The sequence below is a fragment of the Micromonospora sp. NPDC049051 genome, assembly GCF_043197575.1.
In the GTDB taxonomy this organism is placed as follows: domain Bacteria; phylum Actinomycetota; class Actinomycetes; order Mycobacteriales; family Micromonosporaceae; genus Micromonospora.
Map to the genome: position 1 here is coordinate 932687 of NZ_JBICTL010000002.1, position 42270 is coordinate 974956.

The following is a 42270-nucleotide window of genomic DNA, read 5'->3' on the forward strand; positions in this document are numbered from 1 at the left end:
GTCACCGACGGCCTCTCCGGGCTCAACGCCGGCCCCGACGACCCGGGCACCGGGCACAACTTCCTCGTCCACAACATGTGCCGGCTGCCCGGCTCCGACGGCACGTGGATGATCGCCCAGGGCGGCATGGGCACCGTGTCGCGTACCTTCGCCGACGCCGCCCGGGCCGCCGGCGCGACGATCCGCACCGGCACGCCGGTGCACGCGATCACCCTGGCCGGCGGCGCGGCCAGCGGGGTCGTCCTCGCCGACGGACGGGAGGTCGGCGCGCGGGTGGTGCTCGGCGCGTGCGACCCGTACCGCCTGATGGACCTGCTGCCCGACGGCGCGCTCCCGGCGCCGCTGGCCGAGCGGATGGCGGCGGTCCGCCGCCCCGGCACCACGCTCAAGCTCAACCTGGCGCTGACCGGGCTGCCCCGCTTCTCCTGCCTGCCCAAGGGCGCGCCCAGCCCGTTCGGCTCGACCATCCACCTGCTGCCCGGCTCGGAATCCCTCACCGGCGGGGGCGGCGAGTCGCCGATGGCGGCGCTGCGCGCCATGTGGGCGGACGTCCAGGCGGGGCGGCTGCCGGACGAGCCGACCATCGAGTGGTACCTGCACACCACCGTCGACCCCTCGCTGTCCGACGGCCGGCACCACTCGTCGGCGCTCTTCGTGCAGTCGGTGCCGTACGAGCTGGCCGGCACCACCTGGGACGAGGCGCTGCCCGGCTACGTCGACCGGTTGATCGGCATCTGCGAGCGGTACGCCCCCGGCACGGGTGACCTGATCGCCGACGCGGTGCCGCTGCCGCCGCCCGGCATCGAGGCGCACTTCGGCATCACCGGCGGGCACATCCACCACGTCGACAACACGGTCTCGTTCACCGACCGGATGCCGTACGCCACCGGCGTCGACGGCGTGTACGCGGGCAGCGCCGGCTGCCACCCGGCCGGCAGCGTCATCGGCGCGGCCGGCCACAACGCCGCCCGCCGCATCCTCACCGACCTCTCCCGCTGACCCGCCCCGGCGGGGCGGGGTGGTCAGGCGGCGGGGGTGGGGGTTTCGGCGTCCGTGCGGTGGGCGCGGATCTTGTGCCCGACGCTCGTCAGGCAGCGGCCGCTGGGCAGGTCGAACTTCCAGCCGTGCAGCTGACAGGTCAGCTGGTCGCCGTCGACGATGCCGAAGCGGGTCAGGTCCGCCTTCAGGTGCGGGCAGCGCCGCTGCACCACCCAGTCGCCGAGGGTGACGTCCTCGGCGTCGCTGGTGCGCTCGTGCTCGTCGTACCAGCCCTCGGCGTACTGGAGGCGCTCGGTGGAGAGGCACTTGAAGAAGGCGTAGACGAACTCGTTGTACTGGCCGATCCGGGCCGCCGAGAAGCGGCAGGAGAGGAAGAGGGAGTTGACCCAGTCCACCTCGCCGATGTGCAGCAGGTGCTCGATCAGCGCCCGCTCCGTACGGAAGCGGTAGCGGACCTTCTCGTCGGCGTACGGCCGGACCTGCTTGCCGGGGAAGTCCACGACGATCGACTCGACCGACTCCCCGTCGTAGCCGACCAGGTCGAAGCGGACCGGCCCGCCGACCCCCTTGGCCAGGTAGATCGACTCCTCCAGCAGGGGCTCGACCCGGCGCTGCATCTCCTTGAGCACGTCCACCTCGGGGTGCCGCCAGGACGCCTTCTCGGCCTCGATGACGGGCCGCTTGCGCTCGCGCATCTCCTCCAGGTGGGCCACCTTGTTGGCGAAGAACTCCTCCACGGGCACCGGGTGCGTCGTGCTGGCTCCGGAGGTGGTGATCTCCGCGACGCTGCCCGGGAGCAGCACGATACCGTTGGTGCCGCCGACCTTGGCGTACTCGCTCAGGAAGACCGACTGGTCGGGGAAGATGTTGCCCTCGTCGCCGTGGATGTCGTTGAACTGCCAGAGTTCGTCGTCGAGGAAGCACGGCGGGCCGGCGATCGGGAAGACGTGGTCGGCCTTCAGGTCGTCGATGTAGCGCCAGGTCCGGTCGAACTGCCGGTCCCGCTTCTGCTTGCCGAACGCCGTCTTCGCCGCCTGCGGCAGCTCGTAGACCATCGGGTACCAGATCGCGCCGGAGAACTGGAGCATGTGCGCGTGCACGTGGCCCAGCTCGGCGAAGACGCTCAGGTCGGTGGGGCGGGCGTCGTTCTGGTTGAGCAGCCGGACCCCGTCGTACTCCACCCACAGCGAGGAGTCGCCGATCGGGCCGTCGGTCGGGCTGGTCAACGCCTGAATCATGATCTTCAGGCCGCCGTCCAGCTCCACGACCTGCTCGTTCGGCGCCTTCAGGAACTTGGTGAAGCCCAGCTCGCGCAGCTCGTCCTCCATCTCGGAGGTGGGGAACGCGGGCAGCAGCACGGTCGCGTCCTTCGACACGAAGCGCTTCAGGTGCGCCGCGTCGAAGTGGTCCCGGTGCAGGTGCGAGACGTAGAGGTAGTCGACGTCGCCGAGGGCCTCCCAGTCGAGCAGGGAGTTGTCAGGAAACGGGAACCAAGAGGCGAAATAGGCGGGATTGACCCATGGGTCGCACAGGATGCTGCCGGCGGCCGTGTCGATCCGCATGCTGGCGTGTCCCGTACCGGTCACTCGCACCGCAGTTCCCCCTCAAAACGACAAACAAGGTGTACGCCTGAAACGCTACCGGAGGAAGTCTGGCGACCCACCCGCGACGCCGGTAGTGCCGATGCGCCCGGGCCGAGCCGGGACCTTGGTCCCACCTGCCGGCCCTCGTACGCCCTGCCGGCCAGGTCCGCCCCGCCCGGTGGGATCGTGTGGTCCGCCCCATCGGTCGGACCCAGCGCCGGGCCCGGCACGGGGCGTGCCAGACTAACCGGAGATCCGATCGCGAGGGAAGGACCGACAGTGGCAGGAAGCGAGCCGGTAACGTCGCCAGACCAGCACAAGCCCGGGCACCGCAAGTCCGGGCGGATCGGTGCGGTGGTCTCCGCGCTGGCCCTGCTGGCGATGCTCTGCGGCAACCACGAGGGCAGGGTCGAGGACTTCTGGCTGATCGGCCTGGCCGTGCTGCTGCTGGCCATCGTCATCGGTGACGTCGTGCTGCGGCGCAACGGCCTGCGGTCCTGACCGCACCCGCGTCAGCCGACGTCGCACCGGTCCGCGCGCCGGAGGAGACACGCACGAGGGCCCGCCCCCGACCGGGGAGCGGGCCCTCGCCGTACGCGGATCAGCGGCCGAACAGGATGTCCTGCACGTCCTTGAGCGCGGCGTCGACCTCGGCCTCGAAGTAGCCGCCGGGCACCAGCCCGAAACGCAGCGTGTCCAGGTCCTTCGGGTTCACCGGCATCGGGTTTCGCCCCTGCATGCCGCCCAGCAGCGTGTCGAAGAACCGGTCGACCTGGTCCGGGTCGTACCCGCTGCCGAACCGGCGTACCTGGAAGCTGCGACGGATCTGGTCGACGCGGTAGAGGTCGCTGCCCGGCGGGCCGGCCATCGGCGGCGGGCCACCCGCCGGCGGGCCACCCGCGGGCGGGCCGGCGACCGGGGGGCCGCCGAAGCCCTGCTGCGGGGGCGGCCCGGCCGGGCCCCGGCCCCGCATGTCACGCAACTCCCGTTCCGGCATCCGGATCTCGGCGGTCATGTCGGCGCGCGCACGCCGACCGGCCTCGAACCCGTCGAAGCGCGGCTGGTCGCCGTAGCCACCAGGGCCGTCGCCGTAGCCACCGGGACCCTCGCCGTAGCCGCCGGGGCGGTCGCCGTAACCACCGGGGCGGTCACCGTAGCCACCGCCGGGAGCGCCGCCGGAGTTGCCCGGGCGATCGCCGTAACCACCACCGGGACCGTCGCCGAAGTTGCCCGGACGGTCACCGTAACCACCACCGGGACCGTCGCCGAAGTTGCCCGGGCCGTCGCCGTAACCACCGCCGGGACCGTCGCCGTAGCCGCCGGGGCCGGCAGGCAGGCCACGGGGCGGCGGGCCGCCGTGGCCGCCCGGGCCCATCGGGCCGGGACCGCCCGGGCCGCGCGGCGGCTCGTAGCCGCCCCGAGGGGCGTCGTATCCACCGGCGAAGGCGCCGGTGGGCTCGTCGTAGCGGCCGTAGCGGTCGGCGGGCGGCCCGGCCTGCGCGGGCAGCGCCCGGGGCGGCATCGGCGGCATGCGGTCGTCGCGCACCGGCGGACCCATCCGGTCCTGGGGACCCATCCGGTCCGGCGGGCCGAGGCGGTCGGGCGGGCCCATCCGGTCGGCGTCCCGCGGGTCGCCACCGCGGCCACCGGCGCCACCGCGCTCCTCCAGCTCGGCCAGCTGGCGCTCCACCCGGTCGAGGTGCAGGTCCACCTGCCACTCGTCGTAGCCGTTGAAACGGACCCGGAAGACGACGTCGTGGACCTCCTGGGAGGCGACGGGCGCACCCACGGGCCGGCCGTCGAGCGTCGCCTCGACCCGGTCCAGGAAGGCGTCGACCTCGTCGACCTTGTATCCCCGGCGGAGCGCCTTACGCCGGAAACGCTGACCCTGACTCGCCACTATGTCTCCTGGTCTCGTTCGCTACGCCCGGTCACGCCTTCTCCCCTGCCCGGTCGGTGTCCATGTCCTCGGCGGCGGCGAGCTGCCCACACGCTCCGTCGATCTCGCGGCCTCGGGTGTCCCGGACCGTCGTCGACACCCCGGCCTCGCGCAACCGCCGGACGAACTCCCGCTCCACCGGCTTCGGGCTGGCGTCCCAGCGGCTGCCCGGAGTCGGGTTGAGGGGAATGAGGTTCACGTGGGTCAGCTTCCCAGCCAGCAGCCGCCCGAGCAGATCGGCTCGCCACGGCTGGTCGTTCACGTCTCTGATCATCGCGTACTCGATCGACACACGACGTCCCGTGCGGGCCGCGTAGTCCCACGCCGCGTCCAGCACCTCGGACACCTTCCAGCGCTGGTTGACCGGCACGAGTTCGTCGCGCAGCTCATCATCGGGGGCGTGCAGCGACAACGCAAGGGTCACCGAGAGGTCTTCGCTGGCCAGTCGGCGGATGGCCGGGACCAGGCCCACCGTGGAGACCGTGATGTGGCGCTGCGACAGCCCGAGCCCCTCGGGCGCCGGGGAGACCAGCCGACGGATCGCCGCGACCACCCGGGAGTAGTTGGCCAGCGGCTCGCCCATGCCCATGAAGACCACGTGCGACAGGCGCGGCGGCGAGCCCGCCACCGCTCCGGAGGCGGCCACCCCGGCCAGGTAGACCGCCTGGTCGACGATCTCGGCGGTGGAGAGGTTGCGGGTCAGCCCCGCCTGGCCGGTGGCGCAGAACGGGCAGGCCATGCCGCAGCCGGCCTGGCTGGAGATGCAGACGGTGACGCGGTCCGGGTAGCCCATCAGCACGCTCTCCACCAGCGAGCCGTCGTGCAGCCGCCAGAGTGCCTTGCGGGTCGCGCCGTCGTCGCAGGCCAGCTCGCGGACCGGGGTGAGCAGCCGGGGCAGGAGCCGGTCGGCGAGCTTCTCCCGGGTGGCGGCCGGCAGGTCGGTCATCTGCGCCGGGTCGCGCACCAGGCGACCGAAGTAGTGGGTGGAGACCTGCTTGGCGCGGAACGCCGGCTCCCCCAGCTCGGCGACCAGGGCCCGGCGGCCGGCGAGGTCGAGATCGGCGAGGTGACGGGGCGGCATCGCGGGCCGACGCCCGGGGGCGTCGGGGTCTGCGGGAATCAGGGGCAGGCTCGTCATGGCCCGTCCAGTCTGTCACGCCGGACTGTCGACACACCTGTCCGGAGGCGGCGAATCGCCTCCCGCCGCCCGGGCGGGACCGCTGACGACGGGTGATTCACGCCTCACTCCAGCACCGGGACGAAGACCGCCAGGAGCAGGTACGCGGTCGGCAGCGCGAAGAGGATCGAGTCCAGCCGGTCCATCAGGCCGCCGTGGCCCGGAAGCAGGTTGCTCATGTCCTTGACGCCGAGATCCCGCTTGATCATGGATTCGGCGAGGTCGCCGAGGACGGCGGCGCCCGAGACCGCCAGCCCGAAGAGCGCGCCCCACCACGGGGCCACGTCGAGGAGCAGCCAGAGCAGCAGGGCGCTGCCCAGCGCCGCGGCGCCGACCGAGCCGGCGAAGCCCTCCCAGGACTTCTTGGGGCTCACCGAGGGGGCCATCGGGTGCTTGCCGAAGTTGGCGCCGGCCGCGTACCCGCCGGTGTCGGAGAGGACCACCGCGACCAGCGTCACCAGCACCCGCCACTGCCCGTCGTCGGGTGCCGCCAGCAGCGCGGCGAACCCGCCGAGGAACGGCACGTAGACGGCGATGAGGGCGGCGGCGGTCAGGTCCCGCTGGAAGCCGCGCGGCCCGTCGCCGAGCCGCCAGACCATGGTGCCCAGCACGGTCACCAACAGGCCGAGACTCAGGGCGTCGGGGCCGGAGAACCAGGCCAGCCCGATGGTGAGCACCCCGCCGGCGATCAGCGGCACCAGCGGCGGGTGCGCGCCGCTGCGGCGTACCGCCCTGGCCATCTCCCAGATGCCGACAGCGACCGCCACGGCCACCACCGCCACGAAGACGGGCCGGTAGAAGAAGAGCGGCACCACGACCAGGGCGGCGAGGGCCAGGCCGACGGCGATGGCCGCCGGCAGGTTGCGCCCGGCCCGGCTCGGGGCGGGCTGCTGGGTCGGGGGCCGGTCGAGGCTCGCCCGGCGCCGGCCGCGCTGCCGGCGACCCGAGGGCCGCGCGGGCTCCGGCTCCGGCTCGACGTCCCGGACCGGTTCGAGCTGCGCGGTCGGGTAGTCGGAGTCGTCGGGACCGTCGCGGTGGCCGTTGACCGCGGCCGGGTCGCCGCCCGCCGGCACGTCGGCGTGCGGACGGGTGCGGGCCGGTGCCTCGGCGTACGCGTCGGAGAGGACAGCGGGGCGCCGGTGCCACTGGCCCGGGTCGATCTCGGGCTCCGGCCAGGGCAGGCCGGGTGCCGGGGCGGGGGCGTCGGGGCGGTCCCAGCCGCGGGGCTCGGCGCTGCCGTGGGGGTCGAGGTGGGCCATCACGCACCGAGCGGGAGCGCTACGAGATCCACCAGCTGACGCACAACCACAACCATTCCCCTACCCGCGCGACTGTTCCGTCCGGTTGACCCGCCCGACGGCCGGCCGATCCCCACCGTTCACCGCAGGGTGCCGGGAATCGTGCCGAGCCTACTGCACCCACCGATGTCTCACGTCGGACCGGGCCCGTGCGGACCCCTCGGACGGCGGTGGCACCGGGCCCCACCGCCCCGGGCCGGGACGGTGCAGCGCCGGTGCCACGATGCCGTCGTCGCCGGCGGAGGCCGGCGTACGGGCTCACACCTCGAGGAGTTCGTTCTCCTTGTGCTTGATGAGGTCGTCGACGGCGGCAACGAAGCGCTGGGTCAGGTCGTCGAGTTCCTTCTCGGCGCGGCGGCCGTCGTCCTCGCCGACCTCGCCGTCCTTGACGAGCCGGTCCAGCTCCTCCTTGCCCTTGCGCCGGATGTTGCGGATGGCCACCTTGGCCTCCTCACCCTTGTGCCGGGCGACCTTGATCATGTCGCGGCGGCGCTCCTCGGTCATCTGCGGGAGCAGGATGCGGAGCTGGTTGCCCTCGTTGTTCGGGTTGGCGCCGAGGTCGGAGTCGCGGATCGCCTTCTCCATGGCGTTGATCTGCGAGTTGTCGTACGGCTTGATGATCACCATGCGCGGCTCGGGCACCCCGATGGACGCCATCTGGGGCAGTGGCGTGGGGCTGCCGTAGTAGTCGATGATGATCTTGGAGAACATGGCGGCGTTGGCGCGACCGGTGCGGATCGCGCCGAACTCCTCCTTGGCGTGCTCGATGGCACGCTCCATCTTCTCCTCGGCCTCGAGGAGGGTGTCGTCGATCACCGGTCTCCTCGCCTCCTTCTGTGCTCGTCGTGGGCTTGTCGTGTCGGAGGAACCGCTGAGCTCGGGGTCTGGCGACCACTCAGGCGGTGATCAGGGTGCCGATCTTGTCGCCACCCACGGCCCGGATGATGGTGTCGTCGCCCTGCGCGCCGAAGACCAGCATCGGCAGGCCGTTCTCCATGCACAGGCTGAACGCGGCGGCGTCGGCCACCCGCAGGTTACGCCGCAGCACCTCGGAGAAGGTGATCGAGTCGAACTTGCTGGCGGTCGGATCGACCCGCGGGTCGGCGCTGTAGACGCCGTCCACGCCGTTCTTGCTCATCAGCACCACGTCGGCGCGGATCTCCAGGGCCCGCTGGGCGGCCACGGTGTCGGTGGAGAAGTACGGCATGCCGGCGCCCGCGCCGAAGATCACCACACGGCCCTTCTCCAAGTGCCGGATGGCGCGCAGCGGGATGTACGGCTCGGCGACCTGGGCCATCGTGATCGCGGTCTGCACGCGCGTCTCGATGCCCTCCTTCTCCAGGAAGTCCTGCAACGCGAGGCAGTTCATCACGGTGCCGAGCATGCCCATGTAGTCGGCCCGGGCCCGGTCCATGCCGCGCTTCTGCAGCTCGGCGCCACGGAAGAAGTTGCCGCCGCCGACCACCACCGAGACCTGCACGCCGCGACGGACCACGGCGGCGATCTGCCGGGCGATGGCCTGCACGACGTCCGGGTCCACCCCGATCGCGCCCCCGCCGAACACCTCACCGGAGAGCTTCAGCACCACCCGGCGCGCCCGGCCGGGGGGTGGCGCCGTCGGATCGTCCGCCGCCAGACTCCGGTCACTCGCAACCTGCGTCATCCGCCCCGCCCTTCCCCATGCGCACGTCCCGTACGCCGCGTACCGCGAAACTGCCGTAGCCGACCCTATGCGACGAGGAGGCCGCGGTGCCTGTCACGTACACCGGCGGCCTCCTCGTCGACGTTTCCCTGCCCGCGGGCGCGCAGCGCCCGGGGCGGCTCAGGCCTGGCCGACCTCGAACCGGACGAAGCGGGTGACCTCGATGCCGGCATCGGCCAGCACCTGCTTCACCGTCTTCTTGTTGTCGGCGACCGAGGACTGCTCGATCAGGACGTAGTCCTTGAAGAACGCGTTCACCCGGCCCTCGACGATCTTCGGCAGGGCCGCCTCGGGCTTGTTCTCCTCACGGGCGGTCTGCTCGGCGATGCGCCGCTCGGAGTCGACGACCTCGGCCGGCACCTCGTCCCGGGTGAGGAACTTCGGCCGCATGGCGGCGATCTGCATCGCGACGGCCCGGGCGTCCGAGTCGGCCGCCTCGTCGGTCTTGCCGGTGTACTCCACCAGCACGCCGACCGCCGGGGGCAGGTCCTGGCTCTTGCGGTGCAGGTAGACGGCGGTGGTGCCGTCGACCTTGGCGAACCGGTTGAGGACGAGCTTCTCGCCGATCTTGGCGGACTGCTCCTGCACCAGGTCGGCCACGGTCTTGCCGTCCAGCTCGGTGGCGAGCAGCTCCTCGGCGGTGCTGACGCCGCTGCGCTCGCCGTGCTCGACGAGCTGCTGGGCCAGCTCGATGAAGGCGTCGGTCTTGGCCACGAAGTCGGTCTCGCAGTTGAGCTCGAGCAGCGCCTTGCCGGAGTGGGCGATCAGGCCGTTGGCGGCCGTACGACCGGCCCGCTTGCCGACGTCCTTGGCGCCCTTGACGCGCAGGATCTCGACGGCCTTGTCGAAGTCGCCCTCGGCCTCGGTCAGCGCCTTCTTGCAGTCCATCATGCCGGCGCCGGTGAGGTCGCGGAGCTTCTTGACGTCCGCGGCGGTGAAGTTGGACATGGCTCTCTCTTCGGTGTTGAGACTGCGGGTGGGTTGGTCCCGGTGCCGGTTACCCGGATCCGGGCGCGACGTGCCCGGCGTACCTGCCGCTTTCCCGCCGCCCGGCGAACGGGCGGCGGGAAAGCGGCGGTGCGGTCACTCCGCGGCGGCGGTCGCCGGCTGCTCGGCCGGCTGGGCCTGCGGGGCCGCCTCGACCTGCTCGTCGGCCTTCTTCGGCTCCTCGAGCAGCTCGCGCTCCCACTCGGCCAGGGGCTCGTCGGAGGCGACGCCCGGCTCCGGCTTCTCGTCGCTACCGCGACGGCGGCCGGAACGGGCGATCAGGCCGTCGGCGACGGCGGCGGCCACGACCCTGGTCAGCAGCTCGGCCGAGCGGATCGCGTCGTCGTTGCCGGGGATCGGGAAGTCGACCTCGTCCGGGTCGCAGTTGGTGTCGAGCACCGCGATGACCGGGATGCCCAGCTTGCGGGCCTCGTCGACGGCGATGTGCTCCTTCTTGGTGTCGACCACCCAGATCGCGGCCGGGAGCTTCTGCATGTCCCGCAGACCACCGAGAGTGCGGGTCAGCTTGATCTTCTCGCGCGAGAGCTGCAGGGTCTCCTTCTTGGTGTACCCGGCGGCGGTGCCGCTCAGGTCACCCAGGGCCTCCAGCTCCTTCATCCGCTGGAGCCGCTTGTAGACCGTCTGGAAGTTGGTCAGCATGCCACCGAGCCAGCGGTGGTTGACGTACGGCTGACCGACCCGGGTCGCCTGCTCGGCGATGGCCTCCTGGGCCTGCTTCTTGGTGCCGACGAAGAGGATGCTGCCACCCTCGGCGACGGTCCCGCGCACGAACTCGTAGGCCTTCTCGATGTAGTCGAGGGTCTGGCGCAGGTCGATGATGTAGATACCGTTGCGCTCGGTGAAGATGAAGCGCTTCATCTTCGGGTTCCAGCGCCGGGTCTGGTGCCCGAAGTGGACACCGCTCTCCAGCAGCTGACGCATGGTCACGACGGCCATGGTGGGGTACTCCTCGTGGTCCCTGGTTGTCCCGCCCGGCCAGGCGGCCGGGCGTCCTGGCGCCCGGTCGGCGGCCATGGCGGGCCCGACCAAGATCGGGACCAGGGAGGCCGTCGCCCCACGACGGCTCGTGGAGAGGGCGCGCGAGGTCGACCGCGCGAGGCGGTCGCCAGTCGACCAGTGTACGCCCCTTCCCCGCACCCGATGCCTCGGGTGCGGGGAAGGGGTCGAACCACGTCATTTCCGGCACCCGGCGCGCCACTTGGCCTGGCCCGGGCGCACCGTCAGGCGCAGTGGCCCCGACGGTCGGGGGGTCAGCGGACCGCGAGGGCGGCGGCGACGAAGAGCACCAGGCCGACGGTCAGGTACGCCGTCGGCGGGCGCAGCCAGCCCCGGCTCCCCTCCGCCAACGACAGCCCGCCGGTGCGCAGCCCGTACAGGCCGATCGCGAAGATCGGCAGGCCGCAGACCAGGAAGGTCCCCACCACGACGTCGGCGGTCGAGGCCGGGTCGCCGGTCACGCCGCCGAGCAGCACCCGGACCGCGGGGACCTCGAACACCAGGACCAGCAGGGTGAAGAGCGCGGCCAGCGCCGGCCGTCGGGTCCGGTAGACCCCGTCGCCCGCCGGCGTCCCCGGGTGGGGGGCGACCACCGGTGGGTACACCGGCATCTCCCCCGGCGCCAGGTCGGCGCGGGGCGCGATCGGCGTCATCGGCCCGGTCGGCATCTCCAACGGGTGCGGCGGCTCGACCGGCCGGGCGGGCTCGTCGACCGCCGTCTCGACCGGGTTCGCGGCCTCGGCCGCCCGCCCGGGCGCGACGATCGGGTAGCCGCCCAGCGGAGCCGGCCGGGTCGGGTCCACGGCACGCTCGACCGGTCCCGCCCCGGCCAGGGCGTCGACGCCCGACGTCGACAGCACGTCGCGGGCCTCCCGCGACTCCCGGGCGGCGCGCCGGCCCGGGCGGTCGGCGGGCAGTTCCCCGGAGACGTCCGGCTCCGCCTCGGCCCGGCGCGAGCGGCTCGTCCGGTATCCCTCGGTTTCCGACCGGGCGTCCCCGAGCGGCGGCACCGCCCCGAATCGCCCCGAATCGCCCTCGCCGAACCTCCCGACCTCCGATCCCGTGGCGGCGAACCGACCGGAGTCCTCGGGACCCGTGACCGCGAACCGGCCCGAGTCCTCCGGTCCGGTGACCGCGAACCGGCCCGAGTCCTCCGGTCCGCCGAAGCGGCTCCGGTCGGCGTCGACGGCGCCGAAGCGCCCGGAGTCGGGCTCGACGGCCCCGAAGCGCCCCGAATCGGGCTCTGTCGACGCGCCGAAGCGTCCTGTCTCGCCGCGCCTGGTCCCCCCGGCCTCCCCGTAGCGGGCGTCCTCCCCGGCCCGACGCGGCTCGGGGGCGCTCAGGTCGTCGTCCCGGTACCGGGACTCCGCCGGCCCGCGCCAGTCCGCCTCCCCGTAGCCGCTCTCGCGGTCACGGTCACGGTCGGCCGGATACCAGCGCGACTCCTGATCCTCGACAAAGTTTCGTCGTCCGTCCACGTCCGGCACCGTATGCGACCCGCTCCACGGACGCCATCCGCCCCCCTGGGCATCGGCGTTTTCCACGCACTTGGTTACCGCGCGGCGACAGTCGGGAACGAGCGGCGGGCGAGCAGTGCGGCCGGGCCGGCTACGGGTGAGCAGGGCGGCGGAGGCCGGCTGCGGGTGAGCACGGCGGCTGGAGAAGGCTGCGGATGGCGGCTGTAGCCGGTTGGGGTGGATGCGGCGGCCGGTCGCGATGAGCCGCATAGCACGACGAGGGCATGATCGTCCGTTCGTCCACAGCTCGTCCGTCGTCCACAGGTTCCGCGCTTCGGGGCGGCGGCTCCCCACCCGCCGGGGCACCGTGCCGGACATGACGAAGCGGAACCAGGCGGTCGGCGCGTACGGGGAGCGGTGCGCCGTCCGGCACCTGATCGGGGCGGGGCTGCGCCCGGTGGCCCGGAACTGGCGATGCGCCGCCGGGGAGATCGACATCATCGCCTGGGACGGGCCCGTGCTCGCCTTCTGCGAGGTGAAGACCCGCCGCAGCGACGAGTACGGCTCACCGGCGGAGGCCGTCGTACCGGCCAAGGCCCGGCGGCTGCGCGGGCTCGCCGCCCGGTGGCTCGCCGACACCGGCACCGCCGCCGACGAGGTGCGCTTCGACGTCGTCTCGGTACGCCTCACCGGCGCCGGCGCCGCCCGGGTCGAACACCTCAAGGGGGCGTTCTGATGGGCGGGCGCGACCGGATCAGCTCCAGCGCCGGGGCTCGGCGGGTCAGGGTCGGCTCGCCCTGCGCGCGGGTGGCGTCGTGAGCTACGCGAAGGTGCTCTGCGTGGGTCTGGTGGGCGTCACCGGGCATCTGGTGGAGGTCGAGGCCGACCTGGCGGCCGGCCTGCCGGCGGTGGTCATCTCGGGACTGCCGGACACCGCCCTGCACGAGGCCCGGGACCGGGTTCGCGCCGCCGTGGTCAACTCCGGCCAGCGGTGGCCCAACCGGCGGATCACCCTCAACCTGCTCCCGGCCGACCTGCCGAAGTTCGGCTCCGCGTTCGACCTGGCGATCGCGGCGGCTCTGCTGGGCGGCTCGGGCGAACTGCCGCTGCTGCCGCTGGAACACGTGGTGGTCCTGGGCGAGCTGGGCCTCGACGGCACGGTCCGCCCGGTACGCGGGGTGCTGCCGATGGTCGCCTCGGCGGCCCGCGCCGGCGTCCGGAAGGTGATCGTCCCGGCCGGCAACGCCGCCGAGGCGGCGGTCGTCCCGGGGGTCCGGGTCCGGGCGGTCGACACGCTGCACCGGCTCGTCAGCTTCATCCGTGACGGCTCGCCCCTGATCGAACCGGAGGCGGAGAGCCCACCGCCGGCCGCTGGTGGGCCCGACCTGGCCGAGGTGGCCGGGCAGGGGTTGGGCCGCAGGGCGCTGGAGGTGGCCGCGGCGGGCGGGCACCACCTGGCGCTGGTCGGGCCGCCGGGAGCGGGCAAGACCATGCTCGCCGAGCGCCTCCCGTCGATCCTGCCCGAGCTGGACGACGAGGCCGCGCTGGAGGTCACCGCCCTGCACTCGATCGCCGGGCTGCTACCGCCCGGCGGCCGGTTGCTGCGCCGCCCGCCGTTCCAGGCCCCGCACCACACGGCGACCGTGCCGTCGCTGGTCGGCGGCGGTTCCGGGCTGGCCCGCCCCGGCGCGGTCTCGCTCGCCCACCGGGGCGTGCTCTTCCTCGACGAGGCACCCGAGTTCAGTCGGGGCGCGCTGGAGGCGCTGCGCCAGCCGCTGGAGAACGGCCGGGTCCGGCTGGCCCGCAGCCGGGGCGGCGCCGAGTACCCGGCCCGTACGCAGCTGGTGCTGGCGGCCAACCCGTGTCCGTGCGCCAAGCCGGCGGGGGACGCGTACTGCGAGTGCCCGCCGCAGGCCCGGCGGCGCTACCTCAGTCGGCTGTCCGGGCCGTTGCTGGACCGGATCGACGTGCAGGTGAAGCTGCCGCCGGTCCGCGCGGCCGAGCTGATGCAGGCCACCGTGGACAGCGAGTCCTCCGCCACCGTCGCCGCGCGGGTCGCGGTGGCCCGGCGGGCGGCGGCCGGGCGCTGGGCGGTGCTCGGGCACCGGCTCAACGCCGAGATACCCGGCCCGTACCTGCGCCGCCCGCCCTGGCGGTTGCCGGGGCCGGACACCGCCGAGCTGCGGGCGCGGCTGGACTCCGGGTCGCTGTCGGCCCGGGGCTTCGACCGGATCATCCGGCTGGCCTGGACGATCGCGGACCTGGACGGTCGGGACCGCCCCGACCGGGAGGACGTCCGGGAAGCCATCCAACTCAGGACGGGGGAAGCGACATGAGCACCGACGAGGAGACGCTGGCCCGGATCGCGCTCACCTGGCTCGCGGAGCCGGGCACCTGGTCGGTGCACCGGCTGGTCGACCGGCTCGGCCCGGTGGCGACGCTCGACCTGCTGCTCGACGGGGGCGCGCCGGAGGAGACGCTACGCAACACCGTGGCGGCCCGCTGCGCGGCCGGCGACGCCAGGGCCGTCGCGGTCGAGGCGCTGGCCCGTACGGACCGGCTCGGCGCCCGGATCGTCGTACCCGGCGACGACGAGTGGCCCGGCCGGGTCGACGAGCTGCGCCGGCTCCGGCTGCCCGGCGCCTACCGGCGGGTGGACGTCGAGACCGCGCCCCCGCTCTGCTTCTGGGTACGCGGCTCGTGGCCGCTCGGTGAGGCGTTCGACCGTTCCGTCGCGGTCGTCGGCGCCCGCGCCGCCACCGGGTACGGCGCCCACATCGCCACGGAACTCGGCTACGGGCTGGCCGAGCGGGACTGGACCGTCGTCTCCGGCGGCGCCTTCGGCATCGACGCCGCCGCCCACCGGGGCGCGCTCAACGCCGGTGGCCTGACCGTGGCGGTGCTCGCCTGCGGCGTGGACCGCCCGTACCCGATGGGCAACGCGGCGCTGTTCGACCGGATCGCCGACACCGGGCTGCTGGTCAGCGAATGGATGCCGGGAGCCGACCCGCTCCGGCCCCGGTTCCTCATCCGCAACCGGGTCATCGCCGCGGGCACCCTCGGCACGGTGCTGGTGGAGGCAGCTGCCCGCAGCGGCGCCACGCAGACCACCCATCGGGCGCTCGCCCTGGGCAAGCCGAGCATGGTGGTGCCCGGCCCGGTCACGTCCGCGATGTCCGTCGGCGCCCACGAGACGCTGCGGGAGTACCCGAAGTCCCGGCTGGTGACCGGCGTCGCGCAGGTGCTGGAGGAGGTCGGGCGGATCGGGGAGCTGGCCCCCGTACCGCGCGGCGCGCAGCACCCGGTCGACCTCCTCGACGACGACGCGCGGGCCGTCGTCGAGGCGTTGCCCCGCCGGGGCACGGTGGGCGTCGACATCCTCGCCGCGCGGGCCGGGGTGCCCGTCCGTACCGCGCTGCGCAAGCTGTCGATGCTCGAGGAACTGGCCCTGGTGCTCCGTCGCGCCGACGGGTTCGCCCTCGCGCCGCAGCCGCCCAGGAGCGCGGCAGCCGCGCCGCAGCCAGCGGCGCGGGACGCGTCGTGACGGCCGTCAGTCACCCTCGAAGCGGATCTCCATCGCGCGGTCCTCCCGGCAGCGCCGGGCCAACCGGTCCATCCGGCGCACGTGTGTCATCTCCGGCGTCGACCGGGCCACCTCGGCGAGGCAGCGCACCTCGGCGAGGAGTTGCGGCGCCTGGCCGGCGGGGACCACCAGCTCACCGACCGGGTCCACCTGGTCGAGCAGGGGGGTACGCCCGCCGCCACGCACCCGCCGGACGAGATTCAGCAGCACGTCGTCGGGATCGGGCAGCACCTCGGCCGGCACGACACGGCGGCGGCCGGAGCCCACCACGACCGTCCGGTAGAGGACGACGTCCACCCCCATGTCCGGTCCCCCTTCGTCGTGCCTGACCCCGCCGCGCGGCGACCACGACCAGGGCCTCACATCCGCTGGTACGACCAGTCTGCGCGCACCGGCCGGCGCAATCCACCATCCCGGCCCCGCCACACCGACGGGAGTGCCCCACGAGCCGGCTCGGACGGCCGCCACCCGGGCACCAGAGCGCGCTGCCCTGCCGGTGCCGCCGGGCGACCGTAGGCTGGTCGCGTGCCGCCCGAGGATCCGCCACCCGCCGCCCGCACGGCCTCGCCCCGCACCGCCGCGCCCACCGCCAGCACGGCATCGACCCACACCGCCGCGCCCGCCCGCAGTCTCGTGGCAGGAGCGCCGGCGCGAGGCACACCGACCGCCCGACGGGCGGCCGCGAGGGGCTCGCGGTGAGCCGGGAGGCGAACGGCACCCGGGCGACCCACGAGGCTCTTCCCCCGCCGATGCGCGAGGCGGTGGACGACTTCGCCGCGCACCTGGCCGGGGTGCGCAACCGGTCCGCCCACACCGTCCGGGCGTACGTCGGTGACGTCGTGTCGCTGTTGGACCACGCCCAGCGGATGGGCTGCGCCGAACTGTCGCAACTGGACCTCGCCGTGCTGCGCAGCTGGCTGGCGAAGCAACGGACGATGGGGGCGGCGCGGACGTCGCTCGCCCGGCGGGCGGCGTCGGCGCGGACGTTCAGCACCTGGGCGCACCGCTGCGGCCTGCTCCCCGCCGACGTGGCCGGCGCCCTGGCCAGCCCGCGCGCCCACCGGGACCTGCCGACCGTGCTGCGCGCCGACCAGGCGGCGGCCCTGGTCGAAGCGCCGGGCCGGCTCGCCCGGCCCGTGCCGTCGGCGCCGCCGACCGGAGACGACTCCCCACCGAAGACGCCCGCCGGGGGCGACTCCCGAGCGGCACCGCCCGCCGCGGGGCCGGGATCGCCGGGGTCGCCGGATCCTTCCGGGACGACCGACGCAGCGGCCGACGGGACGACCGACGCAGCGGCCGACGGAGTGACCGACGGGACGACCGACGCAGCGGCCGACGGGGTGGCCGAGGCGGTGCTGTTGCGGGACCGGGCGCTGCTGGAGTTGCTCTACGGCACGGGGGTGCGCATCAGCGAGGCGTGTGGGCTCGACGTCGCCGACGTGGACCACGCGCGACGGGTCGTACGGGTGCTGGGCAAGGGCGGCCGGGAACGTGCGGTCCCGTACGGGGTGCCGGCGCAGCGAGCGCTCGACGAGTGGCTGCGCCACGGCCGGCCGGCACTGGCCGCACCGCACTCCCGTGACGCGCTGCTGCTCGGCGCACGCGGCGGACGGCTCAACCCGACGACGGCGCGACGTGTCGTCAGCGGGTACGCACAGGCCGCCGGCCTGCCTCCGGTCAGCCCGCACGGGCTACGGCACTCGGCGGCCACCCACCTGCTCGAGGGCGGTGCGGACCTGCGGGCGGTGCAGGAACTGCTGGGGCACTCGTCCCTGGCGAGCACCCAGATCTACACCCACGTGTCCGTGGAACGGCTCCGCGCCGCCTACCGTCAGGCCCACCCCCGCGCCTAGGCACCCGGATACGATCATCGGGTGAGCTTCCCGCAGCCGCCCGAGCCGATCGCGGCAGCCCGCCTGCTCTTCTCACTCGACCCGGCGGTCAGCCACCTGAACCACGGTTCGTTCGGCACGGCGCCGATCGCCGTGCAGCGGGCCCAGCAGCGGTTGCGTGACGAGATGGAGGCCAACCCGCAGCGCTTCTTCACGCAGGGCCTGGTCGACCGGATCATGCACACCCGCCGGCACCTGGCCGGCTTCCTGGGCGCCGACCCGGACGGCACCGCCCTGGTCCCGAACGCCACCACCGGCGTGGCGGTGGTGCTCCAGTCGCTCGGCCTGGGCACCGGCGACGAGGTGCTCACCACCGACCACGGCTACGGCGCGGTCGGCCTCTCCGTCGCCCGGGAGTGCCGGCGTACGGGGGCCGTCGCCCGGGCACTGCCCGTCCCGTTGACCGCCTCGGACGAGGAGATCGTCCAGATCTTCCGCTCGGGGCTGCGCCCCGGCCGGACCCGGCTGCTCGTCGTGGACCAGCTCACCTCTGCCACCGCCCGGCTCTTCCCCGTCGCCGCGATCGTGGGCGTGGCCCGGGAGCACGGGATACCGGTCCTCGTCGACGCCGCGCACGCCCCCGGCATGCTTCCGACACCGGTGGGCGACATCGGCGCCGACTTCTGGGTGGGCAATCTGCACAAGTGGGCGTACGCGCCGCGCGGCACCGCCGTGCTGGTGGTCGCCCCGTCGTGGCGGGAACGCATCGAGCCGCTGGTCGTCTCGTGGGAGCAGGAGTCGGGGTTCCCCCGCCGGGTCGAGTGGGCGGCGACGCAGGACTACACGGGCTGGCTCGCCGCGCCGGTGGGCCTGTTCACGCTGCGTAGCCTCGGCCTCGACCGGGTACGCGGGCACAACGCCGCGCTGGCGGCGTACGGCCAGCGGGTGCTGGGGGACGCGCTCAAGGTGGCGCCCGCCGACCTGCCGGACCCCGGCGGACCGGAGGTCGCCATGCGGATCGTGCCGCTGCCGGCGGGCCTGGGCAGCACGTTCGAGGCGGCGCGGTCGCTGCGCGAACGGATCGCCGAGCGGCTCGCCACGGAGGTCGCCGTCATGGTCTGGAACGGTCGGGGCTGGTTGCGGCTCTGCGCCCAGGTCTACAACACCGCCGACGAGTACGAGCGGCTCGCGGCGCGGCTTCCCGCGCTGCTCGCCCAGCGCTGAGGACGGCTCCGGTCCGGCCTGCCGACGAGCTGGGACGCGGTCAGCCGCCGGCCGCGCCGTCGAGCGGGAGCAGCCGCACGGGTCCCAGGCCGAGCAGGGCCAGCGGGTCCAGGTAGTCGGCGCCGCGCCGCAGCCCCCAGTGCAGGCAGGCGGGGGCGGGGCAGCCGGGGTGGCCGGCGAGGAGGGTGCCCAGCGGTGCGCCGGCGGTCAGTGTCTCGCCGGGGCGGACCGCCGGCGACACCGGCTCGTGGGTGGTCCGCAGCCCGTCGGCGTGCCCGACGGTGACGACGGGACGCCCGGCGACCAGGCCGGCGAAGAGCACCGTGCCGGCGCTGGCGGCCCGCACGGTCGCGCCCGGCGCGGCGGCCAGGTCGACGCCCCGGTGCCCGGGCAGCCACGGCCGGGGCGGCGGATCGAACCGGCGCACCGGGCGGGGGGTCCCGTCGAGCGGCCACCGGAACCGCGCGGCCACGACCGGCTCGGGTGACACGGCGGCGGCCGCCGCGACGGGCGGCCGTGGCGTCGCCGAGACCGGTCGGGCGACGGGCCCGGGGGACAGCAGGACGGCGCAGAGCGCGACGGCGGTACGGGCGGCAGGTCGCATGGGCGCAGCCTGCCCGGCGCTCACCTGCCCCTGCCACCCGCGACCCCCTCGGCTGTGGACGACGCTCGTCCTGTGGACAACCCCCACAGGGCCGGGTGATCTGCTAGGCGTCCACGGGGGACGGCCGGGCGGCTCCGGTGACGTCTACGCTGCGATGCGTGACGCGGGACTGGCACGCCTGGCACGGGGACTACGACGAGGCGGGTTCGGCGCTGTCCCGCCGGCTCGCGGAGGTGCGGCTGCGGGTGCGGGAGGCACTCGACGCGGCCCCGCCCGGTCCGTTGCGGGCGCTCAGCCTCTGCGCCGGCCAGGGGCGTGACCTGATTCCCGAACTCGCTGCCCACCCCCGCCGCGAGGACGTGACGGCCCGGCTGGTGGAGCTGGACCCGCGAAACGCGGACGTGGCCCGGTCGGCGGCCCGCGCGGCGGGCCTGTCCGCCGTGGAGGTGGTGACCGGCGACGCGGCGCGCACCGACGCGTACGCCGACCTGGCCCCGGCCGACCTGGTGCTGGTCTGTGGGGTGTTCGGCAACGTCAGCGAGGCGGACGTACGCGCCACTGTGCGGTACTGCGCGGCGCTCTGCGCGACCGGCGGCACCGTGCTCTGGACCCGGCACCGGCGCGAACCCGACCTCGTACCGACCATCCGTGGCTGGTTCGTGGAGGAGGGTTTCGCGGCGGGGACGGTCAGCAGCCCGGCGGACGGTGTGGGCGTGGGGGCACACCGCTTCCTGGGTACGCCGCCCCGCCCCCTGCCGTCCGGCGTGACGATGTTCGCCTTCGTCGACTGACGGTGGCCGGTGCGGCACCGACGTCGGCAACGGCCTTCGGGGAGGGCTCGATCACCACTGTGGACGACAGACCGGGCTACGGCTGTCGGAGAGGAGCCGGGCGGTGGCCTCGCGGCGGTGGGGGGCGCCGACGGGCCGTACGCCCGGTGTGGTGGGACCAGCGGACGGGCGGCGGAGCGGCGGGTCAGCCGCCGAAGCCGGAGTCGGCCGGCAGCGAGATGTCGGGCTTCTCCAACTCCTCGACGTTGACGTCCTTGAAGGTCATCACCCGGACGTTCTTCACGAACCGGGCGGGACGGTACATGTCCCACACCCAGGCGTCGTGCATCTCGACCTCGAAGTAGACCTCGCCGTCGGAGTTACGCACGTGCAGGTCGACCTGGTTGGCCAGGTAGAAGCGACGCTCCGTCTCCACCACGTAGGAGAACTGGCGGACGATGTCGCGGTACTCCCGGTAGAGCTGCAGCTCCATCTCGGTCTCGTACTTCTCGAGGTCTTCCGCGCTCATCGCACTCCGCCTTCCATGACCACATCTTCCCCCACCGACGCCGGAGGCCGAGGCTGCTCGCCCAACGCCACGCCGACGGTACCCCCTGGCGGGCAGGACCGCTCCATCGGCTCGTCCCGCCTCGCGTCGGCCGGGCGACGCGCCCGGGGCGGGGCGCCGTCACGACCGGACACCGCCGCCACGTTGACGTAGGAGAACCGGTGCTCCCGGCACGGCCCCCGATCCCGCAGCGCCGCGGTGTGTTCCGCGGTGATGTAACCCTTGTGCTCGGCGAACCCGTAGCCCGGGAACGTCCCGTCCAGCTCGACCATGATCCGGTCCCGGGTGACCTTGGCGAGGACGCTCGCCGCCGCGACGCAGGCGGCCACCCGGTCGCCCTTCCACACCGCCAGCCCCGGCACGTCGAGACCGTCCACCCCGAAGCCGTCGGTCAGCACGTAGTCGGGGCGGGTCGTCAGCGACGCCAGCGCCCGGCGCATCGCCGCCAGGTTGCACACGTGCAGGCCCCGCTCGTCGACCTCCTCGGCCGGAACGACCACCACGGCGTACGCCAGCGCGCGGGCCACGACCTCGTCGTGGATGCGTTCCCGGCTGGCGGGGGTGAGCAGCTTGGAGTCGGCCAGCCCGTCGATCTCGCCGCGTCGCCCCTCGGGCAGGATCGCGGCGGCGGCCACCAGGGGCCCGGCACACGCCCCGCGACCCGCCTCGTCGGCCCCGGCGACGTGCCGGAAGCCGCGCCGCTGCAACGCGCGCTCCAGCGCGTAGAGCCCGCCCTCGCGGCGCACCACGGTGCGCGGCGGCGTCAGCACGGCGCCTCCTCGTGACCGTCGACGCCTTCCTGGCGCCCGCCCGCCTCCACCGTCGGCGGCGCCGTGGCGGCCAGCGCCCGGGCCAGCACCGTCGGCAGTTCCGGCGGGTAGTAGCGCTCGCCGCTGGCGACCAGTTCGTCCGGCGCCCACCACCGGTGCGCGGCGACGGTGGCCCGCTCGATCTCGCTGAAGCCCGCGGTGTCGACCTCGTGACCCGCCACCCGCACCAGGAAGAACTCCTGCTCCTGCCGGTACCACACCCCGTCGAAGGGGAACTCCGTCACGTCTCGGTGCACGGGCGCGGCGAACGCCGTGGCCGGCAGCCGCAGGCCGGTCTCCTCGGCCAGCTCCCGCGCCGCGCACTCGGGGTAGGTCTCCCCCGCGTCCAGGCCGCCGCCGGGGGTGAACCACCAGCGGCCGCCCTCGGGGCGGGCCGGGTCGGAGCCGCAGAAGAGCAGCAGCCGACCCGCCGCGTCGACGAGCAGGACGCGCGCCGCACGCCGGGGGGTGTAGACGGTCACCGCACCAGCCTGCCAGACGCCGCCGACATCGCCCACGCCCGGCGACCCCTACGGTTCGGGGATGGCCTCGTACTGCTTGGGGACGCTCAGCCAGGTGGCCCGGCTGAACGGCCAGAAGACGGTGAAGGCCCGCCCCACGACGTCGCCCTCGGGGATCGTGGCGATGGTGATGTCCTGACCGGACTGCTGCCAGTGCTCCAGCGAGTCGCCGGACGCCTCGCGGTGGTCGCCCATGACCCAGAGCCGGCCCTTCGGGACGGTGATGTCGAACTCCTCGGCGGTCTTGTCGCCGGGGAAGATGTAGGGCTCGTCGAGCGACTTGCCGTTGATCACCAGCCGGTCCTGCGCGTCGCAGCAGACCACGTGGTCGCCGCCGACGCCGATGACGCGCTTGATGAAGTCCTCGCCGTCGGGGTTGGCGCTCCACTCCACGGGGGCCTTGAAGACGATCACCTCGCCGCGGTGCGGGGAGCGGAAGTCGTAGACCAGCTTGTTGACCAGCACCCGATCGTCGATCTGGAGGGTGTTCTCCATCGACGGGGAGGGAATGAAGAAGGTCTGCAGCACGAAGGCGCGCACCAGCACCGCGACCAGGATCGCCACACCCAGGAGGATCGGCAGCTCCTTCCAGAAGGAACTGCGCGGCTTGTCGGTCTGCTCGTCAATCACGGCACGAGCCTACGTTGCCGGGCCGGACGCCACCGTCCGGAACCCGCGAGAACGGCGAGCACGGCGACGACGGGACCGAACAGCGCCACCCCGCCGGTCGGCGAGGGGCGGACCGGGGGCGGGGCGCCCGTGGAGGCGGCCGGCGGATCGGCGACGTCGTCGAAGGTGGCGGGCACCGACAGGGTGCTCCACCGCGACGACGGCCAGACCACCGTGAACGCCCGGCCCACCACGTTCTCGATCGGCACCGGCCCCTGGCAGCGGGCGTCCTGGGAGACCATGCGGTGGTCGCCCATCACGAAGATCTGCCCGGGCGGGACCACGACCTCGTCGAAGCGCCGGGAACGGCACTCGCGGGGGTTGGGCGGGATGTCGAGCGGCGAGTCCCGCAGGACGTACGAGGACTCGTCGAGCGGCGTGCCGTTGACCAGCACCCGCCCCTCGGCGTCGCAGCACTTCACCCGGTCGCCCGGCAGGCCGATGACCCGCTTGATGAAGTCCTTCTCGCCGGGGCGGCTCACGCCGACCAGGTCGCCGACGGTCCGGGTGAGCTTGCCCGCGAACCCGGGCTCCGGCTCCTGGTCGACCTGCGGGGCCCAGCGCTCGGTGCCCCGGAAGACGACGACCTCGCCCCGCAGGGGGTCGCGTACGTCGTAGACGACCTTGTTGACCAGGACCCGGTCGCCGACGAGGAGGGTGTCCTCCATCGAGCCGGAGGGGATGAAGAACGCCTGGAGCAGGAAGGTGCGGATCAGCACCGCCAGGCAGAAGGCCACGACGAGCAGCAGCGGCAACTCCTGCCAGAGGGGCATCTGCCGGCGGGGTCTGCGGGCCCGACGGCGCCAGGGGTCGACGGCGCCGTTCTCGTCAAGCGTCTGCACCACGCCACTCTCCGGTCAGCAGAAATGACACTACCGCCCGGGAACCCTGTCGGGGCTCCCCGGGCGGTAGTGGCCGTCGCTCCGCCGTGGTGGCGGGACGTCGCCCGGCTGCGCCCGTAGCGACCAGGGTAGTGCGATCCGGTCGATACGACATACGCGCAGCTCGCGGCGGCGTGGCGAGCGCGAGGGTCAGCTGGGCTGCTTCTCGCGCTTCTCCTTGATCTTGGCCTTCTTGCCCCGCAGCTCGCGCAGGTAGTAGAGCTTGGCGCGGCGGACGTCACCGCGGGTCACGATCTCGATCCGGTCGATCGCCGGGCTGTTGACCGGGTAGGTGCGCTCGACACCGACACCGAAGCTGATCTTGCGGACCGAGAAGGTCTCGCGCAGACCGTCACCCTGGCGGCGGATGACGACGCCCTGGAAGATCTGGACACGGGACCGGTTGCCCTCGACGACCCGGGCGTGCACCTTGACGGTGTCACCGGCACGGAAGTCGGGGAGGTCGGTGCGCTTCGACTGGGCGTCAAGGGCGTCCAGGATGTTCATCGCTGCGTCCTCGTGAGGCTCACGGCGCACCGTCAATCGGTGCGCGGGTGGGTGATTCTGATCTTCGGGTGGTGGTCGGTGACCCGACCCCGGTCGGAGATCCTCGCAGCCGTCCGCGGCGCGGCCGGCTGCGGCAACCCCCCTACTTTGCCACATCCCCCGGTGGCACCTGAAATCCGGCCCAGTCCAGCGCGGCCACGTCCCGTTTGTCCAGGTGCTCCGGGTCCAACGTGGCGAGCATGTCGGGACGGCGTGTCGCGGTACGGGTCAACGCCTCGTCCCGCCGCCAGCGGGCGATCCTGCCGTGGTCGCCGGAGCGGAGCACCTCCGGCACCTCCAGCCCGCGCCAGGTTGCCGGCTTCGTGTACATGGGGGCCTCCAGCAGCCCGTGGGCGTGCGACTCCTCGGCCAACGAGCCCGCGTTGCCCAGCACGCCGGGCAGCAGCCGGGTGACCGCCTCGAGGATCACCAGCACGGCCACCTCGCCGCCGAAGAGGACGTAGTCGCCGAGGGAGACCTCGGTGACCGGCATCCGGGTGGCGGCGTGGTCGAGCACCCGCTGGTCGATGCCCTCGTACCGGCCGCAGGCGAAGAGCAGGTGCGGCTCCGCGGCCAACTCGTGCGCCAGCGCCTGGGTGAGGGGAACGCCGGTCGGGGCCGGCACCACCAGCCGGGGTGGGGTGACCTCCGCCGGGGCCAGGGCGTCGAGCGCCTCGCCCCACGGCTCCGGCCGCATCACCATGCCCGGTCCGCCGCCGTAGGGCGTGTCGTCGACCGTACGGTGCACGTCGTGGGTCCAGATCCGCAGATCGTGTACGGCCAGCCGCAGCGTGCCGTTCGCCCGCGCCCTGCCGATCAGCGACAGGTCCAGCGGGGCGAAGTACTCCGGAAAGATCGACACGATGTCGACGCGCATGCGGGGGTGCTCCAGCGGTTCTACAGATCGAGCAGACCGGCCGGCGGGTCGACGACGACGCGACCGCCGGCGAGGTCAACCTCGGGGACGATCGCCTTGACGAACGGGATGAGCGCGGTGCCGCCTCCGGCACGGCGCAGCACCAGCAGGTCGGAGGCCGGGGCGTGGTCGATCCGGGCCACCTCGCCCAGCCGGTCGCCGCCCGGCGTGACCACGGCCAGTCCGACGAGCTGGTGGTCGTGGAACTCCTCCGGGTCCTCCGGCGCGGCGACGTCGGCGCTGTCGACCCCGATGAGGGTGTTGCGCAGCGCCTCGGCGACGTCCCGGTCGAGAATGCCCTCGAACGCCACCAGCATCCGGCCCTGGTGCCAGCGGGCGGACTCCACGACCAGTTCGGCGGGCACCCGGAAGGCCTCCCCGGGCCCGGGCGCGGCCTGCGCCGGCGGGGCCGCCCCGGGCTCGGTGCGCAGCACCGTCCCCGGGGCGAACCGCGCTTCGGGCTCGTCGGTCCGCACCTCCACGGTGACCTCACCGCGGATGCCGTGCGGCTTGCCGATCCTGCCGACGATGAGCAGCATCAGTACGAGTCGACGATGTCGACGCGTACGCCGCGCCCGCCGATGGAGCCGATCACCTGGCGCAGCGCCTTGGCGGTCCGGCCGGACCGCCCGATCACCGTGCCGAGGTCCTCCGGGTGCACGCGGACTTCCAGCCGCTTGCCCCGACGGGAGTCGACCATCCGGACGCGCACGTCGTCAGGGTGGTCGACGATGCCCTTGACCAGGTGCTCCAACGCCGGACGCAGAGGCATGTCAGGCCTGCTCACCGGCGTCGGCAGCCGGGGCCTCGGCCGCGGCCTCGGTCTTCGGCGCCTCGGCCGCGGCGTCGGCCTTGGCGGCCTTCTTGGCCGGCTTGGCGGGCGCCTCGGCCAGCCCGGCGGCGGCCTTCGCCTCGGCCTCGTACGCCGCGGTGCGGTCGGCCCGCTCCGGGGCGACCTTCAGCGGCGGCGGGGCCGGCAGGCCCTTGAACTTCTGCCAGTCACCGGTCAGCTCCAGCAGCCGCTGCACCGCCTCGCTCGGCTGGGCGCCGACGGACAGCCAGTACTGGACCCGCTCCGACTTGACCTCGATCACCGAAGGGTCTTCCTTCGGCTGGTAGACCCCGACGAACTCGATCGCCCGGCCGTCGCGCTTGGTACGCGAGTCGGCGATGACGATGCGGTACTGCGGGTTGCGGATCTTGCCCATCCGCAGGAGCCGGATCTTTACGGCCACAGTTGTTTCGCTCCTGTTGCGATCTCACCTGCCCGAACGGGCGGTGCACGGGTGAGTGTCGACCGGCACAGTGGGGTTGGGCCGGAGACTGCTCGGTGGACTGGCGACGTGCCCGGGTTAGAGGGCGCCGGACACACGCCGGATACCAGCCAGCCATTCTGCCAGATCGGGCCCGGATCTCTCACACCGGACCGCCCCGGGTCCCCCGCCCGGCGGCAGAAGTGACCGAAAGCACACCGTCAGGCGGCGGGCTCAGCGCACCGGGGGACGGTCCCAGCCTGGCGGCAACCCGTCGGGGGTGACCCAGTCCGACGGCGGGACGAAGTCGCACCAGGTGCCGTCGAACGGGAACTCCCCCGCCTCGGCCAGCGCGATCACCCGCTTCCCCTCGGCCCGGACGGCGTCCGGGTCGGCCACCCAGTAGTGCTCGGGAAAGGCCAGCCGCTCGGCGAACTCGTCCTCGTCCTTCCACTCCCAGCTGCGGTCCGGGCGGACGACCACGTCGAGATCCTGGTCCACCATGTCGACGCCGGCGAGCGTGCCGTCGTCCCAGCGCACGCCGGGCTCCTCCAGGTTGACGTACCAGACGGCGAAGCGGTCCTGCGCGTCGCGGAACCACCACACCGAGTGGGCGGCCCCGGCGGGCAGGAACTTCAGCACGGACGGGCCGTCCCACCGGCCGATGGCCAGCCCGTACGACGAGGAGATCCACTCGGTGAACGGCACCGCCCGCATGCCCAGCCCGGCCTCGGTGACCTCGCTCGCGACCGGGGAGTCGCGGGGCACCCAGAGCAGCAGGCCCCGGTCGTCGTCGCTGACCACCCGCGCGGTGCGGGCCCAGCCGATCCGGCCCCGCCGCACGTTGCGGTGCACGATCAGCCGCCCAGGTTCGAATCTCACGCCCCGACCCTACCGGCGCCCCGCCGGCTCCGGCCCCGTCGACCCACGGGCGCCGGAACGCCGCACGGCCGGCCCCGCGAGGCGGAACCGGCCATGCGGCGTACGGGTGGGTCAGTAGGCGCGGGCCAGGATGGCGACCAGGTCGGGCTCGTCCTCGGAGTCGGGCACCGAGCCGTCGGCGCGCAGCAGGCAGCGCACGGTCACGCCCTGGCCGTTCGCCTCCGCCTCGCCCTGCACGCCGACCGCCGACCACGGCACCATGGCCCAGCCGGTGGCCGCCGCCTCGATCGCCTCGGCGAGGGTCGACACCTCGACCGTGCGGGACTTCCGGTGGGCCAGCGCCTCGTCGTGCAGGGCCCGCTGGTCGGCGTCGAGGGCGGCCAGCACGGCGGCCACCACGTCGGCCACCGGCGTCGGGGACTTCGAGCCGTCCGTACGCCGCACCACGACCGCGTTGCCGGCGGCCAGGTCGCGGGGGCCGACCTCGACGCGTACGGGATAGCCGCGCAGCTCGGCGTCGACGGCGCGGCGGCCGAACGGGGTGTCGGTGCGGTCGTCGAGCGCGACCCGGACGCCCGCGTCGCGCAGCGCGTCGCGCAGCTTGCCCGCGGCCTCCCCGACGCCCTCGCCGTCCTTGACGACCATGACGTACGCCTGCACCGGCGCGAGCCTCGGCGGCACGCGCAGGCCGTTGTCGTCGCCGTGGCACATGATCAGGCCACCGAGCATGCGGGTGGAGGTGCCCCAGGAGGTCGTCCACGCGTGCTCCCGGCCGCCCTCGGCCGAGGAGTAGCTGATGTCGAAGGCCTTGGCGAAGTTCTGCCCCAGCTCGTGGCTGGTGCCGAGTTGGAGGGCCTTGCCGTCGCCCATCATGCCTTCGCACGTGTAGGTGGCGGTGGCGCCGGCGAAGCGCTCGCGGGCGGTCTTCAGGCCGACGACCACCGGGATGCCGAGCACGTTGACCATCAGGTCCTCGTACGCCTCGTGCAGGATCCGGCGGGCGTAGGCGCGGGCGTCGTCGCGGGTCGCGTGCGCGGTGTGCCCCTCCTGCCAGAGGAACTCGCTGGTGCGCAGGAAGACCCGGGGACGCAGCTCCCAGCGGACCACGTTGGCCCACTGGTTGAGCAGCAGCGGCAGGTCCCGGTAGGAGTCGATCCACTTGGCCATGAACTCGCCGATGACGGTCTCGCTGGTGGGGCGGACCACGACCGGCTCGGCGAGCTGCTTGCCGCCGCCGTGGGTGACCACCGCGAGTTCCGGCGAGAAGCCCTCGACGTGCTCGGCCTCGCGCTTGAGGTAGCTCTCGGGGATGAAGAGCGGGAAGTACGCGTTCTCCGCGCCGGCCGCCTTGATCCGGTCGTCCATCTCGGCCTGCATCCGCTCCCAGATGGCGTAGCCGGCCGGTCGGATGACCATGGTCCCCCGGACCGGGCCGTTGTCGGCCAGCTTCGCCTTGGCGATCAGGTCCTGGTACCAGCGGGGAAAGTCCTCCGCACGGGGAGTGAGCACGCGTGCCATGACCGCACATCCTATGCGTCAACCGAAGGGACGACGTCATCGGGCGCGACGTCACCGGTGTCCGCCGTGCCGGACGGTGCGGCGGGCCGTAGGATTCGACCACCATGGGTGAGGTGAGGGACGGCACCCGTTCCCGGGAGGCGATCGTCGAGGCCGCCCGGACGTTGACCATCGCGACTGGCTGGGACGGCGTCCGGATGGGCGCCGTCGCGCGCGCGGCGGGGGTGAGCCGGCAGACGGTCTACAACGAGTTCGGCACCAAGGCGGGGCTGGCCGAGGCGCTCGCCCGCCGGGAGGTCGACCGGTTCGTCGGGGCGGTACGCGGCCTGCTGCGCGCCCACGGCGACGACGTCCGGGCCGCCGCGCACGCCACCATCTCGCACACCCTCACGGAGGCGGTCGACGACCCGCTGATCAAGGCCGTCCTGACCAGCTCCCGGGGCGGCTCGGACGACCTGCTGCCCTACCTCACCACCCGGTCGGAGCTGGTCCTCGACGAGGCCACCCAGGTGCTCCTGGAGTGGGCCGACGAAGTCCTGCCGGGCGCGGACCGCGACGCGGTGGCCTTCGCCACGGACTCGGTCGTCCGGCTGGTGATCAGCCACATCGTCCTGCCGGGCGCCCCGGTCGAGCAGACCGCCACCGCCCTCGCCGACCTGGCCGTCTACCTGCTCCTGCACGCGGTCACCCAGGGCACGCTCCGCACCGGCTGAGCGGGCGGCGCGGCCGGTCAGCGCACGACGCGACCGCGCAGCACGATGCGCGCGGGGCTGCGTACGGCGCGCAGGTCGGCGCGCGGGTCCTCCGGATAGACGACGAGGTCGGCCAGGCCGCCCTCGACCAGCCCGGGGAAGCCGAGCCACTCGCGACCGCCCCAGGACGCGGCGGCGAGCACGTCGGTGGTGGACATGCCGGCCTGCTCGTGCAGCAGCAGCATCTCCTCGGCGGCGAGGCCGTGGTCGATGCCGCCGCCCGCGTCCGTGCCCACGTAGATCGGCACTCCCGCCTCGTACGCCGAACGCACCACCTCGGGGAAGCGGTCGCGCAGGGCGAGCATGTGCTCGGCGTAGCCGGGGAACTTGGCCCGTGCCTGCTCGGCGATCCCGCCGAAGGTCCGGATGTTGATCATCGTGGGGATGAGCGCTGTGCCCCGGCGAGCCATCTCGTCGATCAGGTCCAGGCTGAGGCCCGTGCCGTGCTCCACCGAGTCCACCCCGGCACGCACCATGATCTCGACGGCCGACTCGGAGAAGGTGTGCACGGCGGCGCGTACCCCGGCGGCGTGTGCGGCCCGGACGGCGGCGGTCATGGTGTCGGCGTCCCAGGCCGGGGCCAGGTCACCGACGCCCCGGTCGATCCAGTCGCCCACGAGCTTCACCCAGCCGTTGCCGGCGCGCGCCTGCGCGGCCACGGTCGCCGCCACCTCCGCCGCGCCGACCTCCACGCCGATGTCACGCAGGTAGCGCTTGGGCGGCGCGACGTGCCGGCCGGCGCGGGCCAGCCGCGGCAGGTCGGGCTCGTCGTCGAGTTCGGGGTACGGGTACGGCGACCCGGCGTCGCGGATCGCGAGGACCCCGGCGTCGCGGTCGACGCGGGCCAGCTCGCGGGCCTGGTCGAGCGAGGTGATCGGGGCGCCGCCCCGGGCGATGCCGATGTGGCAGTGCGCGTCGATCAGGCCGGGCAGCACGAAACCGCCGTCGGCGATGGTCTCCGCGCCGGGAACCGGGGTGAAGGTCACCCGGTCGCCGACCAGCCACAGGTCACGGACCTCGTCGTCGGGCAGCACCACGCCGCGTACGTGCCAGGCCATGTGTCCTCCGTCTGCGCGAAAGGGGGGCGGTCCGCCGCCATTCTCCCCGCCCCGCGCGGGCCGGTGGCGCTCAGCCCTCGTCGCGCGCCAGCAGCCCGGCCCGACGCGTCGTCAGCGCGGGCAGGTCGACGGAGACCTTCCACGGCCGCTCGGTGACGAAGAGATCCTTCGGCAGGTCGCCGAGGTCGTCGACCGTCCACTCCGACCGCTCGGGCAGGATGGGTGCCACGGTCTTGACTCCTTCTCCAGGGGCGAGATCACCCTAGGCAAGGATCATGTCACCCGCCGCCACCGACACGCGTCAGCGGGGCCGGCCGTCGCCGCCCTTGCCGAGCTTGTTGAAGTCGATCTTCGGCAGCTTGAAGCCCGGCGGGAGGCCCTGGCCGGCGGCCAGGTCGTTCGGGTCCATGCCCGGCGGGAGCTGCGGCATGCCGCCCGGGAACCCGCCCGGCATCCCGGCGCCCGCCCCGGCGCGCGGCCGGTTGCCGCCCTTGGTGCCCTTGCGCTTGTTCTTCGGCGACTTGGTGGCCTTGCGCCGGCCGCCGCCCGGCAGGCCCATCATGCCGCCCATCTGCTTCATCATCTTCTGCGCCTCGGCGAAGCGGTTGAGCAGCTGGTTGACGTCCATCACCGTGACGCCGGAGCCGTTGGCGATGCGGGCCCGGCGGGAGCCGTTGATGATCTTCGGGTTGGTCCGCTCGGCGGGGGTCATCGACCGGATGATCGCCGTGACCCGGTCGAAGTGCTTGTCGTCGACCTCGGCGAGCTGGTCCTTCATCTGCCCCATGCCGGGCATCATGGCCAGCACGTTGGCGATGGGACCCATCCGGCGGACCGCGATGAGCTGGTCGAGGAAGTCCTCCAGGGTGAACTGCTCGCCGCCCATCAGCTTGGCGGTCATCTTCTCCTTCTGATCGGTGTCGAAGGCCTGCTCGGCCTGCTCGATCAGAGTGAGGACGTCGCCCATGCCGAGGATCCGGCTGGCCATCCGGTCGGGGTGGAAGACGTCGAAGTCCTCCAGCTTCTCGCCGGTGGAGGCGAAGAGGATCGGCTGCCCGGTGACCTCCCGGACCGACAGCGCGGCGCCACCGCGGGCGTCGCCGTCGAGCTTGGACAGGACCACGCCGGTGATGCCCACGCCGTCGCGGAACGCCTCGGCGGTGCGTACCGCGTCCTGACCCACCATGGCGTCGATGACGAAGATGACCTCGTCCGGCGCGACCGCGTCGCGGATGTCGGCGGCCTGCTGCATCATCTCGGCGTCGATGCCGAGCCGGCCGGCGGTGTCGACGATGACGATGTCGCGGGCGGCACGCTTCGCGTGCTCGATCGAGGCGCGGGCCACCTGGACCGGGTCGCCGGTGCCGTTGCCGGGCTCGGGGGCGTACACCTCGACGCCGGCGCGGCCACCGAGCACCTGGAGCTGCCCGACGGCGTTGGGGCGCTGGAGGTCGGCGGCGACCAGCAGCGGCTGGTGACCCTGGGCCTTGAGCCAGCGGGCCAGCTTGCCGGCGAGGGTGGTCTTGCCGGAGCCCTGGAGGCCGGCGAGCATGATCACCGTCGGCGGCTGCTTGGCGAACTGGAGCCGCCGCCCCTCGCCGCCGAGGACGTTGATCAGTTCCTCGTTGACGATCTTGATGATCTGCTGCGCCGGGTTGAGCGCCTGGGAGACCTCCGCGCCGCGCGCCCGCTCCTTGACGTTGGCGATGAAGCCCTTGACCACCGGCAGCGCGACGTCCGCCTCCAGCAGCGCGAGGCGGATCTCGCGCGCGGTGGCGTCGATGTCGGCGTCGGTGAGCCGACCCTTGCCGCGGAGCTTGGTGAAGATCCCGGACAGGCGGTCACTCAAGGTGTCAAACACGCGAACATCCCGTTTGTCAGTGTTCCGGCGGGCACAACGGCGACCGGGCGAGGTGTCCGGCCACCGCTAGGGTAGCCGGCCGGCCGCACGGCCGCTCCGGGCCGGGCACAGCCCGGGAACTGCCGACGCGCCCCTTCCTCACACCGCGGCCAGCACCGCGGCCTCCAGGTGGGCGCGGGTGGCGGCGTCCGGCCAGCCGCCGACGAGGTAGAAGGCGTCGACCACGTCGCCGCCCAGGGTGGAGATGCGCGCCGCGCGCACCTGGGCGCCGGCCTCGTCCAGCGCGCAGGTGACCCGGTAGAGCAGGCCCGCCGCGTCCGCCGCGCGCAGCTCCAACAGCACGGCGTCCGTGGCCGCCTCACGGTGCCAGACCACCCGGGGCGCGGCCCCCTCGGAGCGCGCCGCCAGCGCCCGGCCGCGCAGCCGCTGGATGACCGAGACGTCGCCGTTGACCGCGCGGCGCAGGTCGGCGCCGAGGGCGACCGGGTCGGGCGCGAGCCCGTACCGGGGCTGCACCCGGCACTCGACCAGGGCCCGGCCGTCGACGGTCGAGGCGTCGGCGGAGAGCACCTCCAGCCGGTGCAGCGCCAGGCAGCCGGCCACCGTCGCGAGCAGGCCGCGCCGGTCCGCCGCGGCCACCGCCACCCGGTCGGCCGTCAGGTGTACGACCGGCAGGGGCCCCGCCAGCAGCGCCGGGTCGGGGGCGGGCGCGGCGGGCAGCGCGCCCGTGTCCAGCGCGATCCGCACCCGGGCGACCAGCTCGGCGATCAGCCGGCCCTTCCAGTCCGACCAGGCGGCCGGCCCGGTGGCGGCGGCGTCGGCGCGTACCAGGGCGTGCAGCAGGTCCAGCGTGGTCGCGTCGCCGACCCGCTCGGCCACCCCGGCGATGGTGACCGGGTCGGCGAGGTCCCGCCGGGTGGCCACCTCGGGCAGGAGCAGGTGCAGCCGGACCAGCGTGCCGATCATCGCCACCTCCGGCCCGGGCAGGCCGATGCGGGTGGCCACCGCCTCGGCCAGCGGGGCGCCGACGGTGCTGTGGTCGCCCGGCAGTCCCTTGCCGATGTCGTGCAGGAGGCCGCCGAGCAGCAGCAGGTCGGGACGGTCCACGTCGCGGGTGTGCCGGCTGGCCTCGTACGCGGTCTGCACGAGGTGCCGGTCCAGGGTGAACCGGTGCACGGGGTTGTGCTGCGGGAGGCTGCGCAGCCGGGTCCACTCGGGCAGCCAGCCCTCGATCAGCCCGTACCGGTCGCAGGTCTCCCAGGCGGGCACCAGGCCGGGACCGGCGCCCAGCAGGGTGACCAGTGCGGCCCGGGCCTCGGCCGGCCACGGCGCCGGCAGCGGCGGGCAGTACGCGGCCAGCCACTCGCAGGTAGCCCGCGCGATCGGCAGCCGGGTGACGGCCGCGGCGGCGGCGACCCGCAGCGACAGGCTCGGGTCGGGGCGCGCCCCGATCGCGGTGCGGGCCAGCACCAGCTCTCCGTCGTGCTCGACGACGTCCCGGGCGACCGGCCGGCGCAGCGGACGCCCGTCGGCGCCCCGGCGGCGGCCCGAGCGCAGCCGGTCGGCGGCGCGGAAGGCGTCGTCGAGGGCGTGGCTGACGGTCCGGGCGTCCCCGGCGACCCGGCGCAGCAGCGCGTCGCCGTCACCGACCGCCCGGTCCCGCCGCGAAGGGTCGGACGCCTCCGGTGGTGGCTGCCGGAGTGGCGCGAGGTCGGCCGCGCCCGGCGGGAGGTGCCGCAGGCCGAGCAGCGCGGCGACCCCGTCGCGTTCCTGGGCGACGAGCCGGTCGACCCGGCGGCCGACCTGGTGGTGCAGCGCGTCGCGGGTGTCCAGCAGCCGCAGGTGCGCGGCGCGGACGGCGGGGCGCAGCGCGTCGGTGATCCCGGCGGTGGCGATCGCCCGCAGGATGCCCACGTCGCGCAGCCCCCCGGCCGCCTCCTTGAGGTCGCCCTCGAGCAGGAACGCCAGCTCGCCGTGGGCCGCCCAGCGGGCGGCGGTGATCTCACGCAGCGCCGGGAGCTGGCGTACGGCGGTGCGCCGCCAGTGGTCGGCGGCGGTGCGGACGAGGGTGTCCGCGAGTGCGGCGTCCCCGGCGACCAGTCGGGCGTCGAGCAGCCCGAGGGCCACCTTCACGTCGTCCTGCGCGACGGAGAGCGCCTCGGCGACGGTCCGGACGGAGTGGTCGAGCCGCAGCCCGGCGTCCCACACGGGATACCAGACGGAGCCGGCCAACTCGTCCACGCCGGGCACCCCGGAGTGCAGCAGGACGAGGTCGAGGTCGCCGTGTGGCGCGCACTGCCGGCGGCCCAGCCCGCCGACGGCGATCAGCGCCACCCCGGGCCGCCGCGGCAGCAGCGCCCGCAACCACCGGTCGTACGCGTCGGCCCGCGCGGCCCGTGCCGCCTCCCCGACGCCGCGGTCGACGCCGACGACCTCGTCGACCAGGAGTCCGGCGGCACCGTTGCCGGTGCCGCCCGACGGGTTCTTCCTGGTCGACGAGGTCATGTCGGTGGGTGGCCGGTCAGAGCGCGTCGAGGCCGCGCTCGCCGGTGCGGACCCGGACGACCTCCTCGACGGCGGTCACCCAGACCTTCCCGTCGCCGATCTTGCCGGTCCGGGCGGCGCCGACGACGGCGTCCACGATCTTGTCGACGTCGATCTCGTCAGTGAGCACCTCCACCCGGATCTTGGGCAGGAACTCGACCGTGTACTCGGCACCCCGGTAGACCTCGGTGTGCCCCTTCTGCCGCCCGTAGCCCTGGACCTCGCTGACGGTCAGGCCGGCCACGCCGAGGGCGTGCAGGGCCTCCTTCACCGCGTCCAGCTGGTACGGCTTGATGACCGCGGTCACCAGCTTCATGTCCAACCCCTCCATCCCAGGAACGTTAACCGGCGACCTTCTCGTCGACCGGCGCGGCCGGCTCGGCCGGCTCGGCCGACTCCGCGGGCGTGGGTGCCGCGGTCGGCTTGGCGGCGGTCAGCCCGGCCATGGCGAACGCGCTGCCCCCGCCGCTGCCGGCGGCCGGCGACAGGTCGTAGCCGCTCTCGGCGTGCTCGGCGATGTCGATGCCGCCGACCTCGTCCTCGGCCCGCAGGCGGAAACCGATCGTCTTCTCGATCACGAAGGCCAGCACCCAGGCCACCCCGAAGGACCAGGCGGTGACGATCAGACCGGCCAGGGCCTGCCGGCCGAGCTGGGTCACCCCGCCGCCGTAGAACAGCCCGTCGGAGGCGCCGATCACGTCGGTGATCGCCCCGTTGACCGAGTTGGTGGCGAAGAGGCCGAGCCAGAGCGAGCCGATCCAGCCGCCGACGAAGTGCACGCCGACCACGTCGAGCGAGTCGTCGTAGCCGAGCTTGTACTTGAGGCTGATCGCCAGCGCGCAGACCGCACCGGCCACCAGGCCGAGCAGCACCGCCGCCCAGGGCGCGATGAAACCGCAGGCCGGGGTGATGGCGACCAGGCCGGCGACCGCGCCGGACGAGGCGCCGACCAGCGTCGGCTTCCTGTCCTTGATCCACTCGACGACGATCCAGCCGAGCACCGCGGCGGCCGTGGCGAGCTGCGTGTTGACGAAGGCCAGGCCGGCGACCGAGTCGACGGTGAGCTCGGAACCGGCGTTGAAGCCGAACCAGCCGAACCAGAGCAGCCCGGCGCCGAGCGCGACGAGCGGGATGTTGTGCGGCTTCATGCCCTCCCGGGGCCAGCCGAGCCGCTTGCCCAGCACCAGCGCCAGGGCCAGGGCCGCCGCACCGGCGTTGATGTGCACCGCCGTGCCGCCCGCGAAGTCGAGCGCGTGCAGGTCGCCGCCGATGATGCCGCCGCCCCACACCCAGTGCGCGACCGGGAAGTAGACCAGCGTCGCCCAGCCGAACGCGAAGAGCAGCCAGCCGGCGAACTTCGCCCGGTCGGAGACGGCACCGCTGATCAGCGCGACGGTGATCACGGCGAACATCATCTGGAAGGCCATGAACACGTAGAGCGGGACGCCGATGCCGCTCGGGTTCTCCGCCGTCGCGCCCCAGAGGTCGGTCTCGGCGAGGAAGGTCTTGGTGCCGAGGTAGGCAGCCGGGTCGCCCCAGAGCCCGTTGACATCGCTGCCGAACGCGATGCTGAAACCGTAGAACCACCACAAAACAGAGATGAGCCCGATCGCGGAGAAGCTCATCATCATCATGTTCAGTACACCCTTGGCCCGGTTCAGGCCGCCGTAGAACAGCGCCAGTCCGGGCGTCATGAGCAGCACGAGCGCCGTCGACACCAGCAACCAGACGGTGTTGCCGGAATCGATCGTGGGTGCCTCAGGCACGCTGGCCTCCTAAAGGTGAAGTTCCCTCCTTCCCGGCTTCCGGGGCAGCGTCGCCCGTACGCCGGATGCGCGGAAGCCTGCTCGCTCCCTGTTTCCCCCAGCGTCACCCGTCGGTTTCCGAACGGTGACGGCTTGTTTCGGACGTGTGAAGAGAACCGCACAACGGCGCAGGACGGCATTTCGCCCGGAACCGCACCACGGGCGCGGACGGGGTCCAACGGCGTCGACCGCTCAGCGCAGCGCGTACTCCAGGGCGTTGCGCTCGTAGTCGAGCAGGCGCAGGTCCCGCATCGGCCGGCGCAGGTGCCCCTTGTGCACGATCCGGACGAAGGCCGGCTCGCCGGCGGCGGCCATCCGGCGGATCCCCTCCACGTGGTCCACGATCCGCTTGCGGATGGTGCGGACGAGCCGGTGCCGGTCGCGGGGGATCAGCCCGTACGCGTCGGCGAAGAGGCGCAGCCGGCGGGGCCGGTCGGGCTGCTTCCAACCGAGCGTGATCGAGTCCCGGTCGGAGAAGACCGGCACCCAGGTCCAGGCCGCGTACGCCACGTCGTAGATCCGGGCGCCCGGCGAGGCGAGGTCGAAGTCGATCAGCCCGAGGGTGCCGTCCGGCCGCCAGATGACGTTGTGCGGGGCGGCGTCGTGGTGGCAGATCACCTCGGTGTCGGGCGGCGGCGGGCCGAACGAGCGCCAGACCGCCCCGGGCGGCGTGACGAAGCCGTACTGGGCGTCGTGGAACATCCGCAGCATGGTGGCCACGGTCACCAGCGCCTCGTCGGTCACCCAGTGCGGGGCCAGCGGGTACTCCCCGCACTCCCCCTCCAGGTACGACAGGACCTCCCGGTTGCGTTCGTCCATGCCGAGGGCACGGGGAGCGCCGGTGAAGCCCACGTATTCCAGGTGGCGCAGCAGGGCGTGCACGGAGGGCGTCCACGGCCCGGCGTTGCGTCGGACCGTGTCACCGACCCGGACGACGGTGCTGACGTTCCCGCCGTGTAGCGGGATCTCCTGCGAAGTCACGTACGGTCTCCCGAGGCGCGGCGACGGGTGGCTGGGGTCGCGCCACCCGGCGTAGGCGCGATCGTCGGTCGTCACTGCGAGGTTACGCGTCCCGGGCGAGCGGCTCGGTACCGAGCAGCGCGTCGACGAACTGTGCGGGGTCGAACGGGGCCAGGTCGTCCTTGCCCTCGCCGAGCCCCACCAGCTTGACCGGGATGCCGAGCTTGCGCTGCACGGCGATGACGATGCCGCCCTTGGCGGTGCCGTCGAGCTTGCTGAGCACGACGCCGGTCACGTTGACCACCTCGGTGAAGACCCGGGCCTGCTCCAGCCCGTTCTGCCCCGTGGTGGCGTCGAGGATCAGCAGCGTCTCGTCGATCGGGCCGTGCTTCTCCACCACCCGCTTGACCTTGCCCAGCTCGTCCATCAGGCCGATCTTGTTCTGGAGCCGGCCTGCGGTGTCGATCAGCACGGTGTCGACACCGGTGTCGATGCCCCGCTTGACGGCGTCGAAGGCCACGCTGGCCGGGTCGGCCGCCTCGGGCCCGCGGACGGTCTCCGCGCCGACGCGCCCGCCCCAGGTCTCCAGCTGGTCCGCGGCGGCGGCCCGGAAGGTGTCGGCGGCGCCGAGCAGCACGCTGCGCCCGTCGGCGACGAGCACCCGGGCGATCTTGCCGCAGGTGGTGGTCTTGCCCGCGCCGTTGACGCCGACGACCAGCACCACCGCCGGCACGCCCTCCTTGGGCGCGGTCCGCAGCGACCGGTCCAGGGTCGGGTCGAGCGCGTTGACCAGCTCGGCGGCGAGCAGGGCCCGCAGCTCGCCCGCGGAACGGGTGCCGAGGACCCGGGTCCGCTCGCGCAGCCGGTCGACGATCTCCCGGGTGGCGTCGATGCCGACGTCCGCCGTGATCAGGCTGTCCTCGATCTCCTCCCAGGCGTCCTCGTCGAGGTGGTCGCGGCTCAGCAGGCCGAGCAGCCCCTTGCCGAAGGCGTTCTGCGAGCGGGACAGCCGCGACCGCAGCCGGACCAGCCGCCCGGCGGTCGGCTCCGGGACCTCCAGCACCGGGGCCGGGGCTTCGACGACCGGCGGCTCCACCAGGATCCCGGTGGACAGTTCGGCCTCCGGCGCCTCCACCGGCGGGCCGGCGAGGTCCTCCTCGGCCCGGGTCTCGACCTCCGTCCCGGGCAGCGGCGGCTCCGGTCGCCGGCGCAGCCGCGGCACGACCAGCCCGATGCCGCCGAGGATCAGCACGCCGAGCAGGGCGAGCGCGATGAGGAGGTATTCGGTCATGCCGGAATCCTGTCAGATGCCGGTGAAGCTGTCCCAGCCACCGCTCCCGAGAGGGCGCGCGGCGGGGCGCCGGTAGGCTCGGTCACAGCCAGCAGTGGTGCGACCGCCGGCCGGGTAGTAAAGATGAAGTCCGCTCATCTGGAGGTCCACCATGCCCGCGGCACACCTGCTCATCGGTCCACTGCTACGCAGGGTGGTCGGCACGCGGGCCACCATCTGGGTCGAGACCAGCGCGCCCGCCGTGGTCACCGTCCGCACCGCCGACGGCGCCGGCGGCACCGCACCCACCTTCAGCGCGTACGACCACCACTACGCGCTCGTCGTGGTGGAGGGGCTCGCCCCGGACGGCGCCACCAGCTACGAGGTGCTGATCGACGACGAGGTCGCCTGGCCGGAGCCGGGGAGCAGCTTCCCGCCAAGCGTGATCCGTACCCGGGCGGTCGACGACCTCGACCAGCCGGTCCGGTTGGTCTTCGGCTCCTGCCGGGAGACCACCCAGCACGCCACCACCCGGCGGCTGCCCCCGGACGCCCTCGACGCGTACGCCCGGCGGCTGATGGCCGACCCCGACCGGGCCGACCTGCCCGACCTGCTGGTGCTCCTCGGGGACCAGGTCTACGCCGACGTGACCTCCCCCACGGTGCGCCGGCTGCTGAAGCGGCGGCGGCGCCGGCCCAAGGGCGCGCCGGGCGACCAGGTGGTCAGCTTCGACGAGTACACGAAGCTCTACCTGGAGTCCTGGCGGGACCCGGAGATCCGCTGGCTGTTCTCCACCGTGCCGAGCGTGATGATCTTCGACGACCACGAGATCATCGACGACTGGAACACCTCCGCCTCCTGGCGGGCCGACATGCGCGAGCAGCCCTGGTGGGCGGAACGGATCACCAGCGGCCTGGCATCCTACTGGGTCTACCAGCACCTCGGCAACCTCGCCCCCGACGAGATCGCCGCCGACCCGGTCTTCGCCAAGGTCAGCGCGGCCGAGGACGCCACCGGGGTGCTGGCCGAGTTCGGGCAGCGGGTCGACACCGAGGCCGACCTCGCCCACGACACCGAGCGGTGGCGGGCCGTGCAGTACCAGTGGAGCTACGCGCTGGACCTCGGCCGCACCCGGCTGGTCATGCTGGACAACCGGTGCAGCCGGGTGCTGGCGCCCGGCCAGCGGGCCATGCTGCCCCCGGGCGAGTGGTCGTGGTTCCTCGACCGGGCCCACGGCGTCTACGACCACCTCGTGGTGGGCTCCTCGCTGCCGTGGCTGCTGCCGCCGGGCATCCACCACGTGGAGGCGTGGAACGAGAAGCTGGCCGACTCCCGGCAACGCTGGGTGGCCCGGCTGTCCGAGAAGCTGCGCCGGGGGCTGGACCTGGAGCACTGGGCCGCCTTCCGCCGCTCGTTCGACGGGCTGGGCGCGCTCTTCGCCCGCCTCGGCAGCGGCACCCCGGGCGGGCCCGGCGAGCGCGTCGGGGCCGGCCCGGCGTACGCGCCACCGGCGTCGATCAGCGTGCTCTCCGGCGACGTGCACCACTCGTACGTGGCGCGGGCACGGTTCGACGACCGGAGCGTGGTCACCCCGGTGCACCAGCTGACCTGCTCGCCCATCCACAACCAGGTGCCCGCCGGGATGCGCCCGCTGATGAAGCTGGGCTGGTCGTCCGGGCCGGCCGGGGCCACCCGGGCCCTGGCCCGCACCGCCGGCGTGCGCCGTCCCCCGTTCCGGTGGAAGCGGCTGGCCGGGCCGTACTTCGGCAACGCGGTCGCGACGCTGGTGCACACCGGTCGTACGGCCGAGGTGACGATCGAGGGCACCACCGGCGACGGCCACCTGCGCGAGGTGATGCGCCAGCGCCTGACCCCCGGCGGCTGATCCCGTCGCAGCCCTCCGCGACCACGCGGACTGCCACCACCGAACTTCCCGGCTTCGACGTGCGCGGATTCATCAATTCCCAATTGTCGATACCGAATCGAGACATTCGGTCGCGATCATTCATCCGTGTCTCGTCGGAACGGCGCCTCGACGACACCCGTCGCACCCGACGGGAGGACTTCGTCGTCGATGCCTGCGCACCCCGTGCCCCGCCTGGTGGCACGAACACGGTCGAGCCGACCCGCCGCCACTGTTCCGGCGCGACGCGTTCCCGTGGCCCCCACCGCACCCGGTGAGGGGCCGTCCGCCCTGGCAGGAAGGCTCTCGTCGTGGCCACCACCAGAACCCGCGAAACAACGCGGGCGTCATCTCGCGTCCCGCTCCGGACCGTCAGCCGGCGCGCCCTGCTCGCCTCCGTACCCGCCGTCGTGGCGGGAGTGTCGTCGACCGACCGGCCGGCGCTCGCCGCTCCCGCCGTCGAGTGCCTCGCCGACCTCGGGACCGTGTGATGGGGATCCCCTGGCTCGCCGACGTCCTGCGGGCAGCCGGCGTCGCGGTCGTCGAGGAGGGTGACTGGCGCTCCCGGGGCATCAGCGGCGCGTTCGACCCGATCGGCGTGCTGTGGCACCACACCGCCGCGACGTCCAGCCCGAGCCGACCCGCACCCGCGCTGGGCGTCTGCATCAACGGCCGATCAGACCTGCCCGGCCCGCTGTGCCACGCGCTCGTGGACTACCACGGCGTGTTCCACCTGATCTCCGCCAACCGCGCCAACCACGCCGGCAACAGCCGGGGCAGCGGCCCCATCCCGGCGGGCAGCGGCAACACGATGCTGATCGGCTGGGAGATCGACTACAACGGTGTCAACCAGTCGATGACCCAGGCCCAGTACAACGCGTCGGTCGCGGCGACCGCCGCGGTGCTGCGCAGACTGGGCCGCGACGCCAGCTACGCCCGGGGTCACCGCGAGACCAGCACCACCGGAAAGATCGACCCCTCCTTCATCGACCTGGACGCGATGCGCCGCGACGTCGCGGCCGCCATGGCCGGCGGCGGCTCGGGAGCCGGCATCATGTACCACCAGGTGCGGTTCCCGAGCCGGTCGTGGAGCGGGTTCCAGCCACTGGCCGGCTACCGGACGACCGACCCCGGCCAGGCCCGTGACATGGCGATCGCGGGAATGCCGGACCGCTCCGCCCAGGTGCTCATCATCGGGGCCGACAACACCGTCTTCCACCAGATCCGTAACCCCAACGGCACCTGGACCGGATTCGCACCCCTCGCGGGCGCTGGCACCCCCACCCCGGCCGCCGGCAGCCGCGTCAGCATCGCCGGCATGCCCGACGGCTCCGCCCAGGTCCTCATCGTCGGCGCCAACGGAGGCATCTACCACCAGATCC

Annotated in this window: 42 protein-coding genes and 1 pseudogene (1 of these 43 running past the window's edge); 12 read left to right on the forward strand and 31 right to left on the reverse strand. The window is 73.6% G+C overall.

The genetic code is table 11. The features are described 5' to 3' along the window. On the forward strand, window positions 1-999 hold the 3' portion of the coding sequence (locus ACGFIR_RS11375; protein WP_393004349.1) for a phytoene desaturase family protein. It extends 594 nt beyond the left edge of the window; only the last 999 of its 1593 coding nucleotides appear in the window; its start codon lies off the left edge, out of view; its stop codon occupies window positions 997-999. 23 nt (window positions 1000-1022) lie between these two features. Here the strand turns inward: ACGFIR_RS11375 and ACGFIR_RS11380 are convergent, their stop codons facing one another. Continuing rightward, entirely contained in the window at window positions 1023-2591 is a 1569-nt protein-coding gene (locus tag ACGFIR_RS11380; RefSeq protein ID WP_393004351.1) for a Rieske 2Fe-2S domain-containing protein, read from the reverse strand. 270 nt (window positions 2592-2861) lie between these two features. On the opposite strand from ACGFIR_RS11380, the gene ACGFIR_RS11385 reads away from it, so the two are divergent. Further along, entirely contained in the window at window positions 2862-3083 is a 222-nt protein-coding gene (locus ACGFIR_RS11385; RefSeq protein ID WP_393004353.1) for a DUF2631 domain-containing protein, read from the forward strand. A gap of 100 nt (window positions 3084-3183) precedes the next feature. Here ACGFIR_RS11385 and ACGFIR_RS11390 read toward each other — a convergent pair whose 3' ends face one another. The 8 genes from ACGFIR_RS11390 to ACGFIR_RS11425 all read right to left on the reverse strand — a co-directional run bounded on the left by ACGFIR_RS11390 (window position 3184) and on the right by ACGFIR_RS11425 (window position 12180). Then, window positions 3184-4482, reverse strand: coding sequence for a DivIVA domain-containing protein (locus ACGFIR_RS11390; protein WP_393144558.1), 1299 nt, complete (start codon window positions 4480-4482; stop codon window positions 3184-3186). 31 nt (window positions 4483-4513) lie between these two features. After that, window positions 4514-5659 (reverse strand): 23S rRNA (adenine(2503)-C(2))-methyltransferase RlmN, encoded by a 1146-nt coding sequence (rlmN, locus tag ACGFIR_RS11395; protein ID WP_393004357.1) that lies wholly within the window; start codon window positions 5657-5659, stop codon window positions 4514-4516. 104 nt (window positions 5660-5763) lie between these two features. Further along, window positions 5764-6957, reverse strand: a complete 1194-nt coding sequence (locus tag ACGFIR_RS11400) for a phosphatidate cytidylyltransferase (protein WP_393144560.1) — start codon at window positions 6955-6957, stop codon at window positions 5764-5766. Between the two features lie 297 nt (window positions 6958-7254). After that, a complete protein-coding gene (gene frr / locus ACGFIR_RS11405) occupies window positions 7255-7812 on the reverse strand; it encodes a ribosome recycling factor (protein WP_393004360.1) in 558 nt (185 codons plus the stop codon). A 79-nt stretch (window positions 7813-7891) separates the two neighbouring features. Next, complete coding sequence (gene pyrH, locus ACGFIR_RS11410; RefSeq protein WP_393004362.1) at window positions 7892-8659, reverse strand: UMP kinase; 768 nt, start codon at window positions 8657-8659, stop codon at window positions 7892-7894. A gap of 159 nt (window positions 8660-8818) precedes the next feature. After that, window positions 8819-9646 carry a translation elongation factor Ts gene (gene tsf / locus ACGFIR_RS11415; RefSeq protein WP_393144562.1) on the reverse strand — a complete coding sequence of 276 codons (828 nt, stop codon included), beginning with the start codon at window positions 9644-9646 and terminating at the stop codon, window positions 8819-8821. Window positions 9647-9781: 135 nt separating this feature from the next. Continuing rightward, window positions 9782-10642 carry a 30S ribosomal protein S2 gene (gene rpsB / locus ACGFIR_RS11420; protein ID WP_393004366.1) on the reverse strand — a complete coding sequence of 287 codons (861 nt, stop codon included), beginning with the start codon at window positions 10640-10642 and terminating at the stop codon, window positions 9782-9784. 314 nt (window positions 10643-10956) lie between these two features. Further along, window positions 10957-12180, reverse strand: coding sequence for a hypothetical protein (locus ACGFIR_RS11425; RefSeq protein WP_393144564.1), 1224 nt, complete (start codon window positions 12178-12180; stop codon window positions 10957-10959). A gap of 355 nt (window positions 12181-12535) precedes the next feature. Here ACGFIR_RS11425 and ACGFIR_RS11430 point away from each other — a divergent pair, with 355 nt between their 5' ends. From ACGFIR_RS11430 to ACGFIR_RS11440, 3 genes are all read left to right on the forward strand, one after another. Beyond that, window positions 12536-12895 carry a YraN family protein gene (locus ACGFIR_RS11430; protein ID WP_393004368.1) on the forward strand — a complete coding sequence of 120 codons (360 nt, stop codon included), beginning with the start codon at window positions 12536-12538 and terminating at the stop codon, window positions 12893-12895. Window positions 12896-12974: 79 nt separating this feature from the next. Then, on the forward strand, window positions 12975-14495 hold the full coding sequence (locus tag ACGFIR_RS11435; RefSeq protein WP_393144566.1) for a YifB family Mg chelatase-like AAA ATPase: 1521 nt from the start codon (window positions 12975-12977) through the stop codon (window positions 14493-14495). Further along, window positions 14492-15703, forward strand: coding sequence for a DNA-processing protein DprA (locus ACGFIR_RS11440; RefSeq protein ID WP_393144568.1), 1212 nt, complete (start codon window positions 14492-14494; stop codon window positions 15701-15703). The genes ACGFIR_RS11435 and ACGFIR_RS11440 overlap by 4 nt, the downstream gene beginning before the upstream one ends. Before the next feature lie 6 nt (window positions 15704-15709). Here the strand turns inward: ACGFIR_RS11440 and ACGFIR_RS11445 are convergent, their stop codons facing one another. Continuing rightward, a complete protein-coding gene (locus ACGFIR_RS11445; protein WP_393004374.1) occupies window positions 15710-16045 on the reverse strand; it encodes a hypothetical protein in 336 nt (111 codons plus the stop codon). A gap of 446 nt (window positions 16046-16491) precedes the next feature. On the opposite strand from ACGFIR_RS11445, the gene ACGFIR_RS11450 reads away from it, so the two are divergent. After that, window positions 16492-17595, forward strand: a complete 1104-nt coding sequence (locus ACGFIR_RS11450) for a tyrosine recombinase XerC (protein ID WP_393144754.1) — start codon at window positions 16492-16494, stop codon at window positions 17593-17595. Between the two features lie 21 nt (window positions 17596-17616). Then, on the forward strand, window positions 17617-18798 hold the full coding sequence (locus tag ACGFIR_RS11455) for an aminotransferase class V-fold PLP-dependent enzyme (protein WP_393004376.1): 1182 nt from the start codon (window positions 17617-17619) through the stop codon (window positions 18796-18798). 40 nt (window positions 18799-18838) lie between these two features. On the opposite strand, the gene ACGFIR_RS11460 is transcribed toward ACGFIR_RS11455, so the two are convergent. Next, window positions 18839-19402, reverse strand: a complete 564-nt coding sequence (locus ACGFIR_RS11460; protein ID WP_393004378.1) for a murein hydrolase activator EnvC family protein — start codon at window positions 19400-19402, stop codon at window positions 18839-18841. Between the two features lie 158 nt (window positions 19403-19560). Between ACGFIR_RS11460 and ACGFIR_RS11465 the strand changes: the two genes are divergently transcribed. Further along, on the forward strand, window positions 19561-20193 hold the full coding sequence (locus ACGFIR_RS11465) for a methyltransferase domain-containing protein (protein WP_393004380.1): 633 nt from the start codon (window positions 19561-19563) through the stop codon (window positions 20191-20193). Between the two features lie 184 nt (window positions 20194-20377). Here ACGFIR_RS11465 and ACGFIR_RS11470 read toward each other — a convergent pair whose 3' ends face one another. From ACGFIR_RS11470 to proS, 12 genes and pseudogenes are all read right to left on the reverse strand, one after another. Further along, window positions 20378-20701, reverse strand: a complete 324-nt coding sequence (locus ACGFIR_RS11470; protein ID WP_007075222.1) for a DUF2469 domain-containing protein — start codon at window positions 20699-20701, stop codon at window positions 20378-20380. After that, window positions 20698-21510: a ribonuclease HII gene (locus ACGFIR_RS11475; protein WP_393004382.1), complete on the reverse strand. Its 813-nt coding sequence runs from the start codon at window positions 21508-21510 to the stop codon at window positions 20698-20700. The genes ACGFIR_RS11470 and ACGFIR_RS11475 overlap by 4 nt, the downstream gene beginning before the upstream one ends. Beyond that, window positions 21504-22031: an NUDIX hydrolase gene (locus ACGFIR_RS11480; protein ID WP_393004384.1), complete on the reverse strand. Its 528-nt coding sequence runs from the start codon at window positions 22029-22031 to the stop codon at window positions 21504-21506. The genes ACGFIR_RS11475 and ACGFIR_RS11480 overlap by 7 nt, the downstream gene beginning before the upstream one ends. Before the next feature lie 48 nt (window positions 22032-22079). Continuing rightward, entirely contained in the window at window positions 22080-22700 is a 621-nt protein-coding gene (gene lepB / locus ACGFIR_RS11485) for a signal peptidase I (RefSeq protein ID WP_393004386.1), read from the reverse strand. Between the two features lie 9 nt (window positions 22701-22709). Further along, window positions 22710-23584 (reverse strand): annotated as a pseudogene (gene lepB, locus ACGFIR_RS11490) (signal peptidase I). Window positions 23585-23770: 186 nt separating this feature from the next. Next, window positions 23771-24127: a 50S ribosomal protein L19 gene (rplS, locus tag ACGFIR_RS11495; RefSeq protein WP_393004388.1), complete on the reverse strand. Its 357-nt coding sequence runs from the start codon at window positions 24125-24127 to the stop codon at window positions 23771-23773. A gap of 142 nt (window positions 24128-24269) precedes the next feature. Continuing rightward, a complete protein-coding gene (trmD, locus tag ACGFIR_RS11500) occupies window positions 24270-25043 on the reverse strand; it encodes a tRNA (guanosine(37)-N1)-methyltransferase TrmD (RefSeq protein ID WP_393004390.1) in 774 nt (257 codons plus the stop codon). 20 nt (window positions 25044-25063) lie between these two features. After that, window positions 25064-25618, reverse strand: coding sequence for a ribosome maturation factor RimM (gene rimM, locus ACGFIR_RS11505; protein ID WP_393004729.1), 555 nt, complete (start codon window positions 25616-25618; stop codon window positions 25064-25066). Between the two features lie 2 nt (window positions 25619-25620). Next, on the reverse strand, window positions 25621-25881 hold the full coding sequence (locus ACGFIR_RS11510) for an RNA-binding protein (protein ID WP_172862164.1): 261 nt from the start codon (window positions 25879-25881) through the stop codon (window positions 25621-25623). Continuing rightward, the gene (rpsP, locus tag ACGFIR_RS11515; RefSeq protein ID WP_393004392.1) at window positions 25856-26317 is read right to left on the reverse strand and encodes a 30S ribosomal protein S16; all 462 of its coding nucleotides are present in this window, start codon (window positions 26315-26317) and stop codon (window positions 25856-25858) included. Before rpsP ends, ACGFIR_RS11510 begins: the two co-directional genes overlap by 26 nt. 252 nt (window positions 26318-26569) lie before the next feature. Next, window positions 26570-27217 carry a DUF402 domain-containing protein gene (locus ACGFIR_RS11520; protein WP_393004394.1) on the reverse strand — a complete coding sequence of 216 codons (648 nt, stop codon included), beginning with the start codon at window positions 27215-27217 and terminating at the stop codon, window positions 26570-26572. 111 nt (window positions 27218-27328) lie between these two features. Further along, window positions 27329-28735 carry a proline--tRNA ligase gene (proS, locus tag ACGFIR_RS11525; protein ID WP_393004396.1) on the reverse strand — a complete coding sequence of 469 codons (1407 nt, stop codon included), beginning with the start codon at window positions 28733-28735 and terminating at the stop codon, window positions 27329-27331. 104 nt (window positions 28736-28839) lie between these two features. Between proS and ACGFIR_RS11530 the strand changes: the two genes are divergently transcribed. Continuing rightward, window positions 28840-29448: a TetR family transcriptional regulator gene (locus tag ACGFIR_RS11530; RefSeq protein ID WP_393004398.1), complete on the forward strand. Its 609-nt coding sequence runs from the start codon at window positions 28840-28842 to the stop codon at window positions 29446-29448. Between the two features lie 17 nt (window positions 29449-29465). Here the strand turns inward: ACGFIR_RS11530 and ACGFIR_RS11535 are convergent, their stop codons facing one another. From ACGFIR_RS11535 to ftsY, 8 genes are all read right to left on the reverse strand, one after another. Further along, on the reverse strand, window positions 29466-30545 hold the full coding sequence (locus ACGFIR_RS11535; RefSeq protein WP_393004400.1) for an amidohydrolase family protein: 1080 nt from the start codon (window positions 30543-30545) through the stop codon (window positions 29466-29468). A 70-nt stretch (window positions 30546-30615) separates the two neighbouring features. Further along, entirely contained in the window at window positions 30616-30774 is a 159-nt protein-coding gene (locus ACGFIR_RS11540; RefSeq protein WP_393004402.1) for a hypothetical protein, read from the reverse strand. Between the two features lie 72 nt (window positions 30775-30846). Continuing rightward, entirely contained in the window at window positions 30847-32406 is a 1560-nt protein-coding gene (gene ffh, locus ACGFIR_RS11545) for a signal recognition particle protein (RefSeq protein ID WP_393004404.1), read from the reverse strand. Between the two features lie 138 nt (window positions 32407-32544). Continuing rightward, window positions 32545-34911 (reverse strand): [protein-PII] uridylyltransferase, encoded by a 2367-nt coding sequence (locus ACGFIR_RS11550; protein WP_393004406.1) that lies wholly within the window; start codon window positions 34909-34911, stop codon window positions 32545-32547. 16 nt (window positions 34912-34927) lie between these two features. After that, entirely contained in the window at window positions 34928-35266 is a 339-nt protein-coding gene (locus tag ACGFIR_RS11555; RefSeq protein WP_176733926.1) for a P-II family nitrogen regulator, read from the reverse strand. Window positions 35267-35291: 25 nt separating this feature from the next. After that, a complete protein-coding gene (locus ACGFIR_RS11560) occupies window positions 35292-36716 on the reverse strand; it encodes an ammonium transporter (RefSeq protein ID WP_393004408.1) in 1425 nt (474 codons plus the stop codon). A 231-nt stretch (window positions 36717-36947) separates the two neighbouring features. Continuing rightward, window positions 36948-37811 (reverse strand): aminoglycoside phosphotransferase family protein, encoded by an 864-nt coding sequence (locus ACGFIR_RS11565; protein ID WP_393004410.1) that lies wholly within the window; start codon window positions 37809-37811, stop codon window positions 36948-36950. Window positions 37812-37818: 7 nt separating this feature from the next. Next, window positions 37819-39006: a signal recognition particle-docking protein FtsY gene (gene ftsY, locus ACGFIR_RS11570; RefSeq protein WP_393004412.1), complete on the reverse strand. Its 1188-nt coding sequence runs from the start codon at window positions 39004-39006 to the stop codon at window positions 37819-37821. A 151-nt stretch (window positions 39007-39157) separates the two neighbouring features. Here ftsY and ACGFIR_RS11575 point away from each other — a divergent pair, with 151 nt between their 5' ends. The 3 genes from ACGFIR_RS11575 to ACGFIR_RS11585 form a co-directional block, all read left to right on the forward strand. Next, window positions 39158-40870: an alkaline phosphatase D family protein gene (locus ACGFIR_RS11575; protein WP_393004414.1), complete on the forward strand. Its 1713-nt coding sequence runs from the start codon at window positions 39158-39160 to the stop codon at window positions 40868-40870. A gap of 329 nt (window positions 40871-41199) precedes the next feature. Continuing rightward, the gene (locus ACGFIR_RS11580; RefSeq protein WP_393144570.1) at window positions 41200-41379 is read left to right on the forward strand and encodes a hypothetical protein; all 180 of its coding nucleotides are present in this window, start codon (window positions 41200-41202) and stop codon (window positions 41377-41379) included. Further along, window positions 41379-42270 (forward strand): N-acetylmuramoyl-L-alanine amidase (locus tag ACGFIR_RS11585; RefSeq protein ID WP_393144572.1); only part of this gene is annotated, 892 nt, incomplete at its 3' end. The genes ACGFIR_RS11580 and ACGFIR_RS11585, both read left to right, overlap by 1 nt.

Coding starts and splice junctions, on each gene's coding strand:
- ACGFIR_RS11450 (WP_393144754.1), top strand. CDS start 16,492: ATGCGCGAGGCGGTGGACGACTTCGCCGCGCACCTGGCCGGGGTGCGC.
- ACGFIR_RS11460 (WP_393004378.1), bottom strand. CDS start 19,402: ATGCGACCTGCCGCCCGTACCGCCGTCGCGCTCTGCGCCGTCCTGCTG.
- pyrH (WP_393004362.1), bottom strand. CDS start 8,659: ATGACGCAGGTTGCGAGTGACCGGAGTCTGGCGGCGGACGATCCGACG.
- ACGFIR_RS11470 (WP_007075222.1), bottom strand. CDS start 20,701: ATGAGCGCGGAAGACCTCGAGAAGTACGAGACCGAGATGGAGCTGCAG.
- ACGFIR_RS11530 (WP_393004398.1), top strand. CDS start 28,840: ATGGGTGAGGTGAGGGACGGCACCCGTTCCCGGGAGGCGATCGTCGAG.
- trmD (WP_393004390.1), bottom strand. CDS start 25,043: ATGCGCGTCGACATCGTGTCGATCTTTCCGGAGTACTTCGCCCCGCTG.
- rpsB (WP_393004366.1), bottom strand. CDS start 10,642: ATGGCCGTCGTGACCATGCGTCAGCTGCTGGAGAGCGGTGTCCACTTC.
- ftsY (WP_393004412.1), bottom strand. CDS start 39,006: ATGACCGAATACCTCCTCATCGCGCTCGCCCTGCTCGGCGTGCTGATC.
- ACGFIR_RS11550 (WP_393004406.1), bottom strand. CDS start 34,911: ATGACCTCGTCGACCAGGAAGAACCCGTCGGGCGGCACCGGCAACGGT.
- proS (WP_393004396.1), bottom strand. CDS start 28,735: ATGGCACGCGTGCTCACTCCCCGTGCGGAGGACTTTCCCCGCTGGTAC.
- rlmN (WP_393004357.1), bottom strand. CDS start 5,659: ATGACGAGCCTGCCCCTGATTCCCGCAGACCCCGACGCCCCCGGGCGT.
- ACGFIR_RS11430 (WP_393004368.1), top strand. CDS start 12,536: ATGACGAAGCGGAACCAGGCGGTCGGCGCGTACGGGGAGCGGTGCGCC.
- tsf (WP_393144562.1), bottom strand. CDS start 9,646: ATGTCCAACTTCACCGCCGCGGACGTCAAGAAGCTCCGCGACCTCACC.
- ACGFIR_RS11555 (WP_176733926.1), bottom strand. CDS start 35,266: ATGAAGCTGGTGACCGCGGTCATCAAGCCGTACCAGCTGGACGCGGTG.
- ACGFIR_RS11440 (WP_393144568.1), top strand. CDS start 14,492: ATGAGCACCGACGAGGAGACGCTGGCCCGGATCGCGCTCACCTGGCTC.
- ACGFIR_RS11575 (WP_393004414.1), top strand. CDS start 39,158: ATGCCCGCGGCACACCTGCTCATCGGTCCACTGCTACGCAGGGTGGTC.
- ACGFIR_RS11400 (WP_393144560.1), bottom strand. CDS start 6,957: ATGGCCCACCTCGACCCCCACGGCAGCGCCGAGCCCCGCGGCTGGGAC.
- ACGFIR_RS11535 (WP_393004400.1), bottom strand. CDS start 30,545: ATGGCCTGGCACGTACGCGGCGTGGTGCTGCCCGACGACGAGGTCCGT.
- rplS (WP_393004388.1), bottom strand. CDS start 24,127: ATGAACATCCTGGACGCCCTTGACGCCCAGTCGAAGCGCACCGACCTC.
- ACGFIR_RS11445 (WP_393004374.1), bottom strand. CDS start 16,045: ATGGGGGTGGACGTCGTCCTCTACCGGACGGTCGTGGTGGGCTCCGGC.